The organism is Hydrogenophaga pseudoflava (assembly GCF_031020795.1).
GTDB classification, from domain to species: Bacteria; Pseudomonadota; Gammaproteobacteria; order Burkholderiales; family Burkholderiaceae_C; genus Hydrogenophaga; species Hydrogenophaga pseudoflava_A.
In genome coordinates, this window is the sequence record NZ_JAVHJP010000001.1 from 388455 (window position 1) to 444902 (window position 56448).

Below are 56448 nucleotides of genomic sequence, written 5' to 3' on the forward strand. Positions count from 1 at the left end.
AGGTCGTGGTGCGCCTCAAGGGCGGCGACCCCTTCATCTTCGGCCGCGGCGGTGAAGAAGTCGAACACCTGCGCGAGGCCGGCATCGCGGTGCAGGTCATTAACGGCATCACCTCCGGCCTGGCCGGTCTCACCTCGCTGGGCGCACCGCTCACGCACCGAGACCACGCGCACGGCGTCGTCTTCATCACCGGCCACGCCAAGCCGGGCGACGCCGGCACCGACTGGCAGCAACTCGCCGCCACCGCACGCGACGCCAAGCTCACGCTGGTGATCTACATGGGGGTCTCCGGCGCCGCGCAGATCCAGACCGACCTGCTCACCGGCCTGCCGGCCGACACGCCGCTGGCCATCGTCCAGCACGCCAGCCTGCCGCAGCAGCGCCACGCCGTCTGCACCCTGGGCACGCTCACCGACACACTGGCGCGCGAAGGCCTGGGCAGCCCCTCGGTGATCGTGGTCGGCGACGTGGTGCGCGGCATCGCGGCCGTGGCACAGCCGGCGGCCTCGCAGGCCCTGCGGGTCGCCTGAACACCGGCCCGCCCGGGCCTGCCTCGCTACACTCCGCGCAATTCAACAACAGGCGCGGCGCCTGGCCGCCAGCGGAGGTTTCCCGTGCTCGACAAGCTCAACCGTTTCGTGGACAGCCACGGCAGCCTGCACACGGGCCGTGGCCTGGTCACCGGCGTCATCGCCCTGACCCTGGCCTGCCTGTGCTTCCTGGGCGTGCTGGCCTTCCACTTCCCCGAATACCTCACCACGCCCGAGCTGCGCAAAAGCTACGACGTGGCGCTGATGCGCCAGCTGCTGTTCTGGTCTCTGGTGGTCGCGGGCGCGCTCAGCCTGGTGAACCTGGTGTTCCGGCGCACGCCCTGGCTGGCTGGCACCGCGTTCGCGCTGGTGCTGCTGAGTGCCCTGCTGGGTGGGCACCAGGTGGAGGTGGACCCGCACTTCCCCGACCACACGCCCTACATCGGCCTGGACTGGTTCATCCTCGACCTGCTGGGCTCGGCGTTGATCTTCATCTTCATCGAGAAGCTCTTCGGCCTGCGCAAGGACCAGCCGGTGTTCCGCCCCGAGTGGCAGACCGACTTCCAGCACTTCATCGTCAACCACATGCTGATCGGCTTCATGCTGCTGGCCACCAACCTGCTGGTGCACAAGCTCTTCGGGTGGGCCGCCAACGACGGCATCCGCGGCTGGGTGGCGGCGCTGCCGTTCTGGGTGGCGCTGCCACTGATCATCCTGGTGGCCGATCTGGTGCAGTACTGGACCCACCGCGCCTACCACGAGGTGCCGATGCTCTGGCGCCTGCACGCGGTGCACCACAGTGCCAAGCACATGGACTGGATGGCCGGCTCACGCCAGCACGTGATCGAGATCCTGATCACCCGCACCCTGGTGCTGGCCCCGATCTTCACCCTGGGCTTCTCCAAGGAAGTGATCGACGCCTACATCATCGTGGTGGGTTTCCAGGCGGTGTTCAACCACGCCAACGTCAGCGTTCGCCTGGGGCCGCTGCGCCACGTGATCGTGACGCCCAACTTCCATCACTGGCACCACAGCCAGGACCAGGAGGCGCTGGACCGCAACTACGCGGCGCACTACGCCTTTCTCGACCACCTGTTCGGCACCGCCGTCAAGAGCGAGCGCGAGTGGCCCGCGCAATACGGCGTGCTGGGCGACTACGTGCCCGACGGATTCTGGAAGCAGGTGAAGTTCCCCTTTGTCTGGAAAGGCTGACCCGGTGACCGGTTTTGACGTCGTGGTGGTCGGCGCAGGCGCGGCCGGCCTGTTTTGCGCGGGTGTGGCCGGGCAGCGCGGCCTGAAGGTGCTGCTGCTGGACCACAGTGACAAGGTGGCGGAGAAGGTCCGCATCTCGGGCGGCGGCCGCGCCAACTTCACCAACCGCGACATCGACGTGCGCCAGCCGCACAAACACTTCGTCGGCGAAAACCCCCACTTCTGCCGCTCGGCGCTCTCGCGCTATACGCCGGCCGACTTCATTGCGCTGGTGCAGAAGCACGGCATCCCCTTCCACGAGAAGCACAAGGGCCAGCTGTTCTGCGACCGCTCGGCCGGCGACCTGATCGACATGCTGCTGGCCGAATGCACGGCCGGCGGCGTGGCGCGCTGGCAGCCCTGCGGCGTGAAGGCCCTGCGCGCGACCGACGGCGGCGGCTACGAGCTGGACACCGACCGGGGCTCGGTGCAGGCGCGCAAGGTCGTCATCGCCACCGGCGGCCTGTCGATTCCCGCCATCGGCGCCACCGACTTCGGCTTGCGGGTGGCGAAGCAGTTCGGCCTGCGGACCGTGGAACCGCGCCCCGGCCTGGTGCCGCTGACCTTCGACGGCGCGGGCTGGGCGCCCTACGCCGGGCTGGCGGGTCTGGCGCTGCCGGTGGTCATCGAGACCGGGACCAAGAAGGAGCGGGTGGCGTTCCACGAAGACCTGCTGTTCACCCACCGCGGCCTGTCCGGCCCGGCGGTGCTGCAGATCTCCAGCTACTGGAAACCCGGCACGCCCATCCGCATCAACCTCGCGCCCGAGACCGACCTGCCGGCCGCGCTGGCCGAGGCCAAACAGCGCTCGCGCAAGCTGCTGGCCAACGAACTGGCGCAGTGGGTGCCCTCCCGGCTGGCCGAGGCCTGGGTGGCGCAGGACACCGAGTGGCAGCGGCCGGTGGCCGAGTGCAGCGACAAGGCGCTGGCGCGGCTGGCCGAGCGGCTGGCACGCTGGGAACTGGTGCCCACCGGCACCGAGGGCTACAAGAAGGCCGAGGTGACGCTGGGCGGCGTGGACACCCGCGACCTGTCGCAGCAGACCATGGAGTCGAAACAACCCGGTCTGTACTTCATCGGCGAGGTGGTGGACGTGACCGGCTGGCTGGGCGGCTACAACTTCCAGTGGGCATGGGCGAGCGCCCACGCCTGCGCTTCCGGCTTGTGAACACCACCCGAAACGCTATAATCCAAGGCTTTGCTGGCAAAACCCCGTCGGCCAATACTAGTTTTCAGACGGGGAAAACCGCTGGTACGAAGGCCGGGCCCGATCTTCCCGTCCATCCTCTGCCCGCACATTTGGAACCATTAGCTAATGACCACCATCCGCGTTAAAGACAACGAGCCGTTTGACGTCGCCCTGCGCCGCTTCAAGCGCACCATCGAAAAACTGGGTCTGCTGACCGACCTGCGCGCCCGCGAGTTCTACGAGAAGCCGACCGCCGAGCGCAAGCGCAAGAAGGCCGCCGCCGTCAAGCGCCATTACAAGCGCGTGCGCAGCATGCAGCTGCCCAAGAAGCTGTACTGATCGCCTCAGTCGCTTCTGCAAGAACCCGCCCGGGACGCCGCGCGGGTTTTTTTACGCCTGTGCAGCGGACGCCAGGCGGCTTCTCAGGGCCGCGGCCGCCTCGGCCAGCGCCGCCTCGAAGTCGGCCCGCAGAGGGTGCGGTGTGCGCCAGCTGGGGCGGATCAGCGCCACATGGAACGGAATGCTCACGCCCAGCGGCCGCACCACCAGCCCGCCCCCGGCTCCGTCGCCCGCCAGTTCCAGCGCCGTCAGCGGATTGACGATGCCCAGCCCCAGACCCTGGCGCACCAGGGCACAGACCGAGACCGCGCTGGGCGTCTCCAGCCGCAGCTCGCGGCCCACGCCGGCCTTGGCGAACAGCGCGTCCACCTGCTGGCGGTAGGGGTCGGCCGGCGCAAAGCTGATGAAGGATTCACCCGCGAAGTCGGCCAGCGACAGCACCGCCTTCCGCGCCAGTGCGTGTGCGGCCGGCAGCACCGCCACCTCGTCGGCCACCAGCAGGGTGTCCAGCGTGCAGCCGGCCGGCGCCTCATGGCGTTCACTCAGACCCAGGTCGAAGCGTTGCTCGGACAGCGCCGCCTCCAGCTGCGGCGACTCGATGGGCGTCAAGCCCACCGCCGCCTCCGGCTGCTTCAGGGCAAAGCGCCGCACCGCGTCCGGCAGCAAGGCGTGCGAGAGCGCGGGCAGGCAGGCCAGCTGCAGCCGGCCGTGGGCGTAGCCCTTGAGCGCCACGGCGGTCGCGGCGATGCGCTCCAGCCCCACATAGGACTGCTCCACTTCCTCCATCAGCGCCAGCGCCCGCACCGTGGGCTTGAGCCGCCCCTTCACGCGCTCGAACAAGGCGAAGCCCAGCACCTGCTCCAGCCGCCCCAGTTCGCGGCTGACCGTGGGCTGCGAGGTGTGCAGCAGCTCGGCCGCGCGCGTGACGTGGCCGGTGCCCATCACGGCACGGAAGAACTCGATCTGGCGGTGGCTCAGCTTCATATCAATATTGAATTGATATTGAATTATCTGGCATTGCTCAATATGACCAGAACCGGGATCATCGGTGCCCATGAACCCCTTCTCCGACACCCTCCTCCAGTCCCTGGCCCGCCAGCACGGCACCCCGCTCTGGGTCTACGACGCCGCCACCATCCGCGCCCGCATCGCCGAGCTGCGCGCCTTCGACACCATCCGCTTCGCCCAGAAGGCCAACTCCAACGTGCACCTGCTGCGCCTGATGCGCGAACAGGGCGTGGTGGTCGACGCGGTCTCGCGCGGCGAGATCCTGCGCGCGCTGGCCGCCGGCTTCAGCGCCGAGGTCAACGCCCAGGGCGCCTCGGGCATCGTCTTCACCGCCGACCTGTTCGACCACGCCACGCTGGCCACGGTCGTCGAACACCGCGTACCGGTCAACGCCGGCTCCATCGACATGCTGCACCAGCTGGGCGCGGTCTCGCCCGGCCACCCGGTCTGGCTGCGCATCAACCCCGGCTTCGGCCACGGCCACAGCAACAAGACCAACACCGGCGGCGAGCACAGCAAGCACGGCATCTGGCACGCCGAGCTGGACGACGCGCTGGCGGCTGTGAAGCAGCACGGCCTGAAGCTCGTGGGCCTGCACATGCACATCGGCTCAGGCGTGGACTACGCACACCTGCAGGAGGTCTGCCACGCCATGGTGCAGCTCGTGAAGCGCGCAGGCACCGATCTGCAGGCCATCTCGGCCGGCGGCGGCCTGTCCATCCCCTACCGCGAAGGCGAGCCGCGCATCGACACCGCGCACTACTTCAGCCTCTGGGACGACGCCCGCCGCAGCATCGCCGCCCACCTGGGCCACGCGGTGCACCTGGAGCTCGAACCCGGCCGCTTCCTGGTGGCCGAAGCCGGCGTGCTGGTGACCGAGGTGCGCGCCACGAAACTCATGGGATCGAACCGCTTCACGCTGGTCGACGCGGGTTTCTCGGACCTGATGAGGCCCTCGATGTACGGCGCCTTCCACGGCATGGGCCTGATCCCGGCCGACGTCACGCCGCGTCCGACGGTGGAAACCGTGGTGGCCGGCCCGCTGTGCGAGTCGGGCGACGTGTTCACCCAGGCCGAAGGCGGCGTGGTGCTCACGCGCGCGCTGCCGCAGGCCCGGGTGGGCGACCTGCTGGTGCTGCACGACGCGGGCGCCTATGGCGCGTCCATGTCCAGCAACTACAACAGCCGCCCGCTCGCGGCCGAGGTGCTGGTGGACGGCGACAGCCACCGCCTGATCCGCCGCCGTCAGACGGTGGAGGAGCTGCTCGCGCTGGAACAGGTTTGAGAGAATCACGGGTTTTCCAGAACATCCACGGGAACACACCATGAGCCTCAAAGACAAGATCACCGACGACATGAAGGCCGCGATGCGCGCCAAGGACAGCGAGCGCCTGGGCACCATCCGCCTGCTGACGGCCGCCATGAAGCAGAAGGAAGTGGACGAGCGCATCGAGCTGGACGACGCCGCCGTGATCGCCGTCATCGACAAGATGGTCAAGCAGCGCAAGGACTCGATCACCGCCTTCGAGCAGGGCGGCCGCGCCGACCTGGCGGCCAAGGAAGCCGCTGAACTGGTGGTGCTGGAGGCCTACCTGCCGGCCCGCCTGTCGGCCGACGAAATCGCTGCCGAGGTCAAGGCCATCGTGGCAGAACTCGGCGCCAAGGGTCCGGGCGACATGGGCAAGGTCATGGGCGCGGTGAAGGCGAAACTCGCAGGCAAGGCCGACATGGGCCAGGTGTCCGCTGCCGTCAAGGCCGCACTGGCAAGCTGACGGGACGCTGAACACTCCCCGGTTTTTCAGGGTAAACCGGGTCAGGCTGGCGACAGCTGCGTTCCTACACTCGCGGCACTCTTCCGGAGGTGCCCCATGCGATTTCTGTTCTCCCGTCTGACCCTGGCCCTTGGCCTGTGCGCCGCCGGCCTGGTGCCGGTCCAGGCCCAGACCGCGCAGCCGGTCCGCATCGGTGTCATCGGCCCGTTCAGCGGCCCCTCGTCCGACTTCGGCAACCCCATGCTGCACGGCGTGCAGCTGGCGGTCGAAGAAATCAACGCCGTCGGCGGCTACCTGGGCCGCCCCCTGGAACTGGTGGTCAAGGACGACCAGGGCAACCCGGACGTGGGCCTCAAGGGCTCGCAGGAAATGGCCTCGGAGGGCGTGATCGCCACCATCGGCTTCTGCAACACCGGGGTGGCGGCCAAGTCGCTCGACGTGTTCCAGAACGGCCAGCTGCCGCTGATCATCCCCTGCGCCACCGGCACCCCGCTGACCTCGAAATTCCCGGCGCCTCAAAGCTACATCTTCCGCACTTCGGCGCGCGACGCCATCCAGGCCCCCTTCGTGGTCGACGACCTGGTCAAACGTGGCTGGACCAAGGTCGCCATCTTTGCAGACACCACCGGCTACGGCGAGGCCGGGCTGAAAGACGTGGAAGCGGCGCTGGCCGCCAGGCAGCTCAAGCCGGTGCACGTGGCCCGCTTCGCGCTGGGCGTCAAGGACCTGGGCAAGGAGCTTGCCGCCGCGCGCGACGCCGGCGCCAATGTGGTGTTCAGCTACACCGTCGGGCCGGAGAACGCGACCATCGCCAACGGCAAGCGCGACCTCAAGTGGGACGTGCCGCAGGTCGGGGCCTGGCCACTGTCCTTCCCGTTCTTCATCGAAGGCGCCAAGGCCGCGGCCGACGGCGCGCTGATGGCCCAGACCTTCATCGCCGAGCCCAGCAACGAGCGCCGGGCCGCCTTCCTGACCGCCTACCAGCGCAAGTACAAGCACAAGATCGCGGTGCCGATGGCGGCGGCGCAGTCCTACGACAGCACCTACCTGCTGACCTACGCGCTGTTCTCTATCCGCGACGGCAAGTTCACCGGTCCCGCCGTCAAGGCGGCGCTCGAGAACATCCCCCGCGTGTACTACGGCATCGTCTCGACCTACGAGCGGCCTTTCAGCGCCGACGACAAGGACGCCGTGACGCCCAACATGCTGGTCATGGGCAAGGTGAGGAACGGCGCCGTGACCTTCGCCTACCCGGAAGACGCCCGCCGCAACCTGGTGGTGCAGCGCAAGAAGTGACCGGCGCTCCGCCCCGCCGGGACCTCAACCCCGCGCGAGGATGAGCGCGGTGCCCGCCACCGCCAGCACCGCCCCCACCCAGGCCCCCAGGGCGGGCCGGCGCCGGTAGACCGCCCACAGCAGCGGCAGCAGCAGCACCGGCGTCACCGACGAGAAGATCGCCACCAGTCCCGCCTGGCCGTGGCGCATGGCGTAGAGGATCAGCGTCATGCCCAGCGCCATGGCGACGGCCGCGCTCAGGAAGGTGAGCCACGCATCCTGTGCGCGCAACGACTGCCGCGCCTTCGCGCCGGGCCAGCCCGAGGCCAGCAGCAGGCCGTGCGCGGCCAGCGCCAGACTCATGCGCACCGCCGAGGCGCTGACCGCGTCGATGCCGGACGCCATCAGCGGCTTGAGCATCAGCGTCGCCACCGACTGGCACAGGGCCGCGACCAGGCCCAGCCCCACGCCGACCACCAGCCGGCCCCGGGTCTGTTCCCAGCCGTGCGATTCGTCCTCGCGCTTGCCCCAGAGCACGGCCATCATCACGCCGCCCACCAGCAGCGCGCTGCCGACCAGCGCCCAGCCGCGGATCACCTCGCTCAGGAACAGCCAGGCCAGCAGGGCCGAGAACATCGCATGGGTGGCGAACAGCACGCCCGAGCGGCGCGGGCCCAGGCGGTTCATGCAGGCGAACAGCGCGGTGTCGCCGATGAAGATGCCGATCACGCCCGACAGACCCAGCAGGCCGATGGCCGCGGCGTCCAGGTCGCGCCAGCCACCGCCCGCCAGGGCGATGCCCCAGAGGATGGCGCTGGCGAACAGCATGCGCCAGCGGCTGAAGGCAAACGCTCCCAGGCGCTGCGCCGGTGGGGCGGAGAAGAGGCTGGACACCGCCCAGCTGGCGGCGGCCACCACCGCAAGCGCCTCGGGCCGGACCAGGATCAGCTCCCGGCGACCTTCATGCGGTTGATGAGGATCGAACCGACGGTCTTGGAGCCGTAGGTGTAGGCATCGGCGCCCACCGCCTCGATCCCCTTGAGCATGTCCTTCAGGTTGCCGGCGATGGTGATCTCCTGCACCGGGAACGCGATCTCGCCGTTCTCGACCCAGTAGCCCGAGGCGCCACGAGAGTAGTCGCCGGTCACGTAGTTCACGCCCTGGCCCATCAATTCGGTGACGAACAGGCCACGCCCCAGCTTCCGGATCATGGCGTCCAGGTCGTCGCCCGGGCGCGTCAGGCGGCTGGACAGCGTGAGGTTGTGCGAGCCCCCTGCGTTGCCGGTGGTGCGCATGCCCAGCTTGCGCGCCGAGTAGGTGGAGAGGAAGTAGCCCTGCACCTTGCCGGCCGACAGCACCTTGCGGCGCACGGTCTTCACGCCCTCGTCGTCGAACGGCGCGCTGCCCTTGCCGCCGACGAGGTGCGGGTCTTCCACGATGTCCAGGTGCGGCGCCATCACCTTCTTGCCCAGGCTGTCGGCCAGGAAGGTGGTCTTGCGGTAGAGCGCACCGCCGCTGGTGGCCTGCACGTAGGCGCCCAGCAGGCCGGCGGCCAGGGGCGACTCGAACAGCACCGGGCATTCGGTGGTCGGAATCTTGCGCGCGTTCAGGCGCGAAAGCGCGCGCTCGGCGGCGTAGCGGCCCACGGCCTCGGGGGTGGCCAGGTCCTGTGGCGCGCGCACCGAGCTGTACCAGTAGTCGCGTTGCATGTGCGCGCCCTTGCCGGCGATCGGCGCCACCGACAGGCTGTGGCGCGAGCTGGCGTAGCCGCCGCTGAAGATGCCGGGCCGGCCGCGCTCGCCGCCGCGCATGTGGGCGGTGAAAAAGTGCGACTGCTGGGCCGAGACGCTGGCGCCTTCGCTGTTGCTGATCTTCCTGCTGGTGGCAAACGCCGCCTGCTCGCAGGCCAGCGCGAGGCGCACCGCTTCGTCGGACGTGACGGCCCAGGGATGGAACAGGTCCAGGTCGGGGTAGCGGTCGGCGATGTCCTCGGGGTCGGGCAGGCCGGCCACCGGGTCTTCGGCCGTGAAGCGTGCGATGTCGTAAGCGGCCTGCACCGTCTGGCGCACGGCTTCCGCAGAGAAGTCGGAGGTCGAGGCGTTGCCGCGGCGGCGACCGAGGTAGACCGTGACGCCCAGCGACTTGTCGCGGTTGCGTTCGACGTTCTCCAGCTCGCCCTTGCGCACGCTCACGTTCAGACCGGCGCCTTCCGAGACTTCGGCGGCCGCGTCAACCGCGCCCAGGCGCTTGGCCTCAGCCAGCGCGAGGTCCACGACCTCCTCGAAGCGGCTGCGCGAATACTGGAACCCGGCCAGCGGCGCAGAGGGATCCGAAGGGGTGGACACGGAGGTGGCGGCGGTGTTTTTCATGGCGGCGGCTATGATACTTGCCGCCCTCTTCTCCCCTCCCCCATGGCCCGCAAACCCACAAAAGGCTACTTCGTCCGCGGCCATTTCGTCGCCGTCGGCAGCGAACTGGACCTCGAACTCAAACGCGAACTCAAGGGTTCGGTCGACATGAGCAAGACCGACCTCAAGAAGCACAGCGACCACCTGCAGTCGCTGGGCGAGAGCCTGCTGACGTTGCGCGCCGACCTCATGGCGCGCCTGCGCGAAGCCCATGAGGACGTCGACGACAAGCTGATCGACGCGTTGCAGGAGGCCAAACGCATCACCAACTTCGAGGGCAAGCGGCGCCAGATGCAGTTCATCGGCAAGCTCATGCGCAAGCTCGGTGAAGACACCATCGCGGCCATCGAAGCCGCGCTGGAAGAACAGCGCAAGCCCTCGGCCCGCGAGACCCTGGCCCTGCACCAAGCCGAACAGTGGCGCGACCGCCTGATCACCGACGATGGCGCGCTCACCGACTGGATGCAGGCAGCGCCCGATACCGATGTGCAACAGCTGCGCGCCCTGATCCGACAGGCCCGCAAGGACGCGCAAGGCGTGACCGAGCGCCCCGGGGAGGCCCAGCGCCACGGCAAGGCCTACCGCGAGATCTTTCAGCTGGTGCGCGCCGCATTGAACCGCGACGACACCGACGAACCCACTTCCGCAGAAGACGACCATGAGTGACGCTTTCGACCCGGTGCGCATCGGCATCGTCTCCATCAGCGACCGCGCCAGCACCGGCGTCTACGAGGACAAGGGCCTGCCCACCCTGCGCGAGTGGCTGGGCAAGGCGCTGAAGAATCCGATCACGTTTGAGGAACGGTTGATCCCGGACGAGCAGGGCATCATCAGCGCCACCCTGATCGAACTGGTCGATGCCGGCTGTGCCCTGGTGCTGACCACCGGCGGCACCGGTCCGGCCAGGCGCGACGTGACGCCCGAAGCCACGCTGGCGGTGGCACACAAGGAAATGCCCGGCTTCGGCGAACAGATGCGCCAGATCAGCCTGGCCTTCGTTCCCACGGCCATCCTCTCGCGCCAGGTCGCCGTGATCCGCGACAACAGCCTGATCATCAACCTGCCTGGCCAGCCCAAGGCGATTGCGGAGACGCTGGAAGGCGCGAAGAACGCCGACGGCGGCGTGCGCGTCAACGGCATCTTCGCCGCCGTGCCCTACTGCATCGACCTGATCGGCGGGCCCTACCTCGAAACCAACGACGAGGTCGTCAAGGGCTGGCGCCCGAAGAACGCCGTGCGTCCGGCGCGCTGACACCAATCCCGGGGCCCAGGAAGCCCATCTGCCAACAACGCTTTCGGGGGGAAGCATGCCGGTTTATCGCTGCAACAAATGCGGCCATGTGAGCGAATCGGGTGTCGCCGGGACGCAGGTGTCCTGCGCCGTCTGCCAGGCGCCGTGTTCGGTGTTCGACACCGTGTTCTATGTTCAGAAACTGATCGAGCGCTACGCCGCTGCCATGAGGGAAATCCGGGCATTGCAGGCAGACGAGCGGCAGGCAGCCGACAGTGACCCGAATGCGGGCCAGCCCGCTCAGGCGGATGAATCTGACGGGGATACCGACACGGAGAACTTTGCGACGGCCGCTCAGCATGCGCCCATCGAGCGATGGCTCAAGGCCAAGCAGATTGAAGCCCGTTTCGACCACAGCAACGTGGACACCAGCGGGTACTTCGATGAAGCCGCCCAGCAACTGGGTAAAAACCATGCGCTGTTTGGCGAGCTGATTCAGCGCGTCAACTGGTCCTACCGCAAGAGTCACACCGGGCTGAACATCGACCTGACCGGAGTCGCCCAGAAAGACGTGCTGGCGCTCACGACCCTCTGCCGCCAGTTCTACAGCCACACCCTGTTCGCCCGGTACCAGTACCAGAAGCAGGAGAAGGTCATCCGACTCGCGCTCCAGCCCGCGCCCAAAGTCAGGCAGTTCTTTGAAGGCGCCTGGCTCGAGTGGTTCGCGCTGCTGGAAGTGGTGGACCACCTCAAGGCGAGGAAGCTGGGCTTTTCCTGCGCCCGTGGTGTGGAGGTCCTTTTTTCCAACGAGGACATGCACGAACTGGATGTCGTGGTGCTGCCATCCGGTCAAAATCCCGTCTGCATCGAGTGCAAGACAGGTGAATTCCGGCGCGAGATCGACAAGTACCAGCGTCTTCGCAAGCGGCTGGGAGTGGAACGCAGCCGATTCATCATCTGTGCCACCGACATCACGGAAGACCAGGCCGTCAGCCTCAGTGCGATGTACGACCTCACCTTCGTGAATCCGGTCTCGCTCGCGCGCCACCTGAACAGCCTCGTCTGAAACTCTGCCATCCATCCCATGAACATCACCAAAGACACCGTCGTCACCCTCACCTTCCGCGCCAGCGACGCCAGCGGCAAGCTGCTCGAGGACGGCAAGACGCCGCGCAGCTACCTGCATGGCGGCTATGGCAACACCCTGGCCGGCATCGAGGCTGCACTGGAAGGCCAGGCCGCCGGCTACCAGACCACCGTGAAGCTCGCGCCGGCCGACGCCTTCGGCGAACGCGACGAGTCCTTGGTCACGACCATTCCGAAGAAGGATTTCCCGCCCGGCGTCAAGGTTGGTGGCCAGCTCGAAGGCCACGACGACCAGGGCCGGCACCAGGTCTTCACGGTCACCAAGATCAAGGGCGACACCGTGCTGCTCGACGGCAACCACCCGCTGGCGGGCCAGACGCTGACCTTCCAGCTCAAGGTGCTGGACGTGAAGGCCGCGACCGCCGAAGAAATCGCCCACGGCCACGCCCACGGCGCGCACGGCCACCACCATTGAGTCGCCGGTCTCCGCTGACCGCCCGCCTGGACTTCCCGGACACCGCACCGGGAGCACCGCCCGGCGCCCGGCTGCGGCTTGATTTCGAGCATCCGCTGGGCGTGATCGAGGCCTGGTCGCCGGACCAGGTGCTGCCCGCCATCGAGCAGGTGCAAGCGCAGGCGGCGGCGGGGCGCTGGTGCGTCGGCGGACTGGCCTACGAAGCGGCACCGGCGTTCGATTCGGCCCTGCCCGTGCGACCGGCCGATCCGCATTGGCCACTGGTCTGGTTCGGCGTCTACGACACGCCCTCGGGAGCACCCGACGACCCGGCGCTGGCGGCCGCCCCGATCGACTGGACCGCGGAATGGGGCCGCGCGCACTATCTGCACCAGGCGGACAAGGCCCGGGAGGCCATGGCCGCCGGCGAGTGTTACCAGATCAACCTCACCACCGCCCTTCGGGGCAGACTGGGCGGAGACCCGGCGGGCTGGATGGCTGCGCTTCGGCGCCACCAGGGCAGCGGCTACCTGCTGCGGCTGGGCGATGGGGAGCGCCAGGTGCTCAGCGCCTCGCCCGAGCTGTTCTTCGACTGGCAACCCGACCCTCAGGGCGGCCGGCTGGTCTGCCGCCCCATGAAGGGCACCGCGGCGCGCGAGAGCGACCCTGCGCTCGACCGGGCCGCGTGCGAGGCGCTGCACGCCAGCCCCAAGGAGCGCGCGGAGAACGTGATGATCGTGGACCTGCTGCGCAACGACCTCGGCCGTCTGGCCCGGACCGGCAGCGTGCGGGTGGACCGCCTGCTGGAGGTGGAGGCCTGGCCCACCGTGTGGCAGATGACCTCCACCATCACCGCACGGGTCCGTCCGGGCACCACCCTGACCGAGGTGCTGACCGCGCTCTTCCCCTGCGGCAGCGTCACCGGTGCGCCCAAGCGGCGCGCCATGCACCACATCACCGCGCTGGAAGACGCGCCGCGCGGTTTCTACTGCGGCGCCCTCGGCGTGGTGCGGCCGGGCGGTCACACCACTTTCAACGTGCCGATCCGCACGCTCGGCCTGCACCGGTCCGGTGATGAGGCGCGCGATGACCCGTGGCATGCCCGCTACGGCGTGGGGAGTGGCCTGACGGTGTGCGCCGACCCCGCCGCCGAATGGAGAGAACTGATGACCAAAAGCCGCCACCTGCACCGCATCGGCGAGCCGTTCGACCTGCTGGAGACCCTGCGACTGGAGCACGGCCGCTACTGGCTGCTGACCCACCACCTGGACCGCCTGCGCGAGAGCGCGGCCCACTTCGGCCACCTCTTCGACCCGGCCGCGGTGGAACACGCGCTGGAAGCCGTGCGCCTGGCCCATCCCGGGGGCCTGTGGCGCGTGCGCCTGCTGGTGGATGCCACGGGCCGGGCCGACGCCCAGGCCTACGCGATGACCGAGACCGCTTCGCCTGTGCGGGTGGCTCTGGCGCCATCGCCGCTGAACACCGAAGAAGCGCTGCAGGAGTTCATCCGCCACAAGACCACACGGCGCGGGCACTACGAGGCGCTGGCGCCCACCGACCCGGCGGTGTTCGACCACCTGCTGTACAACCAGCGCGGCGAACTCACCGAGTTCACCCGCGGCAATGTGGCGGTGCGGCTGGACGACCAGTGGTGGACACCGTCGCTGGACTGCGGCCTGCTGCCCGGCACCTACCGGCGCGAGCTGCTGGCGCAGGGCCGGCTGCAGGAGGCGGTGATCCCGGTGCAGCGGCTGGCGCAGGCCCAAGGCCTGGCCTTCTTCAACGGCCTGCGCGGCTGGCTGGACGCGGCGCTGGACGCCGCGCCGCCGCCCCGCTGATCACTTGCCGACCAGCTGGTTGAGCTTCTCCGCCTCGAAACACTCGGTCTTGGCCGCGTCGGCCGGCACGCAGTCCTTCTGCGCCAGCGACAGCTTCTCGATCGCCTGCCACAGCAGAGCGATCTGGTGCTCCTGGCCGGCGGCGTTGTCGATCAGGCTGCGCATGGCTTGGGACAGCGGGTCGTCTTCCTGCGTGATGCCGTAGGCCTGGAACTTCGGGTGCGCCTCGGTCACGTCGGCGCTCTCGCCCGACTTGCTCGGAATGATGCGTGCCGGAATGCCAACCGCCGTCGCGCCCGCCGGCACCGGCTTGATCACCACCGCATTGCTGCCGATCTTGGCGCCGTCGCCGACCACAAAGCCGCCCAGCACCTTGGCGCCCGCGCTGACCACCACGTCCTTGCCCAGCGTGGGATGGCGCTTGGTGCCCTTGTAGAGCGAGGTGCCCCCCAGGGTCACGCCCTGGTAGATGGTGCAGCCGTCGCCGATCTCGGCGGTCTCGCCCACCACCGTGCCCATCGCGTGGTCGAAGAACACACGCTCGCCCAGCTTCGCGCCGGGGTGGATCTCGATGCCGGTGAGAAATCGGCCCAGGTGCGACGTGAAGCGTCCCAGCCACTTGAGCCCGTGGGTCCAGAACCAGTGCGCCGGGCGGTGCAGCCATACCGCGTGCAGGCCCGGGTAACAGGTGATCACTTCCCAGGTGCTGCGCGCGGCAGGATCGCGCTCAAGGATGCACTGGATGTCGGATCGGATTCGGGCAAACATGGGGCGGGGAGTATGTGAACGGGGAACCAGTCTAGCGCTTCGCGCGCTCGGCCGTCTGCAGCATCGCCTTGGCAACACCGCGCAGGATGTGGATTTCCTCCGGCGTCGGTTGCGCCCGGTTGAACAGTGCGTTCAGGCGCGGCATCAGCTTCTTGGGAGCGGCCGGGTCGAGAAAATCGACCGCCACCAGCGCCTGCTCCAGGTGACCGAGCATGCCCGCGACCGAGGCCGCGTCGGCCGCCGGACGCTCCGGCGTGGTCGGCGGCGGGGCAAAGCCGCCCAGCGCCTGGCGCCAGTCGTAGGCGATCAGCTGCACCGCGGCGGCGAGGTTGAGCGAGCCGAAGCCCTCGGCGGTGGGGATGGAGAGACAGGCGTGGCAGCGGTAGACATCCTCGTTGCGCATGCCGAAGCGCTCGGAACCGAACAGGAAGGCGACGCCCTCGGGTTGCACCGCATCCGGCGCACCGGCCCCGGCGAGCAGCTGCGCGAAGTGCTCGCGCGGCGCCCGCGTGGGCGGGCCGAAGTCGCGCGGCGTCATGGCCGTGGCACAGAGGTGGCTCACGCCGTCCAGCGCCTCGTCCAGGGTCTCCACGATGCGCGCCCTTGCCAGCACGTCGTTGGCGCCGCTGGCGCGCTGGATGGTTTCTTCCCTTCGCAGCACGTTGGGCCAGCGCGGGGCGACCAGCACCAGATCGTCGAAACCCATCACCTTCATGGCCCGGGCGGCGCCACCCACATTGCCGGCGTGGCTGGTCTGGATCAGGATGAAACGGGTGCGCATGTCGGGTGAGCCGGTAAAATGCCGGGTATTGTCGCCGCCCCGCATCGCCGGACGCCGCACTCCCGCTCTTCCCCTGCCCACGGCCGCTTCCCGCGGCGCCGTCAAGGAACACAATTCATGTCGTCCAACCTCCACCCCATGCTGAACGTGGCCATCAAGGCCGCCCGCGCCGCCGGCGCCATCATCAACCGCGCCGCCCTCGACGTCGAGTCGGTCCGGGTTTCGGCCAAGCAGACCAACGATTTCGTCACCGAAATCGACCATGCGGCGGAGGCCGCGATCATCGAAACCCTGCTGACGGCCTACCCCGACCACGGCATCTGGGCCGAAGAATCCGGACGACGCGAAGGCAAGGGCCGCGACAAGAACCATGTCTGGATCATCGATCCGCTGGACGGCACCACCAACTTCATCCACGGCTTCCCGGTCTACTGCGTGAGCATCGCGCTCATGGTGGGCGGCCGCATCGAGCAGGCCGTGGTCTACGACCCGACCCGCAACGACCTGTTCTGCGCCACGCGCGGGCGCGGCGCCTATCTCAACGACCGCCGCATCCGCGTGGCCAAGCGCACCACACTGCGCGACTGCTTGCTGTCCACCGGCTTCCCGTTCCGCCCGGGCGATGCGTTCCAGACCTACATGAAGATGCTGGGCGATGTGATGCCCCGGTGCGCGGGCGTGCGCCGCCCTGGTTCGGCCGCCCTGGACCTGGCCTACGTGGCGGCCGGTTTCTCCGACGGTTTCTTTGAAATGGGCCTGTCGCCCTGGGACGTGGCCGCCGGTGCCCTGCTGGTCACCGAGGCCGGCGGACTGATCGGCAACTTCACCGGCGAGGCCGACTTCCTGGAGCAGCGCGAGTGCCTGGCCGCCAACCCGCGCATCTACGGCCAGCTCGTGGGCCTGACCGGCAAGTACAGCAAGTTCGCCAGCGCCGGCGACAAGGCCTCGGTGCGGCAGGCGGTCGCCAAGGACCCTGAGGCCGCCCGCGAGGACCAGCCGTCTGCGGACGACACCCCGCCCGAGGAGCCCTCCGCGCCGTTCTGACCGCGCAGCGGCGGAGCGTGGGGGCCTCAGTGCATCGGCAGGGTCCACCAGAAGGTGGCCCCATGGCCCGGCTGGGCCTCGGCCCAGATGCGGCCGCCGTGGCGCTCCAGGGTGCGCGCCACGATGGCCAGCCCCACGCCGGTGCCGCCCGGCGCATGGGCCCCGGCGTGCAGGCGCTGGAACAGCCCGAACAGCTTCTGGGCGTGCGCCATGTCGAAGCCCATGCCGTTGTCGCGGAGGTAGAACGCCCGGCGCGCCGGTTCGAACCCCAGTTCGATCACCGGCGCTTCCAGGTGGCGCGAGTACTTCAGCGCGTTGTCCATCAGGTTGGACAGCAGCTGGCGCAGCAGCTTGGCATCGCCCATCACCCGGGGCAAGGGTTGCAGCACGACCCTGGCGTGGGGCACGCCCGGTGCCAGCGCCTCGGTCACCGAACGGGCCAGCGCGTTCATGTCGACCGACACCGGCTCGATTTCGACCCGCACCACGCGCAGCAGCTCCAGCATGTCCGTGATCATCTGGCCCATGTTGCGCGAGGCGCTGACGATGCGCTCGAACATCAGCCGCCCTTCCGGGCTCAGGCGCTCGCCGTCGGTCTCGCCCACCAGGGATGCGAAGCCGTTGACCGAGCGCAGCGGCGCCCGCAGGTCGTGGGCGATCGAATATGAGATGACTTCCATGTCGCGCATCGAGCGTTCCAGCGCGGCGGTGCGCTCGGCCACACGCCGCTCCAGGCTGGCGTTGAGCGCCCGCACCTCCTCCTGCGCCGTGACCCGTTCGTGGATGTCCAGCAGCGTGCCCGACATGTACAGCGGCCGGCCGTCCGGGTCGCGCCGGTGCACCCGACCGCGGTCGTTGAACCAGAGCCAGGCGCCCTTCTTGTGCCGCATGCGCAGGTCGCAGTCGTAGACCGGCGTCGCGCCGCGCAGGTGGGCCTGCAGCAGCGCCTGGGCTCGTTCGAGGTCGTCGGGATGCACCAGCGCCTGCCAGGTCTCGCGCGTGGGCGGCTGCAACTCGTGCAGGCCAAAGCCCAGCAGGCCGGCCCAGCGGTCGCTGTAGAGCGTGAGGCCGGTGGCGATGTCGAGCTCCCAGATGCCCGGACCGGTCGCCTCCAGCACCCATGCCAGGCGCTGGCGTTCGTCCCTCAGCGCCTCTTCGGCCTCGACAAAGGACGTGACGTCCGAATAGGTGCGCACCATGCCACCTTCGGGCAGCGAACGGTTGTGGATTTCCAGGGCCCGGCCATCGGGAGTGCGGCGCATGTAGCGGTCGGGCACCGGCCCGGCATCGGCCTGCACATAGCGGCGCGCCCCCGGCTCGACCAGTCCATAGTCGGGACCGAAATCCCCGCGCGCCGCCTGGAAGGCCACCACCTCGTCCTGCGTCGGCTGACGGGCCATCAGCTCATCGGGCAGGTCCAGCATCTCCAGCAAGCGCCGGTTGTAGACCAGCACCCGCCCCTGTGCATCCATCTTGGACAGGCCCTGGCTCATGGTGTCGAGCGTGACCTGCAGCGCCGAGGTCTTGTCGGCCAGCAAGGCGGTGGTGGCCTGCAGCTGCAGGCGCGAGCGCTGGCGCTCCTCGTGCCCGCGCCGGGCCAGCACCAGCTGCCGCACCGTGCCCAGCAGCGGCTGCAGGAACTCCACATCGTCCTCGCGGTAGCCATCGGTGGCATTGGCCAGCCCGACCATGGCGATCAGCCGGCCGCCGACTTCCAGCGGAATGCCCAGGAACGAACGCATGGGCGGGTGGCCGTGCGGCAGCCCTCCGCGGCGCACATCCGTTTCCGGGTGGTTGCTGAGCACGGTTTCGCCGGTCCGCAACGCATGCCCGAACAGGGTGTTCAGATTGCGGAACTCCATGCCCGAATCCATCTGCTCGGCGACCATGCGCCGCGAGGCCTCGTCCCAGGAGATGTCGGTGATGGCATGGGTCTTGAGATAGGGCTGCCCCTGCGGGTCGTACAGCACCTCGCCCACGAAGCCGTAGGCGCTGTCCGTCACCGACAGAAAGGCCTTGAGCAGCCCGTCGAAGGCCCGCCGTTTGTCGTCGGCCTCGATGTAGGCGGCTTGCGCCTGCCGCACGGCGTCCAGCATCCGGTGCTGCCGGTCGAGCGCCTGGGCGGCCTGGCGGGCGTCGGTCACGTCGTGGACATAGCCGTGCCAGAGCACCGAGCCGTCCGGTTGCGCCTGCGGCAGGCCCTCGGCACTGCACCAGCGCGTGCCCTTGTCCGGGTGGTTGACCCGGAACGCCGTGCGCCAGGGTATCAACCGCGTGGTGGAGTCCCATATGGAATGCGCCATGCCCTGCTGGTCGTCCGGGTGCACGCGGCTGAACAGGACGCGTCCATCCCGGTACAGCTGATCGGGCGTGAGATCGAGCAGGTCGCGCACCATGTCGCTGACGAACTCGAAGCTGCCCCAGCCCTTCACGGGCATGCGCGACTGGAACACCACGCCCGGCACCCTGGCCGTGATGTGCTGCAGCAACTGCAGCTGCTGCACATGGGCGTCGATGGCCTCGCGCTGGGCGGTGATGTCCTGAACCACGCCGAAGTCGGTCTGCGGGATGCCCTTGACCGCGGTCTGGCTGATGCGGGTGCGCATCCAGCGCACCGAGCCATCCGGCCGGGTCCAGCGGAAATCGAGTTCCCGACCGTCGCGCGCCTCCCGCGCCGCCAGCCAGGCCGGCATGTCGTCGGGATGGATGCCTCCCCGCCCCTGGGCACGCTCCAGCGTCGGCGCCTGCGCCAGGCCAGTGATCTCGAACAGCCCGGGCGAAAAGTTCACGCTGCCTTCGTGCGGCGCGTTGGTCCAGTGGCCGGCCATCGCCAGTTTCTCGATGGCCGCATGCAGCTCCACCTGGTGCTGCAGGTCCAGGTTGGCGGCCCGCAGTTCGGCCTGTGTGCGGTCGCGTTCCTGTTCGGACATGACTTCCTGACTGATGTCCAGCAGGTACACCAGCAGCAGCGGCTCGGTGCCGTCAAGCAACGAAGTGTGCAGGCGCAGGTGGCGCGCACGGCCATCCATCATCACCATGCAGCGGGGCCGGTCCTCCTCCGTGAGCGAGCGGAGGTAGGCCTGCCGCTGGGTGACGTCGGGCCACAAGCCCAGTTCGAGGGTGGTGCGTCCGATGGCCTGGTCGCGCGCGATTCCCGAAAGCGTCTCCCACGCCTGATTGACCGCCACCAGGCGGCCATCGGACCGCCGTGACAGGGAGGCTGCGAATGGGGCGTCCTCGAACATCTGTTCGAAGGGCAGGGGCATGGCCGCGGCGGACAAACCGGTTCCGGACAAGGAAGCGCTGAGGGACGGCGGCATGTTCAAAAAAAACAGGGCTCGGCAGACGAAAGGTGGCCCATTGTGGGTCACAGGGTCGCACTGCGGGAAGACCCTGAACTGCTAAAGTAGGTCGCTTTTGTGCACTGTTTCCCGGACTTGCCTTGACCGCCCCGCTGGACCGCCACACCCCCATTGTGTAGGCAGGCAAATACGCCCCTGTGCGGATTTGCCAATTTTTCCTTTATTGACGGCCACTTAGAGCAGGTACGCCGGACTTCGCCAGAGTGCACCATGGGCGTGAATTGGCATAGTTTGGCGATGGAATTACCCCAAAATTACACCAAGCAAACAGCCCGGAAACTGGCGCATAGCCCAGCGTGTGATGGCGTACTTTGACGGCACACTCCCCCGCCTGCTCCAGCACGCTCCGACAGCAAGCGCCTCTACGCTCCAGCACGCCGGGACAGGTTTCGGCGGCCGTCACAGCATGGCATCGTCGCCCCATCGAGTAGCGGAACCTCCAAGTGCCACTCCCACCCTCAGCCTTCTACCAGACACACCTGTCGGGCCTCCACCAACAACTGCTGGCTAGCCCGATCGTCCGCTCCTACCTGACCGGCACGGGCATCCGCCTCGATGGCATCGAGTTGAACCCCGACGATCTCTACGAACTGCCCATCGGCATCTTCTCCGTGGTGGAGTTCGCTCACCTGCTCTCTGTGTTCGATGGCAGCCGCGTCCACCAGCAGGCCGAACACTCATTCGGCCTGGATGAAGCACCACCAGGCCTGTACTTCACCATCGCCAACTCCCAACTGATTCAGCACCCAGGCAAAAACCGGCTCGGCCTGTACGCGGCCCCAAACGGGGGAACCGACCTGTTCATCGACGGCCTGCACGTCGATCGGTATTTCCTAAACGAACACCACACCCCACCGACATTGGGCACGGTGGCGTTCGCGCTCTGCGCGATCACGGCACACTTGGCTGGTCTGTCCCATGTGTCCCTGGTGGCTGCGGGCGGACATGGGTTCGACCGGCGCCACATCGGTTACAAGGTCTGGCCCAAGCTGGGGTTCAATGCACCACTGTGGCCGGAAGAAGTGGCCCAGGCTCCGCACTTGGCCCACTGCCAGAGCGTGCAGGACGTGCTGGCCACGGACGCCGCCTGGTGGGCCGATCACGGCAGCCAGCGGCTCATGACCTTCGATCTGACCGCATCAAGCACAGCTTGGCAAAAACTGCTACCCTATGCAGGTAGAAAGCTCTCTGATGGGAGACTTCCATGAGCTACAACCGCGCAGTCCGCAAGCCTACCGAAACCCCGCAGAAAACCGCTGCGGCAGGCGGTCGCGTCTTCAAGTTCCCGTTCAAAGGCATCCCGCCCGTCACTGCGGAAATGTGGGCCAAGATGGAAGCCGCCGCGCGGATACCGCGCAAGGATCGGGACTATCCGGTCATGATCGAAGCGCCGGACGCCTGACCCGGCCCGAATGAACAGAACCCGCCAGCGATGGCGGGTTTTGCGTTTCAGGGGTCAGTTCGAACCCGGCGAGGCCACCGGCGACCGTGAGCGCGGCGACCTGGCACGTTCATCCCCGACCGGCCATAAAGGCTTCGAGCATAACCACCTCGCCATGCGTTTACGTGTACAGCGCCATGCCAGTCGGATGTGATAAGCCGCGCTTGTGGCCGTATAGTGCTCCTATGGTTGACACCTTGACACAAGAAGCCCGTAGTACGCTGATGTCGCGCGTTCGTCAAAAGGACACCTCTCCCGAGGTGAGGTTACGCAAACAACTGCACGCGAAAGGGCTGCGCTACCTCCTTCACCCTGCGTCTTTGCCTGGCCGTCCCGACTTAGCCTTTCCTAGATACCGAATCGCTGTCTTTGTTCATGGCTGCTTCTGGCATGGGCACAACTGTCGGGCTGGCCGACTGCCGTCCTCCAATCAGGCGTACTGGTCGGAAAAAATCGCCGCCAATCAGGTACGAGACGCCCGCAAGATCGCCGAACTCCGCGGATTGGGTTGGCGAGTCGCCGTTGTTTGGGAATGCGAAACAAAAGGCTCCAATCTCGTTCGGACAATCTCGACCATGGTTGAAATCATCCGAGACGGTGCTTCCCCCGAGATTTCACACCCAAGTGTCTGAACAGGAATCCTCATGGAACAAGATACCCTGGCCTTGCCGAATGCCGACCAAGCGGCATTAGTCGAAACACAGATCGCAGAACTGCAAAAAATCACGGATTACGAAATTCGCGAATGGCCGATTGAAGTTCTGGTGGAGAAATTCACCAGCGGCCGAGAAACCGACACGTCCGAAATTTTCATCCCGGATTATCAGCGCGAGATGGTCTGGAGTGCAAAACAACAATCGCGCTTCATCGAATCCATCCTTATTCGGCTTCCTGTTCCCTTCATTTTCGCCGCTGATGTCGGATCGGGCGACCGCGCGGGAACATTGGAAATCATCGACGGTTCACAGCGACTGCGTACGCTAGACAACTTCCTCTCCGACCGGCTGCACCTGCAAGACTTGGTACGGTTGACGGCAGCCAACGGCATGCGCTTCTCGGATTTCGGGAAGCCTCGTCAGCTGCGCTTCAAGCGATCCACGATCCGGGTCATCGAACTCACTGAGCAAGCTGACGAACAGGCACGCCGAGAAATGTTCGACCGCCTCAACTCCGGCGGCAGCAAACTCACCAGCATGGAAATTCGGCGCGGCGTGGAAGACGGCCCTTTCATGAAAATGATTACCGAATGGGCGGGTAAAGATATTTTCAAAGAAATGGTGCCTCTGAGCGATCGCAATGCCAAGCGCAAGGAATACGAGGAACTCGCACTGCGTTACTTCGCCTATGCCAACAACTACAAAGCCTTCCAGAAAAGCGTAGACCAGTTCCTGACCGACTATTTGAAGGATCGGAACAAAAATGCTACGCCTGCGGAGCTTGAAACGATGTCGGGAGAGTTCGAGCGTGCGCTGCAATTCGTGCAGCAACATTTCCCCAACGGCTTCAAGCGGAAGGACCACAACACCGTACCTCGCATCCGCTTCGAGGCCATAGCCGTGGGCGCCACTTTGGCGCTCCGGGAACAACCCGGTCTACAGCCGGCAAACATCGCGGCTTGGCTGGATAGTCCACAGTTCATCAAGCACACCCGTTCCGACGCAAGCAACTCGCGGCCCAAGCTGATCAATCGAATCCACTACGTACGCGACCATCTACTGGACAAGGAAGTCGAGGAAGACCCGGACACGGCTCTGGTCGAGGGCAGCGCCAACGACGATGCACCTCCTGACAACGAACCCGACCAGTCGGAACTGTTCGTATGACGCATATGCTGCCGTTAACCAAAGAGCTATTACGCTCTCGCGCTCATGAATTGCTGGTGTATCTGCAATTTTTGCGGATCGCGTTGGAAAAAGACGCGCATGTCAGCGCGCTGGGAGATCGGGTGCAACTACCTCTGGACAAGGCGCTCACCCATATGATGAAGGCCAACGTGTGCCTGTTGCTCTACAGCGCGATGGAGGCGTGCATGGTGCAATTATTGGACGAGATGCACGACATCATCGGCCAGAACTGCCAAGGTGCAGATCAACTTAACAATCAGCTCGTGCTGATGGTCGCACGCCACTTCAAGGCTAGCAAGACCAATCTGACTACAGAAAATACCAGTTCACCCCTTCATGAAAACCTCTTCAAGACATGGTTGGTCGATTGGCAAGATCGCAACCAGCGCGAAAAGCGTCAGGCCGGCCTATCTGGCAGCGTAGACAGTTTGGCAATTTTCGACAGATTGCGCCGGTTCGGCGTATTTCCAGCCGATCTCAAGAAGCCTCCCGCACATCTGACCCATGGGGCCTTGCAAAGCACCAAAGGGCGTCGAAACCAATTAGCGCACGGGGAACGCAGTTTCGCGGATCTGGGGCAAGATTTGGCATTCGAAGAACTATGCCGAGACGCGCTCGCTGTGTTCCGCACGCTGCGGCGCGTGGCTCAGGAAGTGAACGTTTTTCTGCAACAGCGCCGCTACTTAGCGGCACCGGCCTTAGCGTTAATCGAGGCGTAAAGCGAGCGCGCTACCGCCTCGCCCAATTTGGGCGGTACAGCGTTACCGATCAGCCGCGCCAAGGTTTTTATCACGACAGGCTTACCGTCTTCGACAAAACGGTAATCGCTAGGAAAAGACTGAAAGATAGCCGCCTCGCGCAAGGATATGCCACGATGCTGAAGCGGGTGGCCGAAGCGGCCGTTACCGTACCCGTTGCACAGTGTCGTCATGGTAGGAGCCGGCTTGTCCCACTCCATGCGCCCGTACACGCCGGCAGAGTGCTTACCACTATCACGCCGATGACATTCGGCCACCAGTTCACCTGGCCAGTCACGCCAAGTGCCGCCTGGACGCGAGGCACGAATACGCTTGCGATTGAGCGGTGACAGGGACGAGGCCACGTGCAGCGGGTCTTCCGCGCATTGTTGACCATCGACGAGGGTGGGCAAATGGCCCACTGCCTCACGGACAGTCACCCACTGGGTAGCCCCTTTGTGCGTGGGCTCCGGCAAAGTCACCGGCCCACTCCTGGAGGCGACCAACACCAACCGCTTACGCTGCTGAGGGGCCCCGTAGTCGGCGGCGTTCACTACTCCGTAAGCTACTTGATACTGCCCCTTCTTCAGTGCACGCAAAAATGCCTTGAATGGCGCTGTCCCCAGCAAGCGCGGCACGTTTTCCATAGTGACCAAGTCGGGCGAACACTCTTCCACCAGTCGAGCGAACTCCTTCAGCAAGCGCCACTTAACCTTGTCCACCGTGGCAGTGTTCGCATAGCTCGAAAAGGGCTGGCAAGGCGCACATCCGGCAAGCAATCGCACCGCGTTCGGCGACCATAGCTCGGCTAACTGCTGCCCCGTAACGTTCGCCACGTCGCCCTGCACGAACTGAGCGTCCGGGTGATTAGCTGTATAGGGATACTCGCAGGCCGGGTCCAGATCGAACCCCGCCACGACCTTCACCCCCTGACGTGCCAAGCCGTGCGAGAGGCCACCGGCCCCGCAGAACAAATCGATCGCTTCAACTTGACGCGCTGAAGGCACATGGTGAACAACAGTCCGAGTAGACATCCTGAAACTTACTATGAAATCGTGCCCCACTACGCCGTCAGCGCAACTACCCTAGTTTCGCATCTTGCCACAAGTCGGGCCGTTAAAGACAGGCCCTCGGCCTTGCAAACCGTACCTGCGCCCCAAATGCCTTCTGCGGCAAAAGTCCGGTCATGATCGAAGCGCCGGAGGTCTGAACCGGCCCGAAGGAACAAAGCCCGCCAGCGGCGGCGGGTTTTGCGTTTTATGACCTGAGCGAGGGTGCATCGGTCCCCGGCGCAGCCGCCGAGGGCCGCGAAAGCGGCGGCTTGACGCGCTCGCCCTTCCTGAATCCTCGATCCCCCGCCATGAAGGCTTCCAGCATGTGCGGGATCAGCGTCATGGCATCGGCCGCCTCACCATAGGTCTGCGCGTGCAACGCGGCGTAGCGGTCGAGGTCGGCTTTCAGGCTGGCCGGGCAGGCAAATATCAGCTTGACGCTCTCGGTCTTGGGCAGCGGCCCGAGTCGCAGTTTCTTGGTCGTGCTCATTGCGAAGTTCCCCGATTGAAGAACAGCGGCTGGTAGGGCCGCAGCACCAGATCGCGGTTCACGATGATCCTCACCGGCAGACCTGGCCGGCTGGTCAGCGTCGGCTGGATGTTCATGTTGCGCCGGGTTATTTCCTGGCCCACCTGATTGATGCTGTCCTGCGCGGTGTCGCGCCCGGCGATCACGATGCGGTTGCCGTCCTGACGGTTCTCCGGCGCGGCCAGCTCGGCACCGATGCCCAGCAGCGTGGTCAGCGCCGCGCCGGCAAAGACGCGGCCCCAATGCCAATCGACGCCATCCTCCAGGCCGGCGTAGCCGGCCGGATCGGTACCCACGGGGTTGTCCAGCGTCAGCGAAGACGTGTCCGGCAGGATGACGCGGTTCCACACCACCTGCACGCGGCTCTGCCCGTAGCTCACCTGGCTGTTGTACCTGCCCAGGATGCGCGAGCCCTGCGGGATCAGCAGGAACTTGCCCGTGGCCGTGTCATAGACCGGCTCCGTCACCGTGGCGATCACGTCGCCCGGTAGGTCCGACTTGATGCCCGTCACCAGCGCCCCGGCGATCACCGTCCCGGCCATCACCTGGTACGGCGAAGCCGGCATTTGCAGATGGCCGGAATTGCGGGTTTCCGTAGAACCGGCTTTCTGGAAAGCCTCCTTCTGGTCCTGCCGGTTCTGCGCGGTGGTCGGGTCGGTGAGCTGGGCCGCCGTCGAGGCTGGCCCAGCGGCGAGCGGGTCGAAGGCCGCCAAGGCGGATCCCGGGCCGGCAGTGGCGGCCTGCGTAGGCGCAGCGGTCTTCTGTCCACCCGATTGGAAGAACACCGTAGAGGCTGCCGCTGCATCCGCTTCCTTGCGCCGTGCGTCCTCCGGGTCATGTCCCGGTGGGGCATAGACAGGCGTCACCGGCTGCTGCGACTTCACGATGGCCGGACCGAGATCGCCCGGCAGCGGCGGCCCCAGCTCGGGCACCTTGACCGGCAGCTTGGAGTAGTCGGCTGGCAGGCCATCCAGCCCTTCGGACTTCGAGACGCGATCCACGTTGTACAGCTCGGTCTGTTCGCCAGCACTGCGCCGATGCGGCTGGAGCGACCAGATGGTGGCCCCGAGCACGGCCACCGACAGGCCGCCAGTGAGGATGGCCAGCGCGCGCCGGTTCAGGCGCGTGACCGGACGCGGCTGGGCGCGCAGCGCCACCGCCTCCGGCGCCACCTTGGCCGCCGAAGGCGCGGCAAGGCCGGGAGTGTCGTCCTGGCTCATGCTCAGTTCCTCCCCGCTGCACCAACCACCCCGTCCGTGCGCTCGATGCGCACCACGTCGCCCTTGTCTGCCCCGAGGCGCAGTTCGGCCGCGCCGAACAGCCGGTCCACGATGTAGTACGGCGGGCGAAAGCGGTAGTTCACCAACTGCCCGTCGCCCTGCGCACCGATCACGAACAGCGGAGGCAGCTCGCCCTGGGCGATGCCGGCCGGGAACTGGATGTAGACCTTCTCGCCATCGTCGAAGGCGCGCAGCGGCTTCCAGGGCGGGTTGCTGCCGCTGATCGCGTAGCGGAACCGGATGCGCTCCAGCGACAGGCCGGTATCCACGGGGGCCGCAGCGTTGGCCGCTTGCGCCTGGCGCTGCAGGGCCAGCATCTTGTCCTTGGGGTAGTCCCAGGACACGGATGCCATCCACGCCTTGTCGGTCGAGGTCAGCTCGATCAGGTAGGTGCGCCGGCTGGTCGTGATGACCAGATTGGTCTTGAGGCCCGAGCGGATCGGCTTGACCATCACATTCACGCGCAAGTCCGCACCGGAACCGCTGGACGTATCGCCCACGATCCAGCGCACGGTATCGCCAGAGGCCACCGTCACCAGTTCCTCGCCCGGCTGCAGGGCCACCACGGTCACGCGGCCCACGGCCGCATAGACCTGGTACAGCGCGCCATCGGTGAACGGCCAAACCTGGATCGCATTGACGTAGCCCTCGCGGGTCGGTGCGATGCGTGCCTCGGCATTGGCGCGGGACACACGCACTTTCTCGTCGGCCGGCTCCGGCATCGGCGCCGGTTTGGCACTGTCCTCCGCCACGGGCTTCAACTGCGCCGGCATCGGCAACACCTCGGGCACGGCCACAACTTCCACGGGCTTGGGCGCTTCCGGCAACGGTTGGGCCTGTACCGGCTCATCCAGCGCGATCACCGGCGGCGGCTTGCCCTGCGTGGCGCAGCCTGCGAACAGAACGGTCGATGCCAGCAGGACCACCGGCAAAGCGGATTTGCAGAAAAACGTGTTCATGGTTTTGTTCCTTCGGAAGAATCGAGTTCGCGGCTCCACGACAGGCCGTTGACGTAGATGCCCAGGGGGTTCTTGCGCAGCCGCTGCTCGGTGCGCGGGGTCTGCTGCACGATGGACACCACCGCGTTCCAGCGCTCGGTGCGGTCCAGTGCGCCCGTGACGAAGCGCTGCTCGGTCCAGCGCACGTTGAACGACGTGTCGCTGGCGCGGGTCACGCTGGCGATCTGCACCGTTACCGACTCCTTGCCGATGCGCGCGAACGGGTCGCTGGTGCGGGCGTACTCGTTGAGCACCACCGCGCCCTTGTCCGTGGCGTAGTCGTACGCGTCGAGCCAGTTCTGCCGCACCACGATGGGGTCGATGGAGAGGGAGCGCACCAGCGTGACGAAGCGCGCGATGTGGTGGGCCGTCTGCGCATCGGTCGGCCGGTACGGCGTGGCCGCCTCGCCCACGGTGCGCACCTGGCCGGCCTGGTCCACCTCGATGACGTAAGGCGTCACGATGGACTGCGCCGAGCGCCACACCAGGCCGCCCGCCATCAGCAAGGCCAGCGACAGGCAGCCGAAAGCCATCAGCCGCCAGTTCTTCGCCTGCACGCGGGCTGAGCCGATGCGCTCGTCCCAGGCCTGGGCGGCGGATTGATACGGGGTTGCAGGCTGCGGCGTATCGGCGTAGCGCACCTGTGGTCGTTTGAATCGCATGGATGGTTCTCCTCAAGAATCGGAATCACGCAGGCTCGGACCGGAACCCGAGCCGCCGCCATCGCCACCGCGCAGCGTGTGGGCGGCGGTCGTGGCGGCATGGGTGAGCTGCTGCCTGCGGTGCAGGCGCTTGGCCCAGGCAGGCTGTTCCTTGGCGCCTTCGGCCTGGGGCGCGCCTTCGGCAGTGCCACCGGCAGCCTCTGCACCGCCGCCTTCGCGGAAAGCCGCCGCAACCCGCTCCTTCATGGAGCGCGCGCCTTCAGCCACCTTCTGCCCGGCCGCATGTGCACCGGCCCTGGCGACGTTCCCCACGCCAGCGGCCGCGCCCTTGACGCCGCCGCCGACCGAAGCCGAGCCGGCCTGGAAGGCCGATCTGGCGCTGCTGGCCGTCGATACCGCCGAACGCGCCCCGCTGGCCGCCATGCGTGCGGCGCCCGGCGCCATGCGCGCACCGGCCGCGACGGCACTGCCCGCGCCGGCAACGACCGCTCCAACCGCCACGGCGGCGCCTGCCGCGCCCACGGCGGCCCCAGCCATCGCACCCGCGCCCAACTGCGGCGCACCCGACACCAGGCCCGTGGCAATGCCCGGCCCGAAGATTCCCAGCGCCAACAAGGCCAGCGACGCCAGCATCACGACCAGCGCGTGGTCGATGGACGGCTCCGCCGGATGCACCGTGAACTCGGCGAACAGCCCCGTGCCGATGCCCACGATCACCGCCAGCACCAGCACCTTGATGCCCGAGGCCACCACGTTGCCCAGCACCTTCTCGGCCAGGAAGGCGGTCTTGTTCCACAGCGCGAACGGCACCAGCACGAAGCCCGCCAGTGTGGTCAGCTTGAACTCGATCAACGTCACGAACAGCTGCACCGCGAGCACGAAAAAGCACAGGATCACGATCAGCCAGGCGATGAACAGCACCACGATGGGCGCAAGGTTCACAAACACCTCGGGGAAGCCCGCCAGGTCGCTGATCTGCCGCAGGATCGGCGCCCCGGCGTCGATCCCTGCCTTGGCCAGCCGGCCCGGCTGCAGGAAGCTGCCCATGCTGAGGGTCGAGCCGCTGGCCGTCAGGCCCAGCCCGGCGAAGGACCGGAACACGATGCCGGCCAGCGCGTTGAAGTTGCCGATGATGTAGGCGAAGGCACCCACGTAGAGCACCTTGCGCAGCAGCTTGGCGATCACGTCCTCGCCCTGGCCGCTGGCGTGGCCCAGCGCCCAGTACAGCCCGGCGATCGTCATGTCGATGGCGATCAGCGTGGCGGTCAGGAATGCCACCTCGCCTTGCAGCAGGCCAAAGCCCGAGTCGATGTAGCGCGAGAACGTGTCGAGGAAGCGGTCGATGACCGTCACGTCGTTCATGGCAGCGCGTCAGTTGCCGTAGAAGTTCACCGACTGCGGCGTGTACGGCGTGCCGCTGCCCAGGAACCGGCGCGTCACCTCGCGCCCGCGCTCGGCCGCCGCTGCCTGCCGCGCCAGTTCCAGCGAGGCCGCCCGGTCTTGCGTGAGCTGCAGCCGTTGCGCCTGGATGGACTGCTTGGCCTGCAAGGCCAGCAACTGGTTCGTCGCCTGCATCGCCTGCAGCGCGCCCACTGCGGACTGGCTCTGGCCCACCAGATCGGCCAGCACGCCTTCGTCGTCGCTCAGGTTCTGCGACGCCTGGGCCTGCATCTGCATGGTGGTCTGCAAGCCATTGAGCGTGTTCTTCCAGCGTTCCTGCGCATCGCGGTACATCTGGTCGCCGCTGACGGTGGCGGCGTACTGCTCGGGGTACAGGCGCGCGAACTCCCGATCCATGTTCGCCACGTCGTAGGCCAGGCCCCTGGCCTGGGCGATCAGCCGCTGGGTGGTCGCCAGGTTGCTGCGCAGCCGGCTGACCACGCTGAACGGCAGGCTGGCCAGGTTGCGCGCCTGGTTGATGAGCATCTGCGCCTCGTTCTGCAGTTGCCGGATCTGGTTGTTGATCTGCTCCAGCGTGCGGATCGCGGTCAGCGTGTTCTGCACGAGGTTCGTGGGGTCGATCACGACCCATTGCGCCTGCACGGGGGACACCGTGCACAGCATGGCCGCGATGGCGGCGGCGAGAAGGCGTTTCTTCATGGCAAGTTCTCCTGGGGGTGGTCAGCGAAGCGAGGGGAAACATGAGGCGCCAGCGGCGCAAGGCCTGGGAACGCGCGCAGCAGGTCGGCCGCCCAATCGAGGCCGCGATGGCGCAGCCAGGCGAGCGCGAAGCCGGGCGCGCCGGCGTGGCCCAGAACCTCGTCGATGGCGCGCTGGTCCTGCGGCGTGGAGGCGCCCGCGAAGGCCAGCGCCGCCGGCCCCAGGTCGAGGTCGAACAGGCGATTGCCGAGGCGCGACTGGTAGTAGTAGTCGCGCTTGGGCTGCGCTGTGGCAACGATCTCGATCTGGCGGGTGTTGAGCCCGAAACCCTCGTAGATCGTGCGAATCTGCGGTTCGGTGGCCTGCGGGTTGGGCAGAAAAATGCGGCTCGCACAGCTTTCCACGATGGCCGGCGCGATGCTCGAATCCTGGATGTCCGCCAGGCTCTGCGTGGCGAAGATCACCGAGACGTTCTTCTTGCGCAGCGTCTTGAGCCACTGGCGGATGCGCGCCGCGAACACCGGGTCGTCGAGGAACAGCCAGGCCTCGTCGAGGATCAGCAGCGTGGGCGCGCCATCGAAGCGTTCATCAAAACGCGCGAACAGGTAGCCCAGCACGGCCATGACAGCGGCCTTGCTGTGCATCAGCTCCTCCATCTCGAAGCACTGCACGTCGGCCATGCCCAGCCGGTCGCGGTCGGCGTCCAGCAGCTTGCCGTGGGCGCCACCCAGCACGTAGGGCGCGAGCGCCTGGCGCAGCGCGTTCGATTGCAGCAGCACCGCCAGGCCCGTCATGGTGCGCTGCTCCAGCGGCGCACCGGCAAGGCTTCCCAGCGCCGACCAGATGGCGGCTTTCTCATCGGGACCAACCGCCACGCCTTCGTGCGCCAGCCGACCTTCCACCCATTCCGCCGCCCAGGTGCGGTAGCCCTCGTGGTCGATGCGGGCGAGCGGCTGGAAGGCGATCTCGCCATCCGTGCCCAGGTCGTAGTGCTCGCCACCCAGGCCCAGGATGGTGGCGCGCATGGAGCGCCCCATATCGAAGGCGAAGATGCGCGAGCCGCGATAACGGCGGAACTGCATCGCCAGCGTGGCGAGCAAGACCGACTTGCCCATGCCGGTCGGCCCGGCCACCAGCGTGTGGCCCACATCACCGATGTGCGTCACCAGCCGGAATGGCGTGGCGCCATCGGTGCGCGTGACGATCAACGGCGGGCCGCCCAAATGCTCGCTCTTCTCCGGTCCGGCCCACACGGCGGACACCGGCATCAGGTGCGCCAGGTTCAGCGTCGAGACGATGGGCTGGCGCACATTGGCGTAGGCGTTGCCGGGGATCGAAGACAGCCACGCATCGACCGCGTTCAAGGTTTCGGGAATCGTCACGAAGCCCCGGCCCTGGATGACGCGCTCCACCATGCGCAGCTTCTCATCGGCCACGGCCGGGTCGGCGTCGAGCACCGTCACCGTTGCGGTGAGGTAGCCGAAGGAAACCTGGTCGCTGCCCAACTCCTGCAAGGCCGCGTCGGCGTCGGTGGCCTTGTTGCTGGCGTCCGTATCCACCAACGGGCTCTCCTGCTGGAAGATCGTTTCGCGCAGCAGCGCGATGACGTTCTTGCGCTTGGCGAACCACTGCCGGCGCAGGCGGGAAAGCTCTTTTTCCGCCTCAGCTTTGTCCAGGCACAGAAAACGCGTACTCCAGCGATACGCAAATCCCAGGCGGTTGAGATCGTCCAGAATCCCCGGCCAGGTCGAGGTCGGAAAACCCCGCACCGTGGCCACGCGCAGGTGCTGGTCGCCCAGCATGGGCGCCAGGCCGCCGACCAGTGCGGAATCGGTCAGCAGCGCATCGATGTGGAACGGCACCTCGGGCACCGCCAGCGAATAGCGCTGCGTCGAGATGGCGGAATGCAGGTAGGTCAGCGTCTGCCTGTCATCGAGCCAGGCGATTTCCGGCATCACGCCGTCGAGCAGGTCGAAGACGCGATCCGTTTCCGCGACGAAAGCGGTCAGGCGCTCGCGCCAGTCCACGCCTTCGGTCGGACGGTTCTCGTATAGCAGTCCCGCTGCGCGCGCACGCGACTCCTCGGCCGGCAGGTACACCAGCGTGAGGTGGTAGCCGCTCTCGAAGTGGTTGCCCGAATCCTCGAATGCGGCGCGGCGTTCCTCGTCCACCAGCCAGGACAGCGGTTCAGGAAAGTCGGAATGGGGATAGCCCGCCGCCGGCCGGCGCTCGGCTTCGATGAACAGCGCCCAGCCCGAGCCCAGCCGGCGCAGCGCGTTGTTCAAGCGCGCCGACGTGGCGATCAGTTCGCCCTGCGTGGCGCTGTCCAGATCGGGACCACGGAAGCGCGCCGTGCGCTGGAACGATCCATCCTTGTTCAAGACGATGCCCGGTGCCACCAGCCCTGCCCAGGGCAACCAGTCGGCCAGCAGCGCGGGCCGCTGGCGGTATTCGGCAAGGTTCAGCATCGCAGCATCCCCCTACACGTCCAGCAGCGGCTTGTGCTTGATGTGCCGCGCAAAGACCTGCATGAACTGCGGATCGACGCGCGCACCCCACACCGCCAGCGAATGCCCGGCGAGCCACAGCACGACGCCCGGAATCCACAGCTGCAGGCCCAGCCCGACAGCAGCGGCCAGCGTGCCGTTGGCAATGGCCACGGTGCGCGGGGCGCCGCCCAGCAGGATCGGCTCGGTCAAAGACCGATGCAGCGGAATCTCGAACCCACGGGCGAACCCGGCCGCGAAGGTGTCCGGGGCACTCATACGACGGCCCCGCCGGAGAAGCTGAAGAAGCTCAGGAAGAACGAGGACGCGGCGAAAGCAATGGACAGGCCGAACACGATCTGGATCAGCTTGCGAAACCCGCCCGACGTGTCGCCGAAGGCCAGCGTGAGACCCGTGGCGATGATGATGATCACGGCCACGATGCGCGCCACCGGCCCCTGGATGGAATCGAGGATGGACTGCAGCGGTCCTTCCCAGGGCATCGAGGAGCCGGCGGCCTGTGCCGTGCCGGCCAGCAACAGCATCAGCGCGGCCAACAGCAGCCCTTGCCCCGCCGGGCGGGCCAGGGTGCGCAGCCGTGCCAAGCCGGACAGGTGGGGAGGCGGATTGACGGAAACACGGAAAGTAGGAATGGTCATCTGCGTCATGGCAGTTCTCCAGGTGAGTCAGGGGACAGGAAAGGCGCAGCGGCGGGGGCTGCGAGGGAAACCAGCGGCAGCTCGGGAAGCTCGGGAAATGGCGCTTCCAGCGCGTCCGCCAGGTGATAGCCCGCGCCGTCGAAACCGGCGACGCGGGCGATGCTCTCGATGCGGCGCTTGCGTCCGCGCCCGGCGATGTGGATCACCACGTTGACCGCCTCGGCGATCAGCGCACGCGGCGGGTTCATCGCCACTTCGAGGATCAGTTGTTCCAGGCGCAGCAGCGCCCCGAGCGGGGAGCCGGCATGGATGGTGGCGATGCCGCCCGGGTGGCCCGTGCCCCAGACCTTGATGAGGTCCAGCGCCTCGGGGCCGCGCACTTCGCCCACGACCACGCGATCCGGGCGCAGGCGCATGGACGAGCGCACCAGCTCCTGCATCGACACCACGCCCTGGCGCGTGCGCAGCGGCACGTGGTCGCGCGCCGCGCATTGCAGCTCGATGGTGTCTTCGAGTACCAGCACGCGGTCGCCCGTGGCGGCGATCTCGGCCAGCAGCGCATTGGCCAGCGTGGTCTTGCCCGTGCTGGTGCCGCCCGCGATCAGGATGTTGTGGCGCTCGCGCACGGCCCGCACCAGCAAACCCGCCTGATCGGCGGTCATCATTCCGTCCTCGACGTAGCGCGACAGCGGGATCACGCCCACGGTGCGCTTGCGCAGCGCGAAGGCCGGCCCGGGCGCTGCCGGCGGCAGGATGCCCTCGAAGCGCTCGCCGGTTTCCGGCAGTTCGGCCGTCAGCAATGGCTGGCCGCGATGCACTTCCGCGCCGACGTGGGCAGCCACCAGGCGGATGATGCGTTCGCCGTCCGCCTCGGGCAGCTCCACGCCCATCGGTGCGCGGCCCGTGGAAAGCCGGTCGATCCAGAGCGTCCGGTCGGGGTTGAGCATGATTTCCACCACGTCCGGGTCTTCCAGCGCGGCGGCGAGCAGCGGTCCCATCGCGGTGCGCAGCATGCGGATGCGGCGGTCCAGCGCGGTGGCGGTGAAGGAGGACGAAGGAACGGCGCTCATGAGGCGCGTTCCTGCACTTCATCCAAGCGCGAGGGATCGGGATGCAGCTCTTCCACCACGTCGCGCACCAGGCTGCGCCCGCGCAGCAGGTGACGGCCCAACTGCTCCACGAACTGCTCGAAGCGCGCCTTGCCCTGCGCGCGGGCGGCTTCCTGATGGGCATCGGGCACCGGCGTGCTCACGGTCAGGAAGTAGCGGATGAACAGCGCCAGCGTCTCGATCTGGATGTTCTGGTCGCGTTCCAGGCGCTCGGCCTGGCGGGACAGGCGATCGAGCCGCTTGGCAATGGCCGCCTCGCGCTGGTCGGCGGCATCGGGCGACAGCCAGGACGCCAAGGCCGCGGCGACGATGCTGGACTTGGACACGCCTTTCTTGGCGGCCAGTTCGTCGAGCCGCCTGGCGTGCTCGGATTGGATGAACAAGTTGAGGCGGTATTGGCTCATAGGTCGATTCCGTCGTCAGGGTCGAGGGATGCCAGGCGGGCCGTGCGCTGCCGAGCCGGGTCCAACTGGCGCGGAAGGGGAAGCGGTGTGTCGTCTTCGTCATCGAGCAGCGCGAGGTCGGCTGCAGGCACGGACAGCCCGGGGTCGTAGGCGACGGTTTTGGAGAGTTCGGGTTGGCGGCGGGGACCACCGTCGTCGGCGGTGGAACCGAATCCCTGGATGGCTTCGATGTCAGGGGCCGCAGGCACAGCGGGAATCGCCAACCCGCTCCAGTCGTCAGGCCGGGCTGGCGGAACGTCGGCATAGCGCCCACAGGCGAGCGCAGGCGGCGGCAGCACGCGCTGCTTGAAATTGCTGTCCGCGTAATAGCGCAGCTTCCTGGCCTTGATCGGCGCCACGCTGGACACCATCACCACCGCCTCGTCGGGTGGCAGCTGCATCACCTCGCCGGGCGTCAGCAGCGGCCGGGCCGTCTCCTGGCGCGACACCATCAAGTGGCCCAGCCAAGGCGCCAGCCGGTGCCCCGCATAGTTGCGCTGCGCGCGCAACTCGGTGGCCGTGCCCAGCGTTTCGGAAATGCGCTTGGCCGTGCGCTCGTCGTTGGTGGCGAACGTCACGCGCACATGGCAGTTGTCGAGGATCGAATGGTTCTGCCCATACGCCTTGTCGATCTGGTTGAGCGACTGCGCGATAAGGAAACTGCGGATGCCATAGCCCGCCATGAAGGCCAGGGTCGTCTCGAAGAAGTCCAGCCGACCCAGCGCGGGGAACTCGTCGAGCATCAGCAGCAGCTTGTGGCGGCGCGCGATGCCATCGCTGCCGTCGAGCGATTCGGTGAGGCGCCGGCCGATCTGGTTCAAGATGAGCCGGATAAGCGGCTTGGTGCGGCTGATGTCCGAAGGCGGCACCACCAGGTACAGCGACACAGGGGATTCGGCTGCGATCAGGTCGGCGATGCGCCAGTCGCAGCGCGAAGTGACTTCGGCCACCGTGGGATCGCGGTACAGGCCCAGGAAGGACATGGCGGTAGACAGCACGCCCGAGCGCTCGTTGTCCGACTTGTTCAGGACTTCGCGCGCCGCCGATGCGACGACCGGATGCGGCGCATCACCGAGATGCGCCGTGGTCATCATCCGGTGCAAGGTCAACTCGAACGGGCAAGCCGGATCGGAGAGGAAATTCGCCACGCCACGCAGCGTTTTGTCTTCGCCCGCATAGAGCACATGCAGGATGGCGCCGACCAGCAGCGCGTGGCTGGTCTTCTCCCAATGGTTGCGCTTCTCCAGCGCGCCCTCGGGGTCCACCAGAATGTCCGCGATGTTCTGCACGTCGCGCACTTCATGCGCGCCGCGCCGCACTTCCAGGAGCGGGTTGTAGGCCGCAGAGCGCGCATCGGTCGGGTTGAACAGCAGGCAGTGCGAGAAGCGCGAGCGCCAGCCGGCGGTGATGCTCCAGTTCTCGCCCTTGATGTCGTGGATGACGGCGGACGCGGGCCAGGACAGCAGCGTCGGCACCACCAGCCCAACGCCCTTGCCCGAGCGCGTGGGCGCGAAGGTCAGGACGTGTTCCGGCCCTTCATGGCGCAGGTACTGGCAATCGTGCTGGCCGAGGAAGACGCCGGCCGGGTTTGTCAGCCCGGCCTTGCGAATGTCCTGCGCATTCGCCCAGCGCGCCGAGCCATAAGTCGTGACCAGTTTGGACTGGCGCGAGCGCCAGATCGACATGCCGATGGCGACCACCACCGCCAGCAGGCCACTGCCGCCCGCGATGGCACCGCCCTTGTCGAAGACTTGCGGCGCATAGGCATCGAAGAAGAACCACCACTCGAACAGCCGCCAAGGGTGATAGACCGGCGTGCCCAGGAAATCGAACCAGGGCGAGCCCAGGCGCAGTTGATGGCCCAGTGCGGCGGCCGTCCATTGCGTGGCGCCCCACACACCCGCGATCACGATGCCGAACACCACGGCGATCTGACCGAACAGCACGTTCGTTCCTTGCATTGGTCAACCTCCTACTACGGCACAGGGACGTGCCGTAGTGCTGAGGATCAAGGCGAGCGTGCAGGCCGGTCAAAGGCCGTTATGGCGGAGATTCAGACCCAAAAAGCCAGACTTCTTGCTGCGGCGTACACAATAGAAACGCCGCATGCGCGAGCGCGCTGCGGCGTGATGAGGTAACAGGGAGAACTTTGTCGCTGCCAGGCGACGGCGAGAGGCGCTATTTGGATTTCTGTTCCGGCCGATCGCCGAAGAAACGCCGGTTGGCGGCTTCGGCCGAACGGCGACAGAGTTCCTCGCCGGCCTTTGCTCGGTCTTCCTTGCACAGGCGCTGGACTTCCTTGAGGCGCTCAGGATGGGCCACGAGGAAGTCCACGGTTTCCGTCGGTTGGGATGGCCCACAGGCCGTCAGTGCGGCGACCATCAGCAGCGGCAGGAATCGGGTCATGGCTTGGGCCCTTTCAGCAGGTGGATCAGGAGTCCTCGGCGGCGCTGGAGCCATCTGCCGAATCAATGGAGGCCACTCGTGCGATGAACCGGGCCAGCATTTCGGAGGGCTCCACGTCACGGTGCAGCAGATACGTGGCCAGCATCTGCGACTTGCCCGCCAAGCGCCGGGCCACAACACCTGGCCCACGGCCGGATGCAATGTGCGCGGCGCCCGCCAAACCAAGTGCCAATCCGGCGGAGACCAAGGTCATCATCACCTCATAGGACGCCACGCGCTGGGCGATCAGTGGCTGTTGCTCGTAGCGCTGCAAAACGCGATCAACTTGGCGTGCATGGCCTTCGCATATCGCCGGATCGCATAGCGCCAGCGGATAGCGCAACACTTCTTCCAACGGAACGTGCTTGTGGGCCAGCACAGGATGGCGAGCTGGGACCGCCACCATCAGCTCGTCTTCCCACGCAGGCCTGACCACAATGCCGTCGCCCACCTCTTCGGCCATCGAAAAGCCGACGTCATACAGGTCATCGTGCAGACCCTTGATCTGTTGGTCCAACGGCACTTCAAATAACCGAATGTCAATCTCTGGATCTTCCTCTCGGCACCGTGCCAGCAGCGTCGGCATTCGCGAGGGCGTGATGCCATCGGACAAAGCGATGCGCAACTGTCCCTGAAACCCACTGGCGGCGGACTTGACGCCGTCACACGCCTGTTTCAGAGCTTCGAAGATTCGCGGCACCCGCTCCAGGAATGCCATTCCGGCAAAGGTCAGGCGGGTGCTTCGCGTGGTTCGCGTGAACAGTTGCGCCCCGAGCTCTTCCTCTATCTCCTTGATGGTGCGCGACAAAGGGGACTGATCGATGTGCAGCTTTTCCGCTGCGCGGCCAAAGTGAAGTTCTTCGGCCACCGCTATAAAGCAACGCAAATGCCGAAGCTCCATGGTGTATCTCATCCAAGTTAAAAGGCCTTGACGAGTTCCGGCACAGCCGCGAAAAGGTCCGCCTCCAGCCCGTAGTCGGCCACGCTGAAGATCGGCGCCTCCGGGTCCTTATTGATCGCCACGATCACCTTCGAGTCCTTCATGCCCGCCAGGTGCTGGATGGCGCCCGAGATGCCGCAGGCGATGTACAGCTGCGGCGCCACGATCTTTCCCGTCTGCCCCACCTGCAGGTCGTTGGGGGCGTAGCCCGCGTCCACCGCCGCGCGGCTGGCTCCAATGGCCGCGCCCAGCTTGTCGGCCAGGGGGGTGATGACTTCGTCGAACTTTTCCTTACTGCCCAGGGCCCGGCCACCGGAGACGATGATCTTGGCGGCGGTGAGTTCGGGGCGGTCGCTCTTGGCGATCTCGCTGCCCACGTAGCTGCTCTTGCCGGCGTCGGCGGCGGCAGCGGCGGTTTCGACGGCGGCGCTGCCACCGGTGGCGGCGGCGGCGTCAAAGCCCGTGGTGCGCACGGTGATGACCTTCACGCTGTCGGCGCTTTGCACGGTGGCGATGGCGTTGCCGGCGTAAATGGGGCGCTCGAAGGTGTCGGCGCTCACCACCTTGGTGATGTCGCTGATCTGGGCGACGTCGAGCTTGGCGGCCACGCGGGGGGCCACGTTCTTGCCGCCGGCGGTGGCGGGGAACACGATGTGGCTGTAGTTGCCGGCGATGGCCAGCACCTGGGCGGCCACGTTCTCGGCCAGGCCGTGGGCCAGGCTGGCGCCGTCGGCGTGGATGACCTTGGCAACGCCGGCGATCTGCGCGGCGGCAGCGGCTGCGCCACCAGCGTTGTGGCCGGCCACCAGCACGTGCACGTCGCCGCCGCAGGCTGCGGCTGCCGTCACGGTGTTGAGCGTCGCGCCCTTGATGGTCGCGTTGTCGTGTTCAGCGATTACGAGTACGGTCATGTCAGATCACCTTCGCTTCGTTCTTGAGTTTCTCGACCAGGGCGGCCACGTCGGCCACCTTCACGCCGGCGCCGCGCTTGGCGGGTTCGCTGACCTTCAGGGTCTTCAGGCGCGGGGCCACGTCCACGCCGAGGTCTTCGGGCTTGACGGTGTCAAGCGGCTTTTTTTTGGCCTTCATGATGTTGGGCAGCGTGACGTAGCGCGGCTCGTTCAGGCGCAGGTCGGTGGTGATGACGGCGGGCAGCGAAAGCTGCAGGGTTTCCAGGCCGCCATCGACTTCGCGGGTCACGCTGGCCTTGTCGGCGGACAGCTCGACCTTGCTGGCGAACGTGGCCTGGGGCAGGTCGGCCAAGGCCGCCAGCATCTGGCCGGTCTGGTTGGCGTCGTCGTCGATGGCCTGCTTGCCCAGGATCACCAGCGATGGCTGTTCCTTGTCGACCAGGGCCTTCAGGAGCTTGGCCACGGCCAGGGGCTGCAGGTCGGCATCGGTCTCCACCAGGATGGCGCGGTCGGCGCCGATGGCCATGGCGGTGCGCAGGGTTTCCTGGCACTGGGCCACGCCGCAGCTGACGGCGATGACTTCGGTCACCAAGCCTTTTTCCTTCAGGCGCACGGCTTCTTCGACGGCGATTTCGTCGAAGGGGTTCATGCTCATCTTGACATTGGCGATGTCCACGCCGCTGCCATCGCTCTTGACGCGGACCTTGACGTTGTAGTCAACCACCCGCTTGACGGGAACCAGGATTTTCATGGGAGGGTTTCCTTTCAGGATCATTCAGAGTTGATCGTCCGCCAGGGCCAGCGTGCTGGCGGCGCCGCCCGTGACGATGTCGCGCAGCATCGGCGCCTGCACCAGGACATGCGCCGCGTAGTGGCTGGCCGTGGCACGCTTGGCGCCGAGAAAGCTAGCATCGCCCGATCTCGCCGCGAGTTGCGCAGTGGCGGCTTCGGCCATGCGCGCCGACAGCCAGCCGCCGATCACCGTGCCCGCCAGCCGCAAGAAGGGCACGGCGCCCGCCGCGCACTGCGCTGGTTGGTCGTCGTGGGCCAGCAGCCAGTCGGCCGCACCCCCCAGCGCACGCGCCGAAGCCGCTAACACGCCGCCGATCTGCGCCAGCGCGGCATCGGGCATCTCGACCAACCGGCGCGCATCGCCGTCGATGCGGCCCAACAGCGCCTTCAGCGTGCGCCCGCCCTCTCGCGCCAGCTTGCGGCCAATCAGGTCGTTTGCCTGGATGCCCGTGGTGCCTTCGTAGATGGTCGTGATGCGCGCGTCGCGCAAGTGCTGTGAAGCGCCGGTTTCCTCGACATAGCCCATGCCGCCATGCACCTGCACACCATCGGACGTGATGCCCTGTGCGCTGTCGGTGCACCAGCCCTTGACCACCGGGATCAGCAGGCCGACCAGGGCCAGTGCCTGCTCGCGCTCTTGCGCGTCGGCGTGGCCTGCGGCGCGGTCCATCTGGCCGGCGCAGAAATAGGCCAATGCGCGCATGGCCTCGGTGCGGGCCTTCATGTCCATCAGCATGCGCCGCACGTCCGGGTGGCCTGCGATGGTGGTGCTGGCCCTGAGCAGCGGCTTGCCCTGCACCCGCTCCAGCGCGTAGGCGCGTGCGCGCTGGTAGGCGCGCTCGGAAATGCCCACGCCTTCCAGACCGACGTTCAGCCGTGCGTGGTTCATCATGGTGAACATGCAGGCCAGCCCCTGGTTCGGCTCGCCGACCAGATAGCCGATGGCGCCGCCGCCATCGCCGAAGCTCATCGACGCCGTAGGACTGCCGTGGATGCCCATCTTGTGTTCGATGGAGGTACAGGTCAAATCGTTGTGTTCGCCCAGGGAGCCGTCGTCGTTGACCAGGTACTTCGGACACAGGAACAGCGAGATGCCTTTCACGCCGGGCGGTGCATCGGGCAGGCGCGCCAGCACGAGGTGGACGATGTTCTCGGCCATGTCGTGCTCGCCCCAGGTGATGAAGATCTTGTTGCCGCTGACGCGGTAGTGGTCGCCCTCGGGCACGGCGCGGCTGCGCAGCGCGGCTAGGTCGGAGCCTGCCTGGGGCTCGGTGAGGTTCATGGTGCCCGTCCAGCGGCCCTCGACCATGGGCTCCAGGAAGCGGTGCTTGAGTGCGTCGCTGCCATGGTGCGCAATGGCTTCCACCGCGCCCAGCGTGAGCATCTGGCACAGGCTGAACGCGAGGTTGGACGACTTCCACATCTCCAGCACGGCTGTGGACACCAGCGTGGGCAGGCCCTGGCCGCCCCATTCGGTGGCAGCGGGCATGCCGTTCCAGCCGTTCTCGCAGAAGCTGGCCCAGGCTTCGCGAAAGCCATCGGCTGGCGTGACCTGGCCGTCGTGCCAGCGCGCGCCCTGCACGTCGCCGGTGCGGTTCAGCGGATCAAGCACGCCGGCGGCGTAGTGGGCAGCCTCCTGCAGGATGGCCTCGACCAGGTCGGGCGTGGTTTCTTCATGGCCCGGCTGGGCACAGATCGCATCCAGGCCTCCGACTTCCTTCATCGTGAACAGCATGTCGCGCAAGGGCGCGGCGTAGGTAGACATTGCTTACTCCTCTTTGTGGGTTCAACCCGTCAGCCCCATAGGGCATACATCCATGCATGACCCTACCCATCAGGACAAGGCCCGGTCGATCAACCGCTTCAGGGCGGCTGAATTTCTCAGGCGGCTTACGACGCGATTAGTTGGTATGACAAGATTTCTAGAAGCCGCTGAAGCGTGTGAAGTTCTCGACCGGCTCACGCTCGGTGCGCACGTGGTTCACCACGGCCGCCGGGTCGGCATAGCCCAGTGCCATGCCGCACAGGACCATCTGCCCGTCCGGGATTTGCAGGGCTTCAGCCAGAAGGCGCGGGTAAAGGGTCCACGCCATCTGCGAACAGGTATCCAGGCCTCGTGCGCGGGCCGCCAGCATGATGTTCTGTAAGAACATCCCGTAGTCCACCCAACTGCTCTGCACCATGCGCCGGTCCAAGGTGAAGATCAAACCGACCGGCGCATCGAAGAAGGCAAAGTTACGTGCATGTTGAGCACGCATGGCATCCGTATCTCCCTTGGAGATTCCGACTGCGGCATAGAGCGCAAAGCCGCACCGGCGCCGCCTGGTCAGGTAGGGCTCGAAGAACTCGGCCGGGTAGATGTCGTATTCGGACTGGTGCTCTCCCTCTTCATGGTGAAAGGCGTGCAGTACACGGTCGCACAAGCGCTTCCTCGCCTCGCCCGCCACGGCAATGACATGCCACGGCTGGGTGTTGGTGCCACTGGGCGCGCTGGCTGCCACCGACAGAATCTGGGCCACCACTTCTTGCGGCACCGGGATCGGCAGAAAGGCGCGGACGGAACGACGTTCGCGCATCACCGCATCAATCAGCATGTCGCGCAAAGGCGCGGCGCAGACAGACATTCACTCTCTCCTGGTTGCTGGGCTATTCGGGTGAGCACACCGACATGCCGTTGCCGAAGAAGCATTCATGCGAATGCATCGATGCCGAACGACCACGGGCCGCCCCTGGGCGTGCTACCAGGCGGTATTCTGGGCACTCGGCACATACGCGTCTTGCCCGCCAGTGCATGGCGAGTTGACTTTGTATGCACAAGGCGAAACCCGGTTGACCGCAGCCGGACGCTCGAATGGAAGGGGTGGCGAGCGGCCACACGATGCATCTTGGGCAGCGCTTTGCAACGCGGAATCCCGAGTCGATAAAATTCAATCCAAAGTCGCACCCGACTTCTTAACCACCTGTTCCCACCTCACGACTTCGTCGCGCACGAAAGCCTCAAACGCCTTGCCAGACTTGCGCAGTGGAACGCCACCAAATTCGACGAACTTTTCCTGCACGCCCTTGTCCTCGATGGACTGCGCAAAGGCCAACTGCAGTTTCTGCATGACAGCGTCCGGAGTTTCGCGCGGCGCAAATACACCCAACCATGATTCGGCCGTAGCTTTGGCATAGCCCAGCTCGCTCAAAGTAGGCACCTCCGGCAGCACGGGCACGCGCTCCAGCCCGGTCATGGCGATCGCGCGCAACTTGCCCGACTTGATATGCGGTACCGTGGTCGCCGGATAGTCGAAACTCAGATCAATGTTGCCTGCGATCAGGTCGGTGATGGAGGGAGCGCTACCTCTGTACGAAACATGACGGAGCTTGATTCCCGCCACAGTCTGGAACAGTTCCGCAGCCAAGTGCGAGCCGGTTCCAACGCCCGGAGACGAGTAGGTCAATGCCTCCGGATTCTTCTTGGCATATGCAACGAGTTCGGCCAGATTTTTGTAAGGCTTTGAGGCATTGACGACGAGCACATTGGGAATGGCCATCAGGCCCTGAACGGCTCGGAAGTCGCCATCCTTGTAGCGGAGGCTCTTGTAAAGGGCCAAGTTGGTCGCCTGGGTGCCTTGCGTTCCCAGAAGGACGGTATAGCCATCAGGCGTGGCTTGTGCCACAGTCATGGCTCCCAGTCCACCCCCTGCACCGGGGCGGTTGTCCACAACGATGGGCTGGTTCAGCACCTTCGAGGCGTATTGCCCCGCAACGCGCGCTAGATTGTCGGTAATGCCGCCCGCAGTGAACGGCACAACGAGTTTGATAGGGCGATCCGGGAAGGTATCAGCATGCACCGGCAGTCCGACAGTTGCTGACAACACGCTAAACAGGGTACCTGTGGAAAAAATGCGTCGCGAAATCATGTGAATATCTCCTTTCAATATTTGCAAATCAGGGGGCCGGTTGCGCTGTGATGAGAACGGCGTCGAGCGCCATCACGCCTGCAGCGCTGACGATCACGGGATTCAGATCCATTTCCTGGATACGATGATTCCCTTGGACGACAAAATTCGAGACAGCCACCAACATCTTTTCGAGCGCCGCGATGTCGGTGGCGGGGCTGCCACGGAAGCCTTTGAGCAGCTCGTGGCAGCGAGTTTCGCGGATCATTTCTGCGGCATCGCGAGGTGTGATCGGTAGCAGGCGGCGGCTCACGTCCTTGAATAGCTCGACGTATATGCCGCCAAGCCCAAAGGTCAGGATGGGGCCAAACAAGGGATCACAGTGGACGCCAATGAAGGTCTCTACGCCCTGCTTGAGATCAGCCATCTGCTCGATCAACAGGCCGTCGATGTCCGCCTGCGGGCAAGCCTTTTGCGCGCTGGCCATGATCGAGTCCCAGGCCGCACGCACTTCTGCTTCGGTCCGCAAGCCAACCATCACCCCACCAATGTCGGACTTGTGCAGGATGTCGGCACTGGCGATCTTGGCGACCACAGCGCCACCGATTTCAGCTGCGATTACCACCGCTTGCTGCGCATTGCGCGCCACGCGCCCAAAGGGCACACGCACGCCTGCACCCGCGAGCAGCGCCTTGCCTTCGGATTCCCCGTAGACCTTGCGCACGCCTTGCTCCGCGTGATGCTTCTCGGTGCAGATAGCGGGAAGCCAGTCCGCATCGAAGCCACGCTGACGTTTACTGAAGTTGTTCCAGCACTGCAGCGCTTTGATGGCTTTGCCTAGGCTACGCACGGGCACCAAGCCGCCCGCAACCATGATCTGGAAGCCCTCGCCTAGCCGGTCGCTGAGCCAAACTGGCATGATCGGTGTATCGACTTGGGCCTGCACCTTGACCATGTTCTCGGCGGCTGCACGCGTGGTCGCGCCGTACTCCATCGGGATCGGGTACAGCACCACATCCACATTGGGATCGCGTGCCACGGCGAGCAAAGAACCAAAGCTGATCTCGGGGTTGACCAGTATCTCGGCCGTGGTGTCTACCGGATTGTCAAAGGCCGCATACGACGGCAGTAACTCGCGCAGCTTCGCGCCCGTGGCCGGATCGAACTCGGCCAGTGCGAGACCCGCCAGGCCGAGCATGTCGGCCGCTAGCGCCACTGTGCCGCCCGAAAAGGAATAGACCGCCACGCGCGCATCCTTCTTTGGCACGCCGCGCGCCAGCAAAGCGGCGGTGTCGATCAATTCGTCGATGTCATCGACTTCGATGATGCCCAATTGCCTGAAGGCTGTGCTGTTGATCTCGGCGGTGCCCGATAGCGCCGCCGTGTGCGATTGCGTGGCCTTGATTCCGTATTCCGATTTGCCGACCTTGAGCGCCACAATGGGCTTGCCGTGCGCGGCAGCCTTCAGCGCCGCTTGCGCGAAACGCGGCGGGTCGTTGATGCCTTCGAGCAGGGTGACGATGACCCTGATCTCGGGCATCGAGACCATGTGGTGGATGTAGTCGCTCACGGTGAGATCCGCCTCATTGCCGCTGGAGCACCACAGCCCGATGCCCACGCCGCGATCACATGCCTGCAGGAAGGTGCGCCCCAATCCGCCGCCTTGCGTCACCAGGCCGATCGGCCCGGTCATGCGGTCATGCTCGAAGGACGGGGAAAAGGTGAAACCCAAGCCCTTGTTGGTGTTTGTCAGACCGGGGCAATTCGGCCCGTAGATGCGGATTCCCGTTTCACCGGGAATCTGACGCATGCGTGCTTCCAGGCGCTTGCCCTCTTCGCCCGCCTCGCCGAAGCCCGAGGTCAGCACCACGGCAAAACGGATGCCCTTTTTGCCGCAGGCTTCGAGGACATCGTTGGCGACATTGGCAGGTACGGCGACCACAGCGAGATCGGGCGCATAGGGAAGGTCTTCGACACGGCGGTAGCTGCGCCGGCCCATGACCTCGTCCTTGGTGGCGTTGACCAGGAACAACTCACCCTGGAATTTCGAGTGCTCGATAAGGTTGGTCAGCGCGCGCTGGCCCAGGCTTGCCGGCCGGTCGGAAGCTCCGACCACGACCACCGAGCGCGGCTCCATCAGCAAATCCAAGTTCTGGAACATCATGCCTTGCGTTTCGTCCTTCATGGCACACCTCACTCAGCGCCGCGGCGCTTGCCCGGGATTTCATTGCGCGGGTCCTGCTCCAGGACGAGATCCCACAGTTGCTGTCCGATGGGGTTTTGGCGCTCTTCGTAGAGGTGGCCGATCAGGCCCGCCGCGCGGCCAACAAGCATGAAGCCGCGTGCCAGCAGGGGGTCCAGCCCCATGTCGCCGATGATCGAGCCGATGGCGCCGACCGCATTCATCGGCAAGTTCTTGCTCATCTCGTCGCGGAACACGCGCTCGATGGCGTACATCAGGCGCCAGTGCTTGCCAAAGCAGCCGTTGTCGCGCGAGACAGCGGCCAGGGTCGGAATGCGCGGGTCACCGTGGATGTGGATGGGATGCCCCACGCCGTAGATGGGCTGCTTTTTCTCGCGTGCGTGGCGGATGGTTTCGCGCGCGCAGGCGACAAATGCATCATCGCCGTCTTCGTCCTTCAGGTCGCGTGCCGCGTTGATGAGCAGTTCGGCCGCATTCTGCGTCGTGCCCAGGAAGACGCTGCCCGCGCCGAGCAGTCCGGCGGCCACGGCGGCCTGCATGGCCTCGGGTGCGCCGAGGTAGGTCAGGCGCGCGCTCATCGCGCTGGGCGTCAGGCCGTGGTCGCACGCGGTCACGAGGATGAGATTGATCATCTTCTTCTCACGCTCGTCGGGCATGCGGCCCAGGATGGCCAGCATCATCATGTCTACGAAGTCCACCTGGCCCAGCAGTTCCTTGGCCAGGTCTTTTTCGCGCACGGTGATCTTGTCAATGGTGGTGTAGCCGATTTCGGTACGGATCATGTTCAGCCTCTTGTTGAAGAAAACTCAGGTAACCCGGCGCGCAACCATCATGGTTGCATCGCACTCGCAGACGGCTTCGCCATGCTGGTTGAATGCCTGCCGACGGAAGACGACGATGCCGCGCGCGGGGTTGGACGTTGGCTTGCAACTCGCAACTTCGATGCGGCCATGCAGGGTGTCGCCGATCAGCGTCGGCTTGGGAAAGCGGTACGTCATCTCCAGCAGGCCGATGAGCGACGGCTCCAGCAGTTGATTGATGACGGTGCGCGTGTTCAAGCCCGAGAGAATCGAGGCCACCAACATGCCGTGCGCGATGCGCGTGCCCCAGGGCGACTGAGCGGCGTACTGTGTATCGACGTGCAGGCGGTTGTAGTCAGCGCTTAGCGCGGCGAAGCCCACCACGTCCGCCTCGGTGACGGTGCGGCTTGATGTCTCGAAGCTCAGGCCCGGCTCCAGGTCTTCCCAGTGGTAGCGCAACGAGGCAATGGCTTGGGGCGCTGGAAGGGTGCTCGTGTCCATGCGTCTTCCCTCAGGCAATCGCCGACATGCCCAGCACTTCGCGCCCGACGATCAGCGTCTGGATCTCCGCTGTACCTTCGGGAATCACTCCCCCAGCGGTATCGCGGAAGATGCGCTCCAGCGGGTATTCGGTCGAATAGCCGATGCCGCCATGCACTGCGATGGCCATCTTGGCCACTTCGTGCGCAGCCTCTGCGGCATAGAGCTTGGCCAGCGAGCACTCAATGCGCGAGGGAAGGCCGTTTTCCATCGACATCGCCGCCTTGTAGCCCAGGGCGCGCGCTGCTTCGGTACGCACCAGCATGTCCACGATGTGCTTTTGCACCAGTTGGAACTGCCCGATGGGCTTGCCGAACTGCTTACGGGTCTTGGCGTATTCCACCGACAGGTCGAGCGCAGCCTGCGCCGCACCCACCGCACCCATGGCGATGTTCAGGCGCCCGTAGTTCAGGCCGATGGCAACATTCTTGAGCGCTGAGCCTGGGGTGCCCAGCAATGCGGACTTGGGCAGCTTGATGCCGTCCAGGAACAGTTCGGATGTGCCCGAAGCCTTGAGCACCATCTTGTCAACCAGGCGCGCCTCGACCGGCGTCTGCGCCTTGTCGATCAGGAACAGCGACAGGCCGCCCTCTCCCTCAGCTGCCTGCAGCCGGGCCATCACGATCAGGAAATCAGCCGCCTTGCCATTGGTGATCCACAGCTTGGTGCCGCTCAGGAGGTAGTGGTCTCCCTTGTTCTCGGCACGGGCCTCGATGCCCGCGGGGTTCGAGCCATGGTTGGGCTCGCTGAAAGCCACGGCGGTCGCTTTTTTCGACGCGAGCACCGGCTCAAGGAAATGCGTCTTCTGCTCAGGCGTTCCCAGCCCGTTGACCAGGCGCATGAAGATGTTGGTGGTGTTGACGATGGTGCGCAACGCGCCCCAGCAGTAACCCGCCTCCTCGATCAGCATGGCCCACGTCACGAAGTCCAAGCCCAGGCCACCGGCATCCTCGGGCAGCATGCCGCCGATGTAGCCAAACTCGCTCAGGCCCGCGAGCAGATCCAGCGGAATGTGTTTTTCCTTTTCGCACTCGGCGATACGCGGGCTCACCACGTTGCGCAGGTAGCGGCGGACGCTGTCACGCAGCGCAATCTGGTCGGAAGTGAAGTCGAAGTTCATCGTGTTGGTTGCTCACGGTCATCAAGAAGAAAAGCGCCCGCCTGTCACGTACAGCGTCACGCCGGTGATGTAGCGCGCCCGTTCCGAGGCCATGAAGGTCACGGCGGAGGCAATGTCGTCGGGGGCGCCCAGGAAGCCCACGGGGTTCTTGGCCAGCGCAAGCTCGCGCAGCTTGGGGTAGCCGGGGTTGGCCTGCATCAGTTCGGTTTCGACGAAGCCTGGAGCCACCGCATTGACGGTGATGCCGAACTTGGCCTGCTCCAGCGACAAGGCGCGTGTGAAGCCGATCAAGCCCATCTTGGCCGCGCTGTAGTTGGTCTGGCCGGGGTTGCCGAAGACCGAGCGCGAGGAGATGTTGACGATGCGCCCCCACTGGCGCTCCATCATCCCGGGCAGCACGGCGCGGCTGCAATGAAACGCGCCCTTAAGCACCACGTCCACCACCGAATCCCACTCGGTCTCGGCCATCTTGGTGAGATAGCGGTCCTTGTTGAAGCCTGCGTTGTTGACCAGGATGTCCACGGCGCCGAACGCCTCGACGCCCGCAGCCGCCATATCGCGCACCTCGGCCTTGTCGGTCACGTTGCAGCGCACACCGATGGCCTGACCGCCTTGGGCCCGGATTTCGCCCGCAACCGCCTCGGCCGCCACGAGGTCGATGTCGGACACCACCAGCTTCACTCCTTCGGCCGCCAGGGCGCGCGCCGTTTCGGCACCGATGCCCCGGGCACCGCCCGTAACCACCGCGACACGACCTCTGATTCCCAAGTTCATCTTCTCACCTTTCTACGAAATACCGTAATCAACTGCGACCTATTGTATTTTTTGGATTTATCGAAATAATAGGGGTTTTCCCTTAAAAATCCGATGCAACACTAACCACTCTCTAGTCAGGCATGCCTTCCCAGAGGGGGAAAGACCCTCAAGCCTTCCTGTAGCCCTATCGATAAGCCACCTCTGCATAGCCAAGAGCACACAACTAGAATTTCAAAGAATCGGTGCGAACTACGGAATTTCGTAGGAAAATTGCGTGCACCATGCCAAATTTCGTACCTGCATCGGCCCGCACCATGGCCGTCTTCGACATGTTCGCGATGGAAAAGCGCGACCTTTCCAACTCCGAGATCGCCCGCCTGCTCAACCTGCCCGAGAGCAGTTGCTCGGACTTGCTGCACACGCTGCACGAGGAGGGCTACCTCATGCGGACCGCGCGGACGCGGCGCTTCTATCCCACCGGGCGCTTGCACCAGATCGCGCTCGAGATCGCGCACAACGACCCGCTGCTGCGTGCCGGCACGGAGGCGGCAGACTTGTTGGCCGAGGCCACGGGCGAGACATCCTTCGTCGGCCGGCTCGACAACGGCACCGTGCGCGCGGTCGCCGTCCAGCAAGGCAAGCACCCGCTGCGCTACGTGCTCAATGTGGGCGAGCGCATCGCACTCCATACCTCAGCCATGGGCAAAGCCCTGCTGGGCACGCAGACTCCTGAGGAAATCGCGCGACAGTTGCGCCTCAAGCCGCTGCGCAAGATCACCGACAGCACCGTCACCGATCCCTACGCCATTGCGGCGGAAGTCGCCGAAAGCCGTCTGCGCGGCTGGTATCAGACCCACAGCGAAGGCGGCGAGGGCATGGATGCGCTAGCCATCTCCGGCATGCTGGGCAAGGAGCCCCTGGCCATCAGCCTGGCGGGGCCACCCGATCGCCTGGCCAAGAACCATGACCGCTATCTGCAGGCTCTGCGCAAAGTCGGCGCGATGACTTTCGGCACTGCCGAGCCTCCCTCTTCCTTGTCTGACGGCTGACCGCCCATGTCCACTTCTTCCTCACTGCCCTTGCACGGCCTTCGCGTGCTTGATTTTTCCGAGCTGCTGCCTGGTCCCTTCTTCACGCAAAACCTGGTCGAACTGGGCGCCCACGTGATCAAGATCGAGCGCCCGCCACACGGCGACAATGCCCGCAAAATCGCACCGGGCCTGTTCGCCTCGGTCAACCGGGGCAAGCACAGCCTCATGGTGGACCTCAAGAATCCGCAACAAGCCGAGGCGCTTCGCCAGCAAGTGCCCGACGCCGACGTGGTGGTCGAAGGCTTCCGCCCCGGTGTCATGAAGCGGCTGGGCTTCAGCTATGAGGCGCTGGCCGCGCTGAATTCACGCATCGTCTATGTTTCTCTCAGCGGCTATGGTCAACACGGGCCCCTGGCGCAGATGCCGGGCCACGACATCAACTATCTGGCTGCCGCAGGCGTACTCGCGCTCTCGGGCAGCGATGCGGTCCATCCCGACCATGGCGCGGGCATTCCGCTGGCGGACCTGTGTGGCGCCATGTATGCGCTGTCGAGCACGCTGGCGGCGCTGCTGCAACGCCAGCGCACGGGCCAGGGCCAATATCTGGACGTCTCTCTCACCGACTGTGCCGCGCACTGGATGAATCCGCGCCTGGGCCACTTCCACGAGGCAGGGCTGTCATCGGTGCGCGAGCAGCGTGAGGACATCCTGGCCAAGCCTGCTTATGGCGTCTTTGAAACCGCCGATGGCGTACTGATCTCGCTGGGCGCGCTCGAAGACCACTTCTGGGCGCGGCTCGTGGAGGTGCTGGGCTTGGAAGATTTGCGCGGCCCGGACTATGCAAGCCATGCAGCGCGCACGCGCCGGGCTGCGCAAATCAATGCCGCCATTGCGCAACGCATCACCACGCAGGAATCCACGGTCTTGCTCGCACGCTTGCATGGCGCCGACGTGCCTGTAGCACCCGTCGTGCCACCCAGCGCGCTTGCGTCCAGCCAGCACTGCCAGCAACGCGGACTTTTTGGGAATGGATATGAAGGGAAAGAGCCTGCCTTCGTGCGCTATCCCGTGCGTGTGCAGGGGATGCCATAGCGTTGATAGTGCGAGCATCTGCTACGCGACATAGGCGTTGGTTCGCCATTTGTCATATTGACCGTCGCGCAGTTGCCCGCGACATGCACAGCGCCGATCGGCGTGGGCACCAGCGCAAGATGATCGTGGGCATAGCGACGTTCCATCGGTTTGCGGGCCGTTTTCTTAGTGTAATTTCGGATTCAGCGCCAGCTATCGTTGTTCCATTTGACCATGTTGAAACCCGTCGTCACTGTTCCTGTTTTTGCCGTGCATGGCCTGCTCGACGGCGCGCGCAGCAAAGGACTGGCCACCGAGTCCTGGCTGGATGGCGTTCTGGCGCAGGCCCGCATCGCCGAGTCGCTTCTGCATCTGGAGCAGTCGCGTGTGACCATAGAGCAATACATCGCACTCTTCAGTGCCGTGAAGAACAGCTTGGACGACGAATGCCTAGGCTATCTACACGGTCGGCCGTTGCGCTGCGGCAGCTTTGCGCTGATGGCTCGCTCTACGCTCGGGGCCAGGACGCTGGCAGCCGCCTTGCAGCGCGTGAGTGCATCCTTCGCCCTGCTGCAGGACGACGTGGCGCTCGTGCCCGTCTCTGATGGCTTGCTCAAGGGTGCTGCTCTGGACGTGCGCCGCGCCCCGGGCAAACATTCAGACTTCCTGCACGGGCTGCTGTTGCGCGTCTTCTGGCGTCTGCTGGTATGGCTGCACGGCGGCCGGCTGGTGCCCAGAGGGTTCGATTTTGCCTTCGAGCCACCGCCGCGTGCCGCAGACTATGCCCAAATCTTCTCGGGCACGTTGCGGTTCGGGCAGGCGCGGTCGGCGGTCTGGTTCGAGGCATCCGCATTCACGCAGCCGATGCGCCGTGACACCGCCGCGCTCCAGACCTTTTTGCGTGCCACACCGGGCAACCTGATCGGCCCGCGCCTAATCGAGCGGACAGCCAGCGCGCGGGTGCGCGCGCTATTGCAGCAAGCGTGCCCGGAGTGGCCCGATCTGACTGTCGCCGCGCAGCGCTTGCACATGTCGGTCAGCGCACTGCAGCGGCATCTGGCCGTGGAGGGCAAGTCCTTTCAAGTGCTGAAGGACGAGTTACGGCGCGACATGGCGATCGTTCGGTTGACCAGCACCGATGCCGCGCTGAGCGCCATCGCCGCCGAGTTGGGGTTCGCCGACGGCACCGCCTTCCAGCGGGCCTTCAAGTCATGGACCGGCAGCACGCCAGGCGCCTATCGTTCGCGTACCCAAAAGACGTAGCGCTGCTTCGACGCGGTCGCACTCAAAGCGACGAGCACAGATGCCCGCCATCCACTGGCACGCAGGCGCCGGTCATCCACGACCCAGCCTCGGTCGCGAACAGCAAGAACAGACCGTTGAGGTCCTCCGGCTTACCCAGACGGCGCATCGGGATGCGCTTGATAAGCGCCTTGCCATAGTCGGTCTCCCACATGGCATCGGTCATCTCGGTGCCGATGTAGCCCGGCTCGATGGCATTGACGCGAATGCCGTGGCGTGACCATTCGAGCGCCAGGCTCTTGGTCATGTGCACGACTGCAGCCTTGGACGTGGCATACAGCATGGAACCCGGCATCACGCGCTCGCCCAGGATCGATGCGATGTTGATGATTGAGCCTCCCCGCCCCGCATCCACCCAGCGCTGCGCGGCACGCGCGGCCACCAGCCACACGCCGCGCACGTTGGTCTTCATCAGCGAGTCGAAGTCGGACGCAGGCAGCGTGAGCGACAAGGCGTCGTTGGAAGCCCCGGCGTTGTTAACCACCACGTCGAGGATGGTGCCCGAGGCGTCTATCTCGGCGAAGGCGTCGTCGATGGACTGCTCGGAAGCCACATCCATTTCCAGCACCGTGACCTGAGGCGAACCGAGCTTTTCGAGCTCCTGGGCGAGCTTGTCGAGCCGCGCCTTGCGCCGCGCCCCAATCACTACCTTGGCCTTGCAACCAGCAGCCAGCCGAGCGAAGTTCTCGCCCAAGCCCGACGAGGCCCCCGTGACCAGCACCCGCTTGCCTGCCAGCATTGCACCCAGATCCATCATCGTCTCCTTGCATCTTCAGTTCGCCGTCGATGCCGGGAGGTTAGCGCAGGGCCGCTCGGTTGCGGGGTTGCCTCGCTCCCCCATCCGTCGAAAGAGGTGCCTTGTCAGTTGATCGAGACCATCCGTCATTGCCGCGCCAAGCACCGCTGCCTACGATTTCCTGTATGCCTTGGGCACCCTGAGCGCCGCACGAAAGCACGCCACGGTGTCGACGCTCCGGTCCCGATGGGCTGCGGCGTCCGGGGGCAGATTCAGGAGACGACAAGTGCTGCAACAGTCACCCATGGAATGGTCCATCGACCATGCGCCCATCGAGGGCAGGATAGATGCGACGGAAGCGATCCTCAAGGACTCCTTCCAGCGCTGGAGTCTTTCCTCCCCGGCGAAGCCTGCTGCATTCCAGGCGAAGTTGCGGCGACACGAACTCGCCGGAGCCTCCTTGGTATGCACCGTGACCGGTCCTTGTGCCGACCAGTCTCCTCCTGGACATTCGCCATTCGACGATGAGTTCTGCCTGGGGCTGCAGCTGAACCTGAGCGGCCGAGTGCAGCTGCAGCAGTGGGACACGCCATTCTGCGAGGGCGACATGTTCCTCTGGCGTACCGATCAGCGGCAAGACTATGAGGTGCTGGAACGAACCCACAGCGTGTCGTTGATGATTCCCTGGCAGCTCATGCGCGAGCATCTACCGGGCCGCAAGCAGCCGCCCGCAGCCTGCCGCATTGACAGCCACACAGGCGTGGGCTCACTGCTCAGCCAACACCTGATGGGGCTGGCCAAGCAGATCGGCGCCGTGCCGCCCTCCGCCCACGTCGCCCTTTGCCGCACGGTGATCGGGCTTCTGGACATTGCGCTGCCAGAGCCGGAGAGCGCCACTCGATTCACGGCCATGGCCGCGTTGCGCGAACGAGTACTGGCCTACATCGCCCAGCATTTTCAAGAGGATGACCTGAGTCCGGCACGCATTGCCGCGGCGCACGGCATTTCACTGCGTTACCTTCATGCGCTGTTTGCGCAGGGCGATACCACGGTGGTCGGCCACATCCTGGAAAGCCGATTGCAAGCGTGCTGGCGGACACTCGTTGACCCGGTCTGCCGGCATCTGCAGGTCTCGGCGATCGCCTTTCACTGGGGCTTCAACTCCACCAGCCATTTCTGCCGCGCATTCAAACAACGCTTTGGAGTGTCGCCCAGCGATGCACGCGGCATGACTGCTCACGGCTCCGCCATCGGGCCGGTCGAGTCAGCCGGGTTTTCCCTTGCACACGCAAAGTCAACTCGCCATGCACTGGCGGGCAAGACGCGCACGGGCTGAATGCCGACCATATGCCCTGGACAGACTGAGAACGCAGAGATTCGACGCTTCGCCCGCCCCGTTGTGGCTATGCGGGCATGACCCGGGGCCACATCGCTGGCCAAGTTTTCAAACCTTCATCGTACAAACCTTCTGAGGAGCCGCTCCCATGCTGCCGCAATTGCACCGTCAACCCTGGATGGACAGCGACATCGAGACCTTTCGCGACCAAATTCGCCGCTACATCGCCGCCGAGATGGCTCCGAAGCTGCCCGGCTGGCGCGAGCAGGGCTACGTCCCGCGCGAAACCTGGCGGCCCTTCGGCGAAATGGGCTTCATGCTGCCCGAAATGCCCGAAGCCTACGGCGGCACCGGGGCCAGCATTGCCTACCAGTTGGTGGTACAGGATGAGTTGACCAGAGCGGAAATGCCCAACAACGTCCAGGTGCACAGCATCGCTTCGCACTACATCATGGACTACGGCACCGAGGAGCAGAAGCAGCGTTGGCTGCCCAAGTTGAGCAGCGGCGAGATGCTGGTCGGCATCGCGATGACCGAGCCTGGCTGCGGCACGGACCTCAAGGCCATCGCCACCCGCGCGCGCCGCGATGGCGATCACTACGTGATCGATGGCGCCAAGACCTTCATCACCAACGGCTATACCTGCAATCTTCTGATCGTGGTCGCACGCACCGGCGAGGCGGGCAGCCGAGGCCTGTCGCTGATCGTGCTGGAGACTGAGAGCTTGCCAGGGTTCCGCGTGGGTCGCCTACTCGACAAGATCGGCCTGCATGCGTCGGACACCGCCGAACTCTTCTTCGACGGGGTGCGCGTGCCGGTCGATCAACTTCTGGGAGGCGTCGAAGGGCATGGTTTCAAGCAACTGATGGGCCAGTTGCCCTACGAGCGCATGTCCATCGCCGTGC

55 protein-coding genes (2 of these 55 running past the window's edge) are annotated in these 56448 nt (G+C 65.9%); 23 read left to right on the forward strand and 32 right to left on the reverse strand.

Features of this window, described 5'->3' with window-relative positions:
* The 4 genes from cobA to rpsU form a co-directional block, all read left to right on the forward strand.
* Window positions 1-530 carry the 3' portion of a uroporphyrinogen-III C-methyltransferase gene (gene cobA, locus RCO38_RS01870; RefSeq protein WP_308326609.1) on the forward strand. Its footprint begins 283 nt before the window's first position, so only the last 530 of its 813 coding nucleotides appear in the window; its start codon lies off the left edge, out of view; its stop codon occupies window positions 528-530.
* Window positions 531-614: 84 nt separating this feature from the next.
* A complete protein-coding gene (locus RCO38_RS01875) occupies window positions 615-1742 on the forward strand; it encodes a sterol desaturase family protein (protein WP_308326610.1) in 1128 nt (375 codons plus the stop codon).
* Window positions 1743-1746: 4 nt separating this feature from the next.
* Complete coding sequence (locus tag RCO38_RS01880) at window positions 1747-2949, forward strand: NAD(P)/FAD-dependent oxidoreductase (RefSeq protein WP_308326611.1); 1203 nt, start codon at window positions 1747-1749, stop codon at window positions 2947-2949.
* Window positions 2950-3096: 147 nt separating this feature from the next.
* On the forward strand, window positions 3097-3309 hold the full coding sequence (gene rpsU, locus RCO38_RS01885; RefSeq protein WP_056273869.1) for a 30S ribosomal protein S21: 213 nt from the start codon (window positions 3097-3099) through the stop codon (window positions 3307-3309).
* A gap of 51 nt (window positions 3310-3360) precedes the next feature.
* Here the strand turns inward: rpsU and RCO38_RS01890 are convergent, their stop codons facing one another.
* Window positions 3361-4293, reverse strand: a complete 933-nt coding sequence (locus RCO38_RS01890; RefSeq protein ID WP_308326612.1) for a LysR family transcriptional regulator — start codon at window positions 4291-4293, stop codon at window positions 3361-3363.
* Between the two features lie 70 nt (window positions 4294-4363).
* Here RCO38_RS01890 and lysA point away from each other — a divergent pair, with 70 nt between their 5' ends.
* The 3 genes from lysA to RCO38_RS01905 all read left to right on the forward strand — a co-directional run bounded on the left by lysA (window position 4364) and on the right by RCO38_RS01905 (window position 7385).
* The gene (lysA, locus tag RCO38_RS01895) at window positions 4364-5602 is read left to right on the forward strand and encodes a diaminopimelate decarboxylase (RefSeq protein ID WP_308326613.1); all 1239 of its coding nucleotides are present in this window, start codon (window positions 4364-4366) and stop codon (window positions 5600-5602) included.
* Between the two features lie 40 nt (window positions 5603-5642).
* Complete coding sequence (locus RCO38_RS01900) at window positions 5643-6089, forward strand: GatB/YqeY domain-containing protein (RefSeq protein WP_308326614.1); 447 nt, start codon at window positions 5643-5645, stop codon at window positions 6087-6089.
* Between the two features lie 96 nt (window positions 6090-6185).
* Complete coding sequence (locus RCO38_RS01905; RefSeq protein ID WP_308326615.1) at window positions 6186-7385, forward strand: ABC transporter substrate-binding protein; 1200 nt, start codon at window positions 6186-6188, stop codon at window positions 7383-7385.
* A 24-nt stretch (window positions 7386-7409) separates the two neighbouring features.
* Here RCO38_RS01905 and RCO38_RS01910 read toward each other — a convergent pair whose 3' ends face one another.
* A complete protein-coding gene (locus tag RCO38_RS01910; RefSeq protein ID WP_374694495.1) occupies window positions 7410-8279 on the reverse strand; it encodes a DMT family transporter in 870 nt (289 codons plus the stop codon).
* Between the two features lie 29 nt (window positions 8280-8308).
* Window positions 8309-9733 (reverse strand): metalloprotease PmbA, encoded by a 1425-nt coding sequence (pmbA, locus tag RCO38_RS01915; RefSeq protein WP_308326617.1) that lies wholly within the window; start codon window positions 9731-9733, stop codon window positions 8309-8311.
* 42 nt (window positions 9734-9775) lie between these two features.
* Here pmbA and yjgA point away from each other — a divergent pair, with 42 nt between their 5' ends.
* The 5 genes from yjgA to RCO38_RS01940 all read left to right on the forward strand — a co-directional run bounded on the left by yjgA (window position 9776) and on the right by RCO38_RS01940 (window position 14381).
* Entirely contained in the window at window positions 9776-10438 is a 663-nt protein-coding gene (gene yjgA, locus RCO38_RS01920) for a ribosome biogenesis factor YjgA (RefSeq protein WP_308326618.1), read from the forward strand.
* On the forward strand, window positions 10431-11024 hold the full coding sequence (gene mog / locus RCO38_RS01925; protein WP_308326619.1) for a molybdopterin adenylyltransferase: 594 nt from the start codon (window positions 10431-10433) through the stop codon (window positions 11022-11024). The genes yjgA and mog overlap by 8 nt, the downstream gene beginning before the upstream one ends.
* A 151-nt stretch (window positions 11025-11175) precedes the next feature.
* Window positions 11176-12069 carry a hypothetical protein gene (locus tag RCO38_RS01930; RefSeq protein WP_308326620.1) on the forward strand — a complete coding sequence of 298 codons (894 nt, stop codon included), beginning with the start codon at window positions 11176-11178 and terminating at the stop codon, window positions 12067-12069.
* Window positions 12070-12087: 18 nt separating this feature from the next.
* The gene (locus RCO38_RS01935; protein WP_308326621.1) at window positions 12088-12564 is read left to right on the forward strand and encodes an FKBP-type peptidyl-prolyl cis-trans isomerase; all 477 of its coding nucleotides are present in this window, start codon (window positions 12088-12090) and stop codon (window positions 12562-12564) included.
* Entirely contained in the window at window positions 12561-14381 is a 1821-nt protein-coding gene (locus RCO38_RS01940; RefSeq protein ID WP_308326622.1) for a chorismate-binding protein, read from the forward strand. The genes RCO38_RS01935 and RCO38_RS01940 overlap by 4 nt, the downstream gene beginning before the upstream one ends.
* Here the strand turns inward: RCO38_RS01940 and cysE are convergent, their stop codons facing one another.
* Both cysE and RCO38_RS01950 read right to left on the reverse strand, forming a co-directional pair.
* The gene (gene cysE / locus RCO38_RS01945) at window positions 14382-15149 is read right to left on the reverse strand and encodes a serine O-acetyltransferase (RefSeq protein WP_308326623.1); all 768 of its coding nucleotides are present in this window, start codon (window positions 15147-15149) and stop codon (window positions 14382-14384) included.
* 31 nt (window positions 15150-15180) lie between these two features.
* Window positions 15181-15930 (reverse strand): RNA methyltransferase, encoded by a 750-nt coding sequence (locus RCO38_RS01950; RefSeq protein WP_308326624.1) that lies wholly within the window; start codon window positions 15928-15930, stop codon window positions 15181-15183.
* Window positions 15931-16047: 117 nt separating this feature from the next.
* On the opposite strand from RCO38_RS01950, the gene RCO38_RS01955 reads away from it, so the two are divergent.
* A complete protein-coding gene (locus RCO38_RS01955; protein ID WP_308326625.1) occupies window positions 16048-16974 on the forward strand; it encodes an inositol monophosphatase family protein in 927 nt (308 codons plus the stop codon).
* 26 nt (window positions 16975-17000) lie between these two features.
* Here RCO38_RS01955 and RCO38_RS01960 read toward each other — a convergent pair whose 3' ends face one another.
* Window positions 17001-20240, reverse strand: coding sequence for a PAS domain-containing protein (locus RCO38_RS01960; RefSeq protein WP_308326626.1), 3240 nt, complete (start codon window positions 20238-20240; stop codon window positions 17001-17003).
* 539 nt (window positions 20241-20779) lie between these two features.
* Between RCO38_RS01960 and RCO38_RS01965 the strand changes: the two genes are divergently transcribed.
* From RCO38_RS01965 to RCO38_RS01985, 5 genes are all read left to right on the forward strand, one after another.
* Window positions 20780-21544 (forward strand): hypothetical protein, encoded by a 765-nt coding sequence (locus RCO38_RS01965; RefSeq protein WP_296339551.1) that lies wholly within the window; start codon window positions 20780-20782, stop codon window positions 21542-21544.
* Window positions 21541-21738, forward strand: coding sequence for a hypothetical protein (locus RCO38_RS01970; RefSeq protein WP_296339549.1), 198 nt, complete (start codon window positions 21541-21543; stop codon window positions 21736-21738). Before RCO38_RS01965 ends, RCO38_RS01970 begins: the two co-directional genes overlap by 4 nt.
* A gap of 224 nt (window positions 21739-21962) precedes the next feature.
* Window positions 21963-22409, forward strand: a complete 447-nt coding sequence (locus RCO38_RS01975) for a very short patch repair endonuclease (protein ID WP_296339547.1) — start codon at window positions 21963-21965, stop codon at window positions 22407-22409.
* A gap of 12 nt (window positions 22410-22421) precedes the next feature.
* Entirely contained in the window at window positions 22422-23600 is a 1179-nt protein-coding gene (locus RCO38_RS01980) for a DUF262 domain-containing protein (RefSeq protein ID WP_296339545.1), read from the forward strand.
* Complete coding sequence (locus RCO38_RS01985) at window positions 23597-24340, forward strand: MAE_28990/MAE_18760 family HEPN-like nuclease (protein ID WP_308326627.1); 744 nt, start codon at window positions 23597-23599, stop codon at window positions 24338-24340. Before RCO38_RS01980 ends, RCO38_RS01985 begins: the two co-directional genes overlap by 4 nt.
* On the opposite strand, the gene RCO38_RS01990 is transcribed toward RCO38_RS01985, so the two are convergent.
* The 25 genes from RCO38_RS01990 to RCO38_RS02110 form a co-directional block, all read right to left on the reverse strand.
* Window positions 24301-25392, reverse strand: a complete 1092-nt coding sequence (locus RCO38_RS01990; protein WP_296339541.1) for a DNA cytosine methyltransferase — start codon at window positions 25390-25392, stop codon at window positions 24301-24303. The two genes, RCO38_RS01985 and RCO38_RS01990, sit on opposite strands and share 40 nt — an antisense overlap.
* A 223-nt stretch (window positions 25393-25615) precedes the next feature.
* Entirely contained in the window at window positions 25616-25900 is a 285-nt protein-coding gene (locus RCO38_RS01995; RefSeq protein WP_296339539.1) for a DUF2274 domain-containing protein, read from the reverse strand.
* Complete coding sequence (locus RCO38_RS02000; RefSeq protein ID WP_308326628.1) at window positions 25897-27159, reverse strand: TrbI/VirB10 family protein; 1263 nt, start codon at window positions 27157-27159, stop codon at window positions 25897-25899. Before RCO38_RS02000 ends, RCO38_RS01995 begins: the two co-directional genes overlap by 4 nt.
* A gap of 2 nt (window positions 27160-27161) precedes the next feature.
* Window positions 27162-28178, reverse strand: a complete 1017-nt coding sequence (trbG, locus tag RCO38_RS02005) for a P-type conjugative transfer protein TrbG (protein WP_308326629.1) — start codon at window positions 28176-28178, stop codon at window positions 27162-27164.
* Window positions 28175-28879, reverse strand: coding sequence for a conjugal transfer protein TrbF (gene trbF / locus RCO38_RS02010; RefSeq protein ID WP_308326630.1), 705 nt, complete (start codon window positions 28877-28879; stop codon window positions 28175-28177). Before trbF ends, trbG begins: the two co-directional genes overlap by 4 nt.
* 12 nt (window positions 28880-28891) lie before the next feature.
* The gene (gene trbL / locus RCO38_RS02015; RefSeq protein WP_308326631.1) at window positions 28892-30241 is read right to left on the reverse strand and encodes a P-type conjugative transfer protein TrbL; all 1350 of its coding nucleotides are present in this window, start codon (window positions 30239-30241) and stop codon (window positions 28892-28894) included.
* Between the two features lie 9 nt (window positions 30242-30250).
* Entirely contained in the window at window positions 30251-30979 is a 729-nt protein-coding gene (trbJ, locus tag RCO38_RS02020) for a P-type conjugative transfer protein TrbJ (protein ID WP_308326632.1), read from the reverse strand.
* On the reverse strand, window positions 30976-33447 hold the full coding sequence (gene trbE / locus RCO38_RS02025) for a conjugal transfer protein TrbE (RefSeq protein ID WP_308326633.1): 2472 nt from the start codon (window positions 33445-33447) through the stop codon (window positions 30976-30978). Before trbE ends, trbJ begins: the two co-directional genes overlap by 4 nt.
* 12 nt (window positions 33448-33459) lie before the next feature.
* The gene (locus RCO38_RS02030) at window positions 33460-33744 is read right to left on the reverse strand and encodes a VirB3 family type IV secretion system protein (protein ID WP_308326634.1); all 285 of its coding nucleotides are present in this window, start codon (window positions 33742-33744) and stop codon (window positions 33460-33462) included.
* Window positions 33741-34133 (reverse strand): TrbC/VirB2 family protein, encoded by a 393-nt coding sequence (locus RCO38_RS02035; RefSeq protein ID WP_308326635.1) that lies wholly within the window; start codon window positions 34131-34133, stop codon window positions 33741-33743. Before RCO38_RS02035 ends, RCO38_RS02030 begins: the two co-directional genes overlap by 4 nt.
* A complete protein-coding gene (gene trbB, locus RCO38_RS02040) occupies window positions 34130-35194 on the reverse strand; it encodes a P-type conjugative transfer ATPase TrbB (protein WP_308326636.1) in 1065 nt (354 codons plus the stop codon). Before trbB ends, RCO38_RS02035 begins: the two co-directional genes overlap by 4 nt.
* On the reverse strand, window positions 35191-35637 hold the full coding sequence (locus tag RCO38_RS02045) for a CopG family transcriptional regulator (RefSeq protein ID WP_308326637.1): 447 nt from the start codon (window positions 35635-35637) through the stop codon (window positions 35191-35193). Before RCO38_RS02045 ends, trbB begins: the two co-directional genes overlap by 4 nt.
* On the reverse strand, window positions 35634-37637 hold the full coding sequence (locus tag RCO38_RS02050; protein WP_308326638.1) for a conjugal transfer protein TraG: 2004 nt from the start codon (window positions 37635-37637) through the stop codon (window positions 35634-35636). Before RCO38_RS02050 ends, RCO38_RS02045 begins: the two co-directional genes overlap by 4 nt.
* A gap of 217 nt (window positions 37638-37854) precedes the next feature.
* Window positions 37855-38082 (reverse strand): EexN family lipoprotein, encoded by a 228-nt coding sequence (locus RCO38_RS02055; protein WP_308326639.1) that lies wholly within the window; start codon window positions 38080-38082, stop codon window positions 37855-37857.
* A gap of 25 nt (window positions 38083-38107) precedes the next feature.
* Entirely contained in the window at window positions 38108-39022 is a 915-nt protein-coding gene (locus RCO38_RS02060) for a LysR family transcriptional regulator (protein WP_308326640.1), read from the reverse strand.
* Between the two features lie 17 nt (window positions 39023-39039).
* Entirely contained in the window at window positions 39040-39972 is a 933-nt protein-coding gene (locus RCO38_RS02065) for an electron transfer flavoprotein subunit alpha/FixB family protein (RefSeq protein WP_308326641.1), read from the reverse strand.
* A gap of 1 nt (window position 39973) precedes the next feature.
* Complete coding sequence (locus RCO38_RS02070) at window positions 39974-40723, reverse strand: electron transfer flavoprotein subunit beta/FixA family protein (protein ID WP_308326642.1); 750 nt, start codon at window positions 40721-40723, stop codon at window positions 39974-39976.
* 24 nt (window positions 40724-40747) lie between these two features.
* Window positions 40748-42529 (reverse strand): acyl-CoA dehydrogenase, encoded by a 1782-nt coding sequence (locus tag RCO38_RS02075; RefSeq protein ID WP_308326643.1) that lies wholly within the window; start codon window positions 42527-42529, stop codon window positions 40748-40750.
* A 157-nt stretch (window positions 42530-42686) separates the two neighbouring features.
* Window positions 42687-43388 carry a nitroreductase gene (locus RCO38_RS02080; RefSeq protein WP_308326644.1) on the reverse strand — a complete coding sequence of 234 codons (702 nt, stop codon included), beginning with the start codon at window positions 43386-43388 and terminating at the stop codon, window positions 42687-42689.
* Window positions 43389-43691: 303 nt separating this feature from the next.
* Complete coding sequence (locus tag RCO38_RS02085) at window positions 43692-44669, reverse strand: Bug family tripartite tricarboxylate transporter substrate binding protein (RefSeq protein WP_308326645.1); 978 nt, start codon at window positions 44667-44669, stop codon at window positions 43692-43694.
* 28 nt (window positions 44670-44697) lie between these two features.
* Window positions 44698-46833, reverse strand: coding sequence for an acetate--CoA ligase family protein (locus RCO38_RS02090; protein WP_308326646.1), 2136 nt, complete (start codon window positions 46831-46833; stop codon window positions 44698-44700).
* Between the two features lie 8 nt (window positions 46834-46841).
* The gene (locus RCO38_RS02095) at window positions 46842-47633 is read right to left on the reverse strand and encodes a citryl-CoA lyase (protein WP_308326647.1); all 792 of its coding nucleotides are present in this window, start codon (window positions 47631-47633) and stop codon (window positions 46842-46844) included.
* A gap of 24 nt (window positions 47634-47657) precedes the next feature.
* Window positions 47658-48152 carry a MaoC family dehydratase gene (locus tag RCO38_RS02100; protein WP_308326648.1) on the reverse strand — a complete coding sequence of 165 codons (495 nt, stop codon included), beginning with the start codon at window positions 48150-48152 and terminating at the stop codon, window positions 47658-47660.
* 10 nt (window positions 48153-48162) lie between these two features.
* Window positions 48163-49311, reverse strand: coding sequence for an acyl-CoA dehydrogenase family protein (locus RCO38_RS02105; RefSeq protein WP_308326649.1), 1149 nt, complete (start codon window positions 49309-49311; stop codon window positions 48163-48165).
* Between the two features lie 21 nt (window positions 49312-49332).
* Window positions 49333-50085: an SDR family oxidoreductase gene (locus RCO38_RS02110; RefSeq protein ID WP_308326650.1), complete on the reverse strand. Its 753-nt coding sequence runs from the start codon at window positions 50083-50085 to the stop codon at window positions 49333-49335.
* 296 nt (window positions 50086-50381) lie between these two features.
* On the opposite strand from RCO38_RS02110, the gene RCO38_RS02115 reads away from it, so the two are divergent.
* From RCO38_RS02115 to RCO38_RS02125, 3 genes are all read left to right on the forward strand, one after another.
* The gene (locus tag RCO38_RS02115) at window positions 50382-51116 is read left to right on the forward strand and encodes an IclR family transcriptional regulator (protein WP_308326651.1); all 735 of its coding nucleotides are present in this window, start codon (window positions 50382-50384) and stop codon (window positions 51114-51116) included.
* 6 nt (window positions 51117-51122) lie between these two features.
* Window positions 51123-52190: a CaiB/BaiF CoA transferase family protein gene (locus RCO38_RS02120; protein ID WP_308326652.1), complete on the forward strand. Its 1068-nt coding sequence runs from the start codon at window positions 51123-51125 to the stop codon at window positions 52188-52190.
* Between the two features lie 213 nt (window positions 52191-52403).
* Window positions 52404-53432, forward strand: coding sequence for an AraC family transcriptional regulator (locus tag RCO38_RS02125; protein WP_308326653.1), 1029 nt, complete (start codon window positions 52404-52406; stop codon window positions 53430-53432).
* A 22-nt stretch (window positions 53433-53454) separates the two neighbouring features.
* On the opposite strand, the gene RCO38_RS02130 is transcribed toward RCO38_RS02125, so the two are convergent.
* Window positions 53455-54225 carry an SDR family NAD(P)-dependent oxidoreductase gene (locus RCO38_RS02130; RefSeq protein WP_308326654.1) on the reverse strand — a complete coding sequence of 257 codons (771 nt, stop codon included), beginning with the start codon at window positions 54223-54225 and terminating at the stop codon, window positions 53455-53457.
* 286 nt (window positions 54226-54511) lie between these two features.
* Here RCO38_RS02130 and RCO38_RS02135 point away from each other — a divergent pair, with 286 nt between their 5' ends.
* Both RCO38_RS02135 and RCO38_RS02140 read left to right on the forward strand, forming a co-directional pair.
* Window positions 54512-55543 (forward strand): helix-turn-helix domain-containing protein, encoded by a 1032-nt coding sequence (locus tag RCO38_RS02135; protein ID WP_308326655.1) that lies wholly within the window; start codon window positions 54512-54514, stop codon window positions 55541-55543.
* A 148-nt stretch (window positions 55544-55691) separates the two neighbouring features.
* On the forward strand, window positions 55692-56448 hold the 5' portion of the coding sequence (locus RCO38_RS02140; RefSeq protein ID WP_308326656.1) for an acyl-CoA dehydrogenase family protein. The gene runs 389 nt beyond the window's last position; 757 of the gene's 1146 nt are visible here — the first part of the coding sequence; its start codon is at window positions 55692-55694; the stop codon falls past the right edge of the window.

Bases quoted from the DNA above. Each gene is read 5' to 3' on its own strand.
- rpsU (WP_056273869.1), top strand. From the start codon at position 3,097: ATGACCACCATCCGCGTTAAAGACAACGAGCCGTTTGACGTCGCCCTG.
- RCO38_RS01890 (WP_308326612.1), bottom strand. From the start codon at position 4,293: ATGAAGCTGAGCCACCGCCAGATCGAGTTCTTCCGTGCCGTGATGGGC.
- lysA (WP_308326613.1), top strand. From the start codon at position 4,364: ATGAACCCCTTCTCCGACACCCTCCTCCAGTCCCTGGCCCGCCAGCAC.
- RCO38_RS01900 (WP_308326614.1), top strand. From the start codon at position 5,643: ATGAGCCTCAAAGACAAGATCACCGACGACATGAAGGCCGCGATGCGC.
- RCO38_RS01905 (WP_308326615.1), top strand. From the start codon at position 6,186: ATGCGATTTCTGTTCTCCCGTCTGACCCTGGCCCTTGGCCTGTGCGCC.
- pmbA (WP_308326617.1), bottom strand. From the start codon at position 9,733: ATGAAAAACACCGCCGCCACCTCCGTGTCCACCCCTTCGGATCCCTCT.
- yjgA (WP_308326618.1), top strand. From the start codon at position 9,776: ATGGCCCGCAAACCCACAAAAGGCTACTTCGTCCGCGGCCATTTCGTC.
- mog (WP_308326619.1), top strand. From the start codon at position 10,431: ATGAGTGACGCTTTCGACCCGGTGCGCATCGGCATCGTCTCCATCAGC.
- RCO38_RS01935 (WP_308326621.1), top strand. From the start codon at position 12,088: ATGAACATCACCAAAGACACCGTCGTCACCCTCACCTTCCGCGCCAGC.
- cysE (WP_308326623.1), bottom strand. From the start codon at position 15,149: ATGTTTGCCCGAATCCGATCCGACATCCAGTGCATCCTTGAGCGCGAT.
- RCO38_RS01950 (WP_308326624.1), bottom strand. From the start codon at position 15,930: ATGCGCACCCGTTTCATCCTGATCCAGACCAGCCACGCCGGCAATGTG.
- RCO38_RS01955 (WP_308326625.1), top strand. From the start codon at position 16,048: ATGTCGTCCAACCTCCACCCCATGCTGAACGTGGCCATCAAGGCCGCC.
- RCO38_RS01960 (WP_308326626.1), bottom strand. From the start codon at position 20,240: ATGCCCCTGCCCTTCGAACAGATGTTCGAGGACGCCCCATTCGCAGCC.
- RCO38_RS01970 (WP_296339549.1), top strand. From the start codon at position 21,541: ATGAGCTACAACCGCGCAGTCCGCAAGCCTACCGAAACCCCGCAGAAA.
- RCO38_RS01975 (WP_296339547.1), top strand. From the start codon at position 21,963: ATGGTTGACACCTTGACACAAGAAGCCCGTAGTACGCTGATGTCGCGC.
- RCO38_RS01980 (WP_296339545.1), top strand. From the start codon at position 22,422: ATGGAACAAGATACCCTGGCCTTGCCGAATGCCGACCAAGCGGCATTA.
- RCO38_RS01985 (WP_308326627.1), top strand. From the start codon at position 23,597: ATGACGCATATGCTGCCGTTAACCAAAGAGCTATTACGCTCTCGCGCT.
- RCO38_RS01990 (WP_296339541.1), bottom strand. From the start codon at position 25,392: ATGTCTACTCGGACTGTTGTTCACCATGTGCCTTCAGCGCGTCAAGTT.
- RCO38_RS01995 (WP_296339539.1), bottom strand. From the start codon at position 25,900: ATGAGCACGACCAAGAAACTGCGACTCGGGCCGCTGCCCAAGACCGAG.
- RCO38_RS02000 (WP_308326628.1), bottom strand. From the start codon at position 27,159: ATGAGCCAGGACGACACTCCCGGCCTTGCCGCGCCTTCGGCGGCCAAG.
- trbG (WP_308326629.1), bottom strand. From the start codon at position 28,178: ATGAACACGTTTTTCTGCAAATCCGCTTTGCCGGTGGTCCTGCTGGCA.
- trbF (WP_308326630.1), bottom strand. From the start codon at position 28,879: ATGCGATTCAAACGACCACAGGTGCGCTACGCCGATACGCCGCAGCCT.
- trbL (WP_308326631.1), bottom strand. From the start codon at position 30,241: ATGAACGACGTGACGGTCATCGACCGCTTCCTCGACACGTTCTCGCGC.
- trbJ (WP_308326632.1), bottom strand. From the start codon at position 30,979: ATGAAGAAACGCCTTCTCGCCGCCGCCATCGCGGCCATGCTGTGCACG.
- trbE (WP_308326633.1), bottom strand. From the start codon at position 33,447: ATGCTGAACCTTGCCGAATACCGCCAGCGGCCCGCGCTGCTGGCCGAC.
- RCO38_RS02030 (WP_308326634.1), bottom strand. From the start codon at position 33,744: ATGAGTGCCCCGGACACCTTCGCGGCCGGGTTCGCCCGTGGGTTCGAG.
- RCO38_RS02035 (WP_308326635.1), bottom strand. From the start codon at position 34,133: ATGACGCAGATGACCATTCCTACTTTCCGTGTTTCCGTCAATCCGCCT.
- trbB (WP_308326636.1), bottom strand. From the start codon at position 35,194: ATGAGCGCCGTTCCTTCGTCCTCCTTCACCGCCACCGCGCTGGACCGC.
- RCO38_RS02045 (WP_308326637.1), bottom strand. From the start codon at position 35,637: ATGAGCCAATACCGCCTCAACTTGTTCATCCAATCCGAGCACGCCAGG.
- RCO38_RS02050 (WP_308326638.1), bottom strand. From the start codon at position 37,637: ATGCAAGGAACGAACGTGCTGTTCGGTCAGATCGCCGTGGTGTTCGGC.
- RCO38_RS02055 (WP_308326639.1), bottom strand. From the start codon at position 38,082: ATGACCCGATTCCTGCCGCTGCTGATGGTCGCCGCACTGACGGCCTGT.
- RCO38_RS02060 (WP_308326640.1), bottom strand. From the start codon at position 39,022: ATGGAGCTTCGGCATTTGCGTTGCTTTATAGCGGTGGCCGAAGAACTT.
- RCO38_RS02065 (WP_308326641.1), bottom strand. From the start codon at position 39,972: ATGACCGTACTCGTAATCGCTGAACACGACAACGCGACCATCAAGGGC.
- RCO38_RS02070 (WP_308326642.1), bottom strand. From the start codon at position 40,723: ATGAAAATCCTGGTTCCCGTCAAGCGGGTGGTTGACTACAACGTCAAG.
- RCO38_RS02075 (WP_308326643.1), bottom strand. From the start codon at position 42,529: ATGTCTACCTACGCCGCGCCCTTGCGCGACATGCTGTTCACGATGAAG.
- RCO38_RS02080 (WP_308326644.1), bottom strand. From the start codon at position 43,388: ATGTCTGTCTGCGCCGCGCCTTTGCGCGACATGCTGATTGATGCGGTG.
- RCO38_RS02085 (WP_308326645.1), bottom strand. From the start codon at position 44,669: ATGATTTCGCGACGCATTTTTTCCACAGGTACCCTGTTTAGCGTGTTG.
- RCO38_RS02090 (WP_308326646.1), bottom strand. From the start codon at position 46,833: ATGAAGGACGAAACGCAAGGCATGATGTTCCAGAACTTGGATTTGCTG.
- RCO38_RS02095 (WP_308326647.1), bottom strand. From the start codon at position 47,633: ATGATCCGTACCGAAATCGGCTACACCACCATTGACAAGATCACCGTG.
- RCO38_RS02100 (WP_308326648.1), bottom strand. From the start codon at position 48,152: ATGGACACGAGCACCCTTCCAGCGCCCCAAGCCATTGCCTCGTTGCGC.
- RCO38_RS02105 (WP_308326649.1), bottom strand. From the start codon at position 49,311: ATGAACTTCGACTTCACTTCCGACCAGATTGCGCTGCGTGACAGCGTC.
- RCO38_RS02110 (WP_308326650.1), bottom strand. From the start codon at position 50,085: ATGAACTTGGGAATCAGAGGTCGTGTCGCGGTGGTTACGGGCGGTGCC.
- RCO38_RS02115 (WP_308326651.1), top strand. From the start codon at position 50,382: ATGGCCGTCTTCGACATGTTCGCGATGGAAAAGCGCGACCTTTCCAAC.
- RCO38_RS02120 (WP_308326652.1), top strand. From the start codon at position 51,123: ATGTCCACTTCTTCCTCACTGCCCTTGCACGGCCTTCGCGTGCTTGAT.
- RCO38_RS02125 (WP_308326653.1), top strand. From the start codon at position 52,404: ATGTTGAAACCCGTCGTCACTGTTCCTGTTTTTGCCGTGCATGGCCTG.
- RCO38_RS02130 (WP_308326654.1), bottom strand. From the start codon at position 54,225: ATGGATCTGGGTGCAATGCTGGCAGGCAAGCGGGTGCTGGTCACGGGG.
- RCO38_RS02135 (WP_308326655.1), top strand. From the start codon at position 54,512: ATGGAATGGTCCATCGACCATGCGCCCATCGAGGGCAGGATAGATGCG.